Origin of the sequence: Endozoicomonas sp. ALD040, from assembly GCF_049275945.1 — a bacterium.
GTDB lineage: Bacteria > Pseudomonadota > Gammaproteobacteria > Pseudomonadales > Endozoicomonadaceae > Endozoicomonas_A.
Window position 1 is genome coordinate 4,355,245 of sequence record NZ_CP184829.1, and the last position, 57,671, is coordinate 4,412,915.

Sequence of the window (57,671 nt, forward strand, 5' to 3'; positions counted from 1 at the left end):
TGATGGCAGCTGTTCCGTTGATATGTAATAACGAGATCGCCATGTACTTTTCTGCAGCGCCTGCGAGTGCATCATTTTCTTCACATGGCATACACCTCCATTTCCCGGTCATATGCTGAAAGTCGGTCATCTGAACAAATCGACTGTAAAAACCAGTAAACTGTTTCAGGTTTTCCATTTTTTCTTCATCGGTTGCTCCTTGCAAATTGCTGCTGCAATAATCCCCATCCATTAGTCTCGTATTGTAATGGGCAATCATTTGATTCATCCTGACTATCGCGATATCCTTCAGCTTCTCAAAATCATTGAATGTTTTATGCCATTGCGCCTCGCTATCTGAGACAATCCGTTTTTCATTACCGAAAAATCTGAGTAAATAGGGGTTGTTTTGTAATTCACATTCGATTGCCATGATAATTGCGGGATCACCGCCCGTTGCACTCAACACATCAACATGTTTGTGCCCGGAGCTATAACTGATAACCCTATTGTTGCGCATGAAGTTAATCGCACTAATCACCTTTTTAAAGCAGTCATGGGCTTGTTTATCATCTAAGTGGTATGGCTTGCAGTTTATCTCAAGACACTCAACTGTATCCACAAACGAGGTAATCTCAAAATCACTGTTCAGGGTATACCGCCTCTTGTATGGTTCAATCCAACCAAGGAACTTAAAGCCCTGCTCTTCAAGGTGCTCTCCAAGAGGATACAGGGCTTTACGCCTCGCTTCACTTTTTGAGCCCGATAAAGTGTTAATATAGTATTCGAACTCTTCTCCAAATTTAAGGCATGGACTCATCAATGGGTACTCGCTGCTCCCCACGAATTCAGACTTTTTGGCAAACAGGTTGTCAATAACATGTATATAGCGTCGTTCAAATATTTCTTTCATTATCGATTTGTTGAATGTTTCGCGCAGGTCATCATCGATGCGTAAAACACACGACAACAAATTATTATTGAGACTGTCAGCAGAAGCTTTGGCAATCTCAATAAAATGGGATTCATGTTTGTAAATAAAACCAAATATAGCGATTAGCTCGGAAAACTTGCCGTAATGCGACAGGATAGTTTCAAAAAATTCAAACAGTTCCCTGCGAAGAGCCCAGGGTATACTATCGCAATTCTTCCAGACTGGGATATAACCGGTTTCCGCAAGATAATCAATCAGCATTTCAGAGAGATCATAATTAAGACCTTCATGTTTAAAATAGTTCTCGTTAGATTTTACTCCTTCTGAATGCTCTTGAAATATTTTCTTCAGGACATCACAGATCTCAGTAACCCGTCTGGCTTCGATTGTCTGGTCTGGCAAATATCGATTTTGTTCTCTTGCAAAAAAACCACGGTCTTCCTGGAGGCCCTCCTTGTATAATATAAAACCGATAAAAATATTGAGTGCCTCATCGGTTTTATCATCCTCCTTCGTTTCTTCAATCTGGTTTTCCGGTTCTTTAACGTCAGACTTTTCGATGGTTATTTTTTGATAATGCAATGTTTTGATAAGGTTCTGCAGCGTTTCCCGAAGATGTACAGCTGTGGACAGTGGCGTCAGGTAAATATCATGACCTGAAGCGGATACTGGGCCAGGCCCGTCAAAGAGGGCAAGGTTAGAAACCTTGCGCTGTACAACAGGTTGCTCTGAACCCGTGTAGTGATGTTCGCGATTAGCTGGTAAATAAACCTCTGCCGCGTTGTTGCTGCCAGGCAGTCTGGCAACGCTGTCCTGTAGCGAGTAGGGCTCATTTCCGATGGAGGGGCCATTGAAGGCTCCAGACTGCGATATATTCATATACTTAATCCCTGAAGTATTGTGTTCCTTGAGTATATTTTGACCTTTAAATCCAAAAAAAGTTCAAAGAAAGACAATAAAGACTGATGAGCTAGCTGCTTGAGAAAATCAGGAAAAGTGAGTCGGCGGCATATGCCGATTATTAATGACTGATTGCTAAATTCTGGTCGCAGTGATAAAAATAGCCTCACAATACTGCATATAAAAATCATCACAATAATAATAAGGAAAGAAGATGAAGCGGAAAATTCTATCTGCGGCTGTGGCTGCAGTCGTATCTTTTGGTGCTCAGGCCGAGCAGCCCTTCAGTGACTTTTACGTGTTTGGTGACAGCTTGCTGGATACAGGCAACCTGTCTTATGCGACAAATGATGGCGGAGTCATAGCGACTGAATTGCTGGCTAAGGCCCTGGGATTGGATATTGATACTCTTGCCAATGGCGGTAATAACTATGCAGTCGGGGGCTATCAAACCGCCGATGTTCTGGATTCTATTGTTGGTGGGGTTGCCCTTCAGGATGATGCAAATACTGTTACGGTCAGTGGAGGAAGCAATTTTAATTCTTACTTGATTGATAACCCTTCGGCCTCTGGAAATGCACTTTACTTGCTCGATGGTGGGGGGAATGATTTACGGGGAACATGGTCGAGCGCGCCCGATCAAGCGGCTGCGATTCAGGCATCAGCCCAGAATATGGCTACAGCGGTGGGTGCTCTGAGTGCTGCTGGTGCCAACTATATTATGTTGGCAAATTTGCCTGATATGGGGCGGATTCCCCTTACTCAACTGGCTGCTCTGGCTGATCCGAATCAGGCCACTGGGGCAAGTACTGCTGCTGCTGGTTACAACCAGGCGCTTGAAATTTTTGTCAACCAAACCAGTGCCAATGTCATACCGGTAGATTTTCAGGGTTTTATTGATCTTATTATCAGGGACGCTGATCAATTTGGTTTTGCCTCAGGCGTCGATGCAGCTGTCACCGTCGCTCCAATCGATCAGGTGTATACCTGTTATGACAATGGTGAGGCGGGTACTGGTGCTTCAAGCACATGCTTCGAGCATCCGGTCTATGGGGTTGATGGCACTGCTCCGGACCCTGACAGCCTGATTTTTAATGATTTTTTGCACCCCACCGGCAAAACCCATGCTCTGGCTGCAGATTACATGGCGGATATCATTATAGCCCCCAGAAAAGTGGGGTTGTTACCGCAGATGGGCTTGAGTGCAGCTCGCAGTCAATTCAGTGCAGTTACCAATGAAATGCGTCAGTCCCGCTGGAAGGATGTAAAAAGTGGCTGGTTTATCAGTGGCGCTTCGGGGGCCAATGAGCTGGATGGCGGCTTAAGTCCCGACGATGATCGTTATTCATCCACTGTGGGATTGATCAAAGGCCTGGATGACAACCATTTTTTGGGTATTGCTGTTACTCTGGGACAGAATGAGCTGGACGTCGATGGTTCATCGTTTGAGGCAAACAATTATGGTCTGAATATTCTTTATGGTTATCGTGAAGGTGCCTGGTTTTTAGAAGGTGCACTGGGTTATACCAATATGGACTATGCAGATCTTGCGCGTGATTTCAATATAGGTTCGCAGTCTTATACTGCCAAAGGGGATACCGAAGGCCATGCTGTTGGTCTGGATCTTCTGGCTGGCTATAACCTGCTCGATGAATCGTCTCAGTTTGTTTTTGGTCCCGTTCTCGGATTACAAGCCATTCATGCTTCTGTTAACGGTTATACCGAGAGTGGCGGAGAAATTTCCAATTACAAATGGGGGAATCAATCCACAGAAAGCATGCAGCTGCGTGCCGGTTTTATGGGTAGTATGCAGCTCACGGAGACTATTGCCTTCAACGCCGAGATGTATCATACCGATGAGCAGGAAGGTGGCTTTGAGAGCATTAACGTCACCAATACCAATCTGAATTTTGGGCAGTACAACCTGCCTGGAGCCTATGTGGATGAAGGTGGCTTTGCTACGGCTAATCTGGGCGCCGTTATGGAATTGGGCAATGGCAAGTTGGGGCTGAATTATAACTATAGCGGTCAGGGTGATGGCTCTGAGCTGGTCAGTTTGACGTATTCGGCTGCTTTCTAAGCCGGGACGTGACCTTTTCATAAAAAGAGTCAAACTGGAGCTGGGTTACATCGTCTTTCGATATCCATCAGGAAGCCGGAGGCGGTATCAGCAATCACGAACTGAATTCACAAACCTCGGGCAGAATGTCATGACGACAGATCTTTGGCATTCCCCGGGGAAGCCCTTAATCTCCCGATTCGTGTCAATTCTTTGAAGCCTTTTTATCAGGTGCTATCCGGCTCACACCTGGATAAGCCGCCTGTCATTCCCTGAATCTCTGGTCTTGCTTTTTTTCCTAAAGTTGGAGTGTCATTCAGCAAAGGAAGCAGGTTGTGTTCAGGCATCGCTTCGCAATTACCCGGCCCGGGCTTGTGAAAGGGCTGACCCTTATCGAGATGATGATCACCATTCTTTTGGTCGGCATCATTAGTTCCATAACGGTGTCCCTGGATTCGCTTGTGCAATCGTTTCGATTGGATTTTTACAATCAACGTATTTTCAGTAGTGTGGTGGTGGCTCGCAGTGAGGCGATAAAAAGAGGCGTGAATATCAGTCTCTGTCGAAGCAAAAACGGCACAAGTTGCGATACTTCAGGCAGCAACTGGAAAGCAGGCTGGATGGTTTTCACTAATCCCAACAATAACAGTTCGGTTGATACGGGTGAGGACGTTATCAGGGTATACGGAGAAATTGACAGTGATGTCACGATTAATCTGAATGCCGGTAACACATTGACATTTACCCCCAGGGGCAGCCCTTCAGTGGTGCGAACTATCAGAGTTTGTCCCACGGGAGGATTGGGCACTCCAATTAAAACCGTATCGGTCACAACGACTGGACAAATTCGAAAATCTTCTTCCACAGGTAATTGTTGATGGAAGCACACTTAAAAGCACATACAAAGACGTACAGAAAGGTTCCACAGAGCAAAGAGAAAGGCTTTGGTCTCATAGAAGTGTTGATAAGTGTGGTGATTTTTATGGTAGGCATTCTTGGGATGGCGGGAATGCAGGCTCAGGCCACCAGAGCAACTCAAGACAGCCTGCAACGTTCTCAGGCGCTCTGGCTGGCGAATGAGATGTCTGAACGTATGAAGGTGAATGTTCAGGGGGTGCAGTCAGGCCGTTACCAGAGTAGAGCCCAGACCGCCAGCAGTAATCTCTCATCCTATTGTGCCGGGCCTGCTCCCAGACAATGCCTTGCCAACACCTGCACGGCTGATGAAATGGCTGATTTTGATGTTCATGATCTCATGTGCCGAAATGCCAGACTATCCGACCAGCAGATGACTGTCAGCTGTTCAGCCAGCCCCTGTAATTCTGGTGCAACGGTGTCGATAACCCTTGAATGGGAAGCCAGAGGCGGCATTGGTAGTTTGTTTCTGGCTCAGAAATCACTGACTCTGAAATATCTACGGTAATGATCAGAAAATCCTTATTCCGACAGCAAGGGTTGTCGCTGATTGAACTGATGCTGGCGCTTGTGATCGGTTTGTTAGTCAGCAGCACCTTTTTAAAACTGATGTTGAACAGCAGTCGTTCTACCTATTTCCAGGAAGATCTTGCCCTGGCCCAGGAAAATGGGCGGCATACACTGTATCTGCTGGGTCGTGCTCTAAGACAGGCAGGCTACAGCGATGAAGTGAATAGTCTGGTGCTGCCATTCTTTACTGGCAGATGTGGCAGCGCGGCACAATGTACATTTGATGGTGGCGGTAACAACAGTGATCAGGTGGCTGTCCAGTTTCTACCTCAGAACAGTGAAGATTGTGCGGGTAACACCGTTCCGGCGAATGAGCTGACGGCCAATGTTTACTATGTGGCTCCTGATCCGGCTAATAACAATATTGATACTCTGTTCTGCCGGGGCTACAACCCGGCAAACTCTATAGCCAGAGGTGCAGCCAGGGCTGTGATCAGTGGTGTTGAACGTCTCCAGGCTCTTTATGGCGTTACCCATAACAATACGAATAATGTACATCAGTATCTGTCGGCCAGTACGGTCAGTGACTGGCGGGATGTCAGAAGTATCAGATTGGGCATACTTGTGAATTCTGGTCAGCAGGCTCGCTCATTTGAACAGCGAACGCGGACGTACAACATTCTGGACAGTAATACTTTGACCTTTAACGATGGACGCCCCCGATATGTCTTTACCACAGCCTATAAACTTAACAACGCCGGATTCTAGTATGAGATCTATTCACAGAGCCAGGCAACAGGGTGCGATCATGCTTATGACCATGATCATTATGCTGGTGCTGCTATTTTCGAGTTTGTTTGTCATGGAAATGGCTATTTTTGAAGAAATGGCGGTCAGCAATGAACAGAAAGGATTACAGGTCTATCAGGTAGCGTACAGTGAGTTGGATGGACAATATAAATACCTTATCGACAACCCCAGTGTTTTACTGGATGCCAAGGCCAGTAATGTCAGCCTGACCATTGTACAGGACCAGACAGGTTGCCCTAACTCGACTCAAATCTGCCAGACTGCCACTCTCCGATATATCGGTGAGGTACCACCGCCTCCGGGCTACAGCCTGGGCAAATACATGGGGCTGATGTTCGAAATTGATAGTGTCGCTACTTTGCTCAAGGCAGGCGCACAATCCAGTCAGACCCTGGGCTTTATCTATGTGACCACACTTTGAATCAATCTGAAGGCTTTGCTGCCGATGGAGAAGTAAGAGCGCGTGACGGAGGATTTCCCCTTTAATGCATCATCTACTTCTTACATTGCTTCTCAGTCTGTTTTGGCTGTCAAAGGTAAAGTCCGACGACACAGATCTTCTGATCAATGCATACAATAACAGTCAGACCGATACCCTGGGGTTTGCGGCACCCGGATCGGTCAGTGATGCTGCAAACGCTCTCCAAAGCTCTGATGAACTCTATTATATCGTGCTGCGGACTGAGAATGGCCCCAGCTGGCGCGGCAACCTCAAGCGTTACCGGTTGGGTTCGGATAATCAGGTTTATGATGCCAATGGTAATTTGGCTATCAATTCATCCACCGGATTTTTTGGCGGCGTTTCCAAAAGCTTTTGGGGAAATACTTATGATGGTGGCTCTGTTAGTGAAGGGGGGATGGCTGCCCATCTGAGTCAAAATCGGCTGGTGGTTTCCAATATTATCACTGGTAACAATCTCATCCTGAGTGCTTCGGGTAATCGTGTCAGTGAGAATAATTCAAGGATTACCACCGGGCTTCTGGCTTTGTCCGGGAGTGGGTCGGCAACGAACCGCACCAATGTTCTCAAGTGGGCCAGAGGGGTTGATGTTGACGACGAAGACAGGGACGGTTCCATTACGGACAATCGAACCAGTATTGGTGATCCACTTCATACCCAGCCAAAAGTGATCACCTATTATAAGAACAGTGTTGGCTCAGTGGTGGATCGAACTGTCTATTTCACCACCAACGACGGCTTTTTACACGGTGTAAATACCGCTAATGGCAGCACCGAGTTCTCATTTATTCCTAAAGAGTTGCTCGTTAACCTTAAACTCTACAAAGATAATCTGGTAGGGGGGGGGGACCACTATAGCGGCCCATCTTCCGATGCGGGTTGTGTCTGGGACTACCGAATACCCGGTAAATGCATTCCCGAGTATTGGTGCAGTTATCAGTATCGATTTTTAGATCTTCATCATACACAGAGTTGCCGTCTTAAAAATAGCATACCAAAGTCGGACGGTGACTGTTACTATAATTATTCTCTTTCTGTGCCCCCGGGAACCTGTTTAGAGCCTGAGTTTTGTGAGTATCGCTATAAGTTTGGTGATGTCCCCCTTGATAAGAGCTGCAGGCTCAGGAGCACCCCTCAGATACCGCCTCCCCCTGTGACTAAGCCGGCCAAGCCCTACGGCATGGATGGCCCTATGACGGTATGGATAAATGATGCCAACGGTGATGGCGATGTGCTTCAGACTAATAATGGCAGTCCCGATTCTGGAGAGCATGTCTATCTTTATCTCACCATGAGGCGCGGCGGCAGTAATATCTACGCTCTTGATGTTACTGAAAGGAACAGTCCGGTATTGAAATGGGTGATTCGAGGGGACCAGGACAGGGACAATCAGGCAGATAGCATTGCAAATAACCCTGATTTTCCTGAATTGGGCCAGACCTGGTCAGCCCCAACGCTGGCAAAGGTTCGTTTTAATGGTTCTGACAGACAAGTGCTGTTATTTGGTGCTGGCTACGATCAGGATACTGATGAACAGACGACGATCGGCAATAATGACATCGGCCGGGCCATCTATATGGTGGATGCCGAAACAGGCCAGAAGCTCTGGTCTGCCGGTAACAGCGGTACCAACCTGAACCTGTCGGATATGGATTACAGTATTCCTGCTGATCTTGCGGTCATTGACATCGACAACGATGGGCTGACGGATTACTTTTTTGCGGTGGACATTGGCGGTCAGGTCTGGCGATTCGATGTTAACCAGAATAACAGCGGAGCCTCGAACTTCGCCACGGGAGGGCGAATTGCCAACTTCTCTGGCAGCTCCAGTGCCGATGCCCGACGGTTTTATGAAAGGCCGGATGTTTCGCTGTCAAGATCGGTTGATCATTTGAACATTGTCGTAGGCAGTGGTTTCAGGGCGAAACCTCTGGGGACTCAGGTCAATGATCGGCTTTATGTATTCAGGGATCCCAACATTTACGACGCTCCTGCCAGTTATAACTACAACAATGGTTCAGTCATTGATGAATCAGCGCTCTACGATGCCACGGCCAACCTTGTACAGCAGGGGAATGGGGTTCAGCGGGCAACGGCCCGCAGTTCTTTGGGTAGCTTGAAAGGCTGGTATATCCGCTTTGAGGTGTCTGGAGAAAAGCTGCTGGGCAGGCCCACTGTGTTCAATAATGTCCTGACCCTGACTACCTACGCGCCTGGTAGTGGGGGTAGCAGCTTTCTCTATGTGTTGAACATTGATAATGCCAGTGCAGTAGTTGATCTTGATGGCAATAGTCAGGTTGTTAAAGGCGACCGCAAGAGAGAGCTACGATATGATATCCTGACGCCAGCGCCCGTCATTCTTAACCGTAGCAGTCAAGGCGCAGATATCTGTGTGGGTGGGGAGTGTTTTCAGGATATTCTCAGGGAAGCGGGTTCGATACCTTTCCACAAAACGTTCTGGAGGGAAAAACAGTGAGAAAGGTAAAGGGATTTACACTACTGGAAATTATTATCGTGGTGGCCATCATCGGTATTCTCGCCGCAATCATTGTCCCGTCGTATAACGAACATGTGATGCATTCCCGACGCAGCGAAGGCATATCGTCCCTTTTGACGATTATGCAGCAGCAGGAACGCTATTTTACCGAACAACTGGCTTATACTACTGATCTCTCAAAATTGGGCTACGCCATCAATGGTGCCAATGAAGTGGTGTCCGAGAATGGTCATTACTTAATCAGTGCAGCTGCGTGTTCTTCTATGACTATTTCACAGTGTGTATTACTGACTGCGACCCCTCAGGGTGTTCAGGCCCCGGACGGTAACCTGACTATCAATAGTCGTGGTACACGAACGCCACTCGGTTCCTGGCAATAGCTCTTTCCGGTTCACCAACATTCTGAAAACGCTGTCCCGGCACTGTCAAAACCGGCTTTGACCCCAAGTTGATTTAAGGTGATGGTTCGACAGTCTGCATCTTCAAATTGGTTGCTGCTGCTGTTTGCTGTGGCTGTCAGGGTATAGGTGGTATTGGTGGCCGTTACGGCGATGGTGTAGTGCCCGTCCGGAGAAGTAGCTCCACCAAGATTGTTGATATCAGTGGTATAAGCATTGTCGTAGGTGTAGAATTTCTCCTGTTCTGCGGCCGCCGTCGTCAGGGCGATATGGGCGTCTGTCCTGCGACTTTCAAAGACATATTGCTGATAGGATGGAATGGCAACCGCGACAATAATGCCGATGATAGCAACGACGATCATCAGCTCGATCAGACTGAATCCATTGCCTATAGTAGGCACTGGCTCGTTATCCATAACTCAGCTCCTTAGAATTATTTCTTCTGGCACATGGCCGTTTACGCTATAGCCTTCCTACTTGGGGATATTAAATATCTGTCGCCAGGATTGTCGGCCATCATCTGTCAGTGTGTATTCCAGATTGGTGCTGGAAATATTACCGGCACCGCCCTGAATAATAATGCTGGTTTTGCCGTCACTGCCCTGGTGGACTACCGGAGCCGGTGCCAGGCCTGCTCCCAGGCTGATTTTCTTTTCCGATACCGTATCGTCAGTAAAACCACCCGCAGTCAGCACTTGCTGGATACTGGCGGGTATTGCCGTGCCTGTCTGATAGTGCAGAGCATTCAGAAAGCTGGTGCCATCCACCAGACACTGATCAGCAGGTGGTTGGTATTCGGTGAACAGCAGCAGGGCAAAAGCATTAGCCGGTGAGCTAACACTTTTACCGCTGGGATTTTTGCCGTCATGGATCAGTCGGTTTTTCCAACCGGCTTCGGTGGTCAGGCTGTTGCGCAGGGACTCAAAGTTACTCACTGTCGTGCCCGGCGATACGGTAAAGCCGGATTTCAGGTCACCATCGGCTTCCACTTGAATATCCGTCGTATCAATCAGGCTGCTGAAGGGCAGCGTGCCATAAGAGAACACACCACTGAGCTTGGGTTCTTTAACACCAAAAAAGAACTCCTGCTGAGTATTCTGACTGTCTGCCCGGGTCAACTCACGACCAGTACCGACAAAGACCCAGCGCTCATTATCGCTGTTGGTCACTGCCGTGGGACGGGCGCTAACAGGGCGCTGTGGGCGGGTTAAGGTGCCCAGTGTCCAGTTTGCAGCCAGAGGGTCTGCCAGGTTGATCCTTAGCAGTTCGCCACTGAGATTGCCTGCGGTTTCTACACTGCCAAAGTAGATGGCATCGTCATAGTAGTCCTGATCCCAGTCCACGGTGGCCATGTTGCCGGCATAAGCCTGTGCGATACCACTGTCCATTGGGTTAAAAGCGCTGAGAAAGTTTTTGCTCTTTAGATCATAGACAAACACTTTCATATTCTGGTCACTGGTAGCATCGCCCAGAGCTTGTCGTATACCGCTGGGCCCTGTGCCTGTCGGACCTGAGCCAAAGGCCAGGTACCAGTTGTTTTCGGTGGGGAAATTATAGTCTCCGGAAGCATTGGGTTTTCGCCGTTGTACCACCACGGGTCGGCCCGTGGTAAAGCCCAACTCCGGATGAGTAATTTCTGCCAGCAGTTTCGGAGGCTTTTCCGGGTTAGTAATATCCAGCATGACGTAGGCAGAACGCATTGTCCGGGTTGTACTGTTGACTGAAACGCCAATGGGTCCTCCACCCAGCCGCATGCCCATGAGCAGCACTGTTCCCCAGCCCTTTGGGTGGTCCGCATCCGGGGTGAAAATATTGGCATCAAAAATCAAAGGTTCGCCATCCATGTAATAAACATGGGGATAATCCGGTTCTGACAGCCAGCGAAGATGGGGCAATAAATTCATCGGTGTGTACGCCCAGAGTTCTCCACCCAGGGGGTGCTGAGTTTCTGAGGGATCATGATTCAGGTCAAAGCGCTGATTGTCTTTGTCCCAGAAACCGGCATTGAAGGCATGGATCATGCCATCGTTGGCACCCAGATACACGACCTGGCGGCGGTTTTCGTAGTGTTTCTGAAAATCGATAAAGGTTGCGTCGTTGCCGTTGAAGGGTTTGCTGTCAGAGTAATACCCTTCCGGTTTGGACACGGCGACGGGATTGGAGTGAATGATGTCGCCCAGTCGCCATACTTCCAGGTCGCCATCATTGTCGATGTCCACAGAACGGGAGCGATAATCCGTCTGGTCTTCGCCACGAATGAATTTAACCAGCTTATCCGATTCTGCTGCGTTCACACCTAAATAGTCACCGTTGCTGCCTGTGAAGGTGGCAGAGACAAAAGGCTGTTCCTCACCGGCATCGACACGGCCATTATTATTGGCATCCAGCCAGGTCAGGATATGACGGCCAGTGTTGGTCAGCGCCGTATAGTTTCTTTGACTGGTAATATTGTTGATTTCCGTCAAGCGTTCACGAGCGTCCCAGACAGGTGCCAGTGAGGTCAAATCGGCGGTACTGCCATCAGGCGTCAGTGTTACACCATTATCGGAAGAGGTATAACGTTGAATAACAGTAGAACTACTGGCGGGGTCAAAAGACAAGGTCACAATCTGGTCAGTCGAATAGTCATCCAGTGTCCGGTTACCATTGGAGTCTTCCCGGAAGTGACCTTTGGTATCAACAAATAAACTGTGAAGCAGTCCGACCCAACTGATTTCAATGTTCCTGACCGTTATTTTGGGGCGGAATAGCCCCTGAATGACCGAGCCTGCACCGCTGGCACTGTTAGAAACCAACGCGGCACTGGCACCGGAAGATATACGGCTGGCGATGTCCTTAAAAACCAGCTCCAGCTGGGTTCGTAACAAAGATGGATTGCTCGCCAGAAAAAAATTGTCGGGAATATTGTCGGCGCCCAGTTCACCTGTTGCGTTATTTCTGATATCCCACTCTCTGGAATCATTGTCAGGCACTCCATCACCATTGGCATCATGATTGGGTGTACCATCATTATCCAGATCGTTGAAGCCCCCATACTTTGCTGCCAGCCTCAGTGGTTTGGGCAAAATACCGGACGCAGTGCCAGTTGCCACATAGGTTTGAGTCTCTGGCGTTCCGGGACCCTGGGCTGCTCCACCACCGGGGCCCGCCGCGTAGGGTGACGCTATACCATCATTATTGGTACCAAAAATACTGTGGGAAAAAGAGTAGTTTCCGTTAGAAAACTTCCCTTCGAAGCGGGAACTGACCTGAATCTGATTGCCGGTGATGGCGGGTGAGCAGGCATTGCCAAGGCAATATTCAATACTGGAGCTGGCGTCATAATCATTGTCACAGCCTTCCTGACAATCTTCCCAGATAAACGTGTATTTTCCTTTTTTGCCGTCTGCCGTCTGCTCATCGACCACAAGGTCACGGAAAGAGCCGCTGGAAGTGATCGGTTGGAAGCTGACCGTCTTGTTGTTGACATTGGCGCTCAGGGAGGGAAGGCTGTCAGCCAGTTGAATGGTATAGGTTTTAATATTCTGGATACCATCAAGATCGGTTCTCAGGTCTGTTGTTTGAGCGTGATAAGCCAGACCCGCAACTGCGTAACCCCCTTCTTTGTCCGGAGCTTCAGGACAGATACCGACGGCATCTGAAAGATTGGACAGGGACTTTGCTGTGCAACGGTTGTTACTGCCACCGTAATAATAATTACCCGAGAGGTTGCCATTGTATTCAATGTCACCGAGATCGTCGGTTAGGTTAATCAGGTCATTGATATTACTCAGACCTGTGACATCAGAGATGCTATTGTCTAAATCATCCAGGTCATACACGTTGGTGCCACTGGATATAAGAATGATGGCACAGCTGGCGCAGTCATTGGCCTGGCTCATAGGTGTCACCCAGGCTTCATTGGTCATGCCTCGTCCGGCATCTGAGGTGCTGAAGTCAGAAGAACCTGCGTTGCTTCCCGAGAAATACCTGATGGCCTCAAGATAAATTTCTGAAATCGGGTTACGCCATGCAGTCAAACCAATGGCATCGATATTGTGAATAATACCCTGAACGCTGGTATTAAAGGTGCCATTGGATAGATTGATCTCATCATCATTTGGGTCGGTATTACCTGCAAACTGTCTGATATTGCGCCGCAACAGACCGCCTGAGCTGTTGCGGCCATAACTTCCGGTAATAAGACCAAATTGAATCTGATTTTCTTCGCCATAGCCTTGGAGCAGGCCAACGGGCTTGGGAACACCGCTGGAGTACTGTTTGCAACGCCCGGTATTATTGCCATCTTTGCCCGAGACACAAGCTTCTACCTGGACAGTGTGGGTCGCCAGTTCAGCACTTCTGGCAGGACTGAATGCATTTCCCCACTGACATTGGTTGATTTCTGTAGTGGCCCAGCGAGGAAACTGACCCGCTGCGATTCTCAGTGACGGTGCTCCAGCCCAGAGACTGCAAAAAGAAACCGGTGATGAATACGGAGTGTATTTATCAATGTCTGCACCGGAATAAACTTTGGCAAAAGCACCACTGAGGTTTGTAGAGAGGGAAGACCTTCTAAGCACTGTCTGTGTGGCAGAGTCCGTTGACCGATGTCCACCGTAGAGAATGACTCTCAGTATTTCCATTCTGGACATGGACACCCAGTTCATAAAGTTACCACTCCATGGGGCTGAGGCGTCCTGGCAAAAATGTTGATTGCTACCCGTTGCTGGCAATACGGGTTGGTACATCTTGTCCGAGCTGCTGTATGCGTAGCACCAGTTACTGTCAAAGTAACCGATGTAATCAAAGTCGTCCTTATAAGTTGAATCGATCAGGCCGTCGTCATCGAGATCGGTGTAGTCTGAATAAGCTCTTTGAAAGAGCTGTTGATCCACCGGCATCGCCAGCATAACAAGAGGCGGTGAAAAGGTGCTGCCCTGGTTGGGCTTTGCAGCGTAGTCCGAGGCGGCTGCGATGGCCTGTTGCAGGAAAAGGGGCTGGAGCAGGAATGTCAATAAACAGATTTTTAGCGAAAACAGAGATAAAGGCTGTTTTCTGGCTGCAAAAAGCGCAGACGGACTGATCCCTTTTAACACGAACACTGTGAAATCCTTTTTCTTCTGGTTCACCGTTTGTAGGTGGACTGCAACATGACCTGACTATTGAGGTTATCGACCGAAGAAAGCACGGTTACACGGTAAAGCTTTGACCAGTCGGAAGGGTTGGCGGGGTTGGGAGTGACCCCAAACAAGACTCTTGGAATGTAGCAGAGGAATTCCACTGTATAGCGGGCTGAGGTTCCTGAAGGCACACTGGTGGCAACAATGGTTTTGCTGGCATCGGCCCAGAGGGCGGCACTTTCCCAGGGGCTGGCATTCCCGGCCCTACAGCTGATAATGCTGTTACGGTCAGAGCCATTGAAGCAGAGGCCATTACTGCAATCGCTGGCGAACGTGTTGATATCGTTGCAACTGCTCTGGCTTTTGATACAGCGTTCGGCCTCCAGCAGTGCGGTTTCGGCAGCGATAAAAGCGGTCTGATGAGTCCGGTAGCTGGCTGACATTCTTTGCTCAAGGCTTGAGAATTGAACCGCCGTCAGAGTCGCCATCACCATGAGTGTAAAAAAAATCATGGTGTAGAGCAGAGCGGTTCCGTCTTCATCGCGACGTCGTCTGATATGACTCATGATTATCCACTGTTTCTCAGGGCCATGGTCATGACATATTCCTTGCGTAAGAAGCGATCCGACTGAGTGACTTGTTGACCATCGAAAAGATAGGTTCTCGGGGGCGCAGGCGGAGGTGCTGGAACAGGGAGGATTTCGGTTTCACTGCGCGTCAGCAGATGAATTCGGATGGCGGTGGTTTGCAGCCAGTCAGCATGGCGAAAACTGCGATCACCGGCGCTGATATAGCGATTAGTGACCCCGTCGTTATCTGTGTCGAGGCCGTAATGAATTCGAATATCCTCAATGCCGTCCACTATGGCCAGTGCTGAGGCATTGCCTGCTTCTTTTCGGAACAGGGTAGGCAGGCCGTTATCCGGTTTCACAAAATAACCCACAGATTCCAGAGGCTTCAAATAACCGGGATTGAATGACAGAGCGCCGGAAGGCGTCGAGCCGTCATAGCAACGAAAACTGCCCTTGAGTTGAGCGACACAATTCTTGAAATCGCCGACACCGCTGGTGGTATGGGTTAAGGTACTGCCGCCGATGGAACTCAGGGCTATCAGGGCTACCTGAGAGCAGTCCTGACGGGTTATCACTGCAGCACCGCCGACCGGCAGGGTCGAACCGATGTTGCGGTCCAGTGTCAGGGTGGATGTGGATGTGTCATGGTTGGTTATAGCAAAAACAGTGTCGGGATTGGCTTTGAAGATCAACAGGCTTTCCGAAGTGGCCTGAGCGTCCATCTTTGACCGCGTGTCAGAAAGATTCATTCCCTGTGTCGGTTGTTCAGCAGTGAGCCATTCATGGGGAGCACTGTTTTGAAGCAGAGCATTACCGATTGCAGCATCGGTATTACAGCCTGTGTAGCCAGCGACACGGACGTCATTGGATATGGAGCTGACAGCAATTCTGGCCGCTTCCTGCATTAGCCCCAACTGAAAGTTCAAGCGATTGGAGTTATTGCTGCTAAGAAAGGCCTGAGTGACCGAAGTAATGATGAAAATACCCAATAACATCGAAATCATCAGTTCAATCAGGCTGAGTCCCTTCTGCTTGGAACTATTCATGTTTTATAGCGTGCTCCTCAGAATCACCTGACGGCGGGGCTGCTGACCTTTGCTGTCATCAAAGAAAATCGTGATGGTGTAGTTCCGACCCTCTGGTGTATCGGTTTTGACAATTGAGCCATCTGAATCGGGGAGCTGAGTGTCGAGAATGAACTTCCACTGTGCTACGTCGTAGCGGGCCAGCTCTGCAGGTGTGCAATCTGCTGTGTCGCAATCATCGGGATAGGCTGCGGGCACATTGCCGACACTGGCAGAATAACCGGGCCCATTCAGGCCATAGACCGGGTTGGCTTTGATCCTGTCGAGCATGTCGTAAGCAAGAATGTTGGACAGAGAGTTGAAGTAGGCAATATTGTTGTAACTGATGCTTCGGGTTTGTAAAGCAGCCATTCCCAAAAGGCCAGAAGCCAGAATGACCACTGTGATCAGAACTTCCACCAGGGTCATTCCTGCCTGAGAGCGCTTTGAACTCATGGACAGACCACCGAGTCCGTTGAGCGCACCCGGCCAGACAGGTTAATGGTGATGCCCCTGGCAACCTTGGATGTTGTCAGATTGTCGCAAATGAGAAAATTGCCTGAACTGGTGTTATTGACAGTGCCATCTCCCTCAAACACGATTGGAGTGTTGTTACTCCAGGTGATTGAGGCGATGGAATCTGTTGTCTGGGAACGTCTCAAGGTATCGACTCCTGAATCAAATAGGCCGTTACTGTTTTCATCGGTGAAAATGATCCAGCCTTGACTCCAGAGGGTTGGGTCTGCTGCGCAGGTGACTCCGTCAGTGGATGCACAGGCGATGGTATCGTTGCCGGTTTTAACGGCTTCACTGCGGGTGTAAAGCAGGTTTGACAGCAGGTTTTGCTGAATGTTTGAGAAACGGATGGAGTTAGACATTTCTCTCAGTTGTGGCAGTCCCATGGCAACAATAATCGCAGCGATCAACAGAGTGATCATCAGTTCAATTAATGAAAATCCTTGTTCTCCAGGCTCAGGGCTGTTTATTGCTCTGGCTTTATCATTGTTTGACTGCTCCATCACATCTGACCGGTTTTTAGCGCTTCTCTGATTAGTTTAGAAGTGCGTTTTCGTGATCTGTGTATAGGGTCAGAGAACCTGTAGAATTATTTACAAAGAAGCCAGACGGATAAAAACAGGGTGTTTTTTTGGCAGGGGCTAATGATTTCAGGCGTATGGCAGTTATAAGAATGAGATAAGCCTTAAACTCTCGTTGAATCAGGTCAATGCCATGGAGCAGGAAAAAAGGGATACTGTCCGGCTGTTGATAGTGGATGCTTCTTCTGAAGAAGCCGAGGCACTGCTGAATGTCTATCGGGATGCCGGATACCCGACCCGTGCTCATCATGTCATCGCTATGGAAAGTCTGGAAGAAGCCCTGTCCGGTCATCAGAAATGGGATTTGCTGATTATCTCATCAGCAGGCTTGCCAGAAGGATTAACAATCAGTTCAGTGCTTGATCGGGTTGACCAGCAGGGCAGGGATATTCCTGCCATCGTGTTGTCAGAAGAACAGGAAGAAGAGCAAGAAGAAGAACAGCTGGAATGGCTTAAGCTGGGAGTAAGAAGTGTCATTACCCAGGACAATGATGAACTGCTTCTGCTGACTTCCGATCGGGAAATTGCCGACCTTAATACCCGCCGTCACTACCGACGCATGAGTGTTGCCCTGAATGAATCAGAGAAGCAGAGGCGTCACCTGTTGGATGATCAGGTCGATGCCATCATCTACATCAGTGAAGGTCAGATTAAATACTCAAACCCGGCATTTAATGAGCTGGTAGGGGTTGATGGCAACGCCAGTCTTGTCGGTAAACCCTTTACTGATCTGGTTGCAGGCAGAGATCGCAGGGAAGTGGGTGACTTCCTGAACAGTATCGAAGAAAGTGGTCGGGCACTGGCAGCCATTCAATGTCCACTGCTGGCTGATCGGGATAAGGAAGTGCCTGTGAGGGCTATAGTCAGTCCTACTTCCTATGAGGGGCGTTATACACTGAGCGTTTTGGTGAGAACCCAGGAATCCGAAGGAACTTCGGAAATTGGGCAGAAAGACGTTGAAGTCGCACGTCCCGACAGTGAAACCCACCTCTATGATAAAGAAGCTTTCAAGGAGCAGTTGGATGTTGCCATGCAGAGAGTGGTTGCAGGTAAAGACCAATTTGCCTTGCTCTGTATTACTCTCGATTCACTGCGGGCACTTCATGCCAAAGGAGGCAAAAGAGTCAGCCAGCCTTACTACAAGGAAGTTAGTTCTCGACTCGGATTGGTGTTGATAGAACATCAGGCTGCCAGTTGGAGCGGCGACTGTATTATGGCTCTGGTTAAGGCCAGTGATGAAAAGGCAGTGCGGGAGCTGGCCGATCAAGTTATCAGGGGTGTTACACACGAGAGAGTTACACTGGGAAGAAATGAGCTTCCCGTCAAGCTGAGTCTGGGGAGTGTCATACTGACCGATTCCAGCAGCGATCTAAATACTCAGCTGGTCAGAGCCCGTCATGCTGCCACACAGGCTCAAAAAGAAGGTGGCGGAAAGATTTGTTTCTTCCAGAAACGTAAGATTAATAAGGTCAGTTCTGTGGAGAAGCATCTGGCAGGCATGGTCAGTCAGGCGTTGAAAAATGACAATTTCAAATTGAAGTACCAGCCTGTGGTCAGTCTGAAAGGTTCTTCTGAAAAGCACTTTGAAGTTCAGCTGCATATGGTGGATGCCAGAGGTCGTGAACATGACTCAGTGGCATTCCGAAACAAGCTCGATAAAAATGCGCTCTGGAGCAAAGTCGATCGTTGGCAGGTCATAGAAGCAGGAAAAGCGCTTCTGAACCAAACCCGCACAAAGGATAAAATCCGACTCTTTATGCACCTCGGCGGTAACGCCATACTTGAGAAGGAGTTCCTGCCCTGGATGGGCGTTGCACTTAAGGCAGCAGGTATTCCTGCTTCATCCGTGGTTGTGGAAGTCAGTGAGCAGAATATTGTCCGCTTCAATAGACAGGCACCGGACTTTTTCAAGGCGGTCAAGGAGTTGGGTTGCAGTACTGGAGTGAGTGAGTTTGGCTGTAGTTTGAACCCTATGGAAACCATTGCCTCAATGACTCTGGACTATATAAAGGTCGATCCGTCTTTCACCAAAGATCTGACCAGCGAAAATCAGGGCGAAGAGCTCAAGAAAATGGTTCAGGCGCTGTCGGAAAAAGGTCAGAAAGTGATTGTTCCCCAGGTTCAGAGTGCTGTTGAAATGGCACCACTGTGGCATACCGGTGTTGATTTCATCCAGGGCGACTTTCTTCAGGAGCCTGCAGAACATATGGACTTTGATTTTGAGGGTGATTTCTAGCCTCCCCATAATCATGGATCATTTTGAGTTTTACACCGACTGCAACATCGTCGAAAATAGCCTGCTCTCAGATTCAAGATTAAGACATCAGGCTTTTCAATGTCAGCAAAGCTCAATATCGTCATGGCTCAGCTTAACCTCAAGGTGGGCGACATCGACGGCAACACCCAACAGGTGATCGAATCGGCTGAAGAAGCCCGTGATCAGCATCAGGCCGATCTGGTGGTTTTTCCTGAATTGACACTTTGTGGGTATCCTCCTGAAGATCTGTTACTCAGGCCCAGTATGGTGTTAAGAATTGAGCAGGCCATCAGCAAGCTCAGTGTGATTAAAGGCGTTGACCTGGTGATTGGACTGCCCGCCATGGGGGCACATGGTTTGGAAAATCAGGCCGTGGTGTTGAGAGACGGTCAGGTGGTGGCCCGATACGCCAAACAACATCTGCCGAATTACCAGGTTTTCGATGAAAAACGCTATTTCATGCCGGGACAGAAACCCTGCGTCTTTGAGTGTAAAGGGGTAACGCTGGCACTGACTGTCTGTGAAGATCTATGGTATCCCTCTTCAGCCCAGCAGGCTGCGGATGCCGGGGCCGAGCTGATTTTGAGTCTCAATGCGTCTCCCTTTCACAAAGATAAGCAATCTATCCGTTACCAAACCATCCGCAGCCGTTGTCTGGAAACGGGTCTTCCTGTGCTTTATGTCAACCTGCTGGGTGGTCAGGATGAACTGGTGTTTGACGGTGGCTCTTTTGCTATGAACGGCAATGGGCAGGTTGCTGTCAGGGCCGATTACTTTGCTGAAGGTCTCTACACAACCCGTTTCGACATAGTAGACAAGGCTTTTGACCAGGAAGACGTCGCAGAGCTGCCAGGCCTTCATGAAAGGGTTTACAAAGCTCTGGTTACAGGTGTTCGTGATTATGTGAATAAAAATGGCTTCAAAGGCGTTGTTTTAGGTTTATCTGGTGGTATTGATTCCGCTCTGACTCTGGCCATTGCCTCTGACGCCCTGGGCGCTGAGCGGGTGCAGGCGGTTATGATGCCATTCCGTTATACCTCAAACATGAGTCTGGAAGATGCCCGTGAAGAAGCCGATATTCTGGGTGTCGATTACTCCGTCATGCCCATTGCACCGATGTTTGATGCGTTTATGGAAACGCTGAGTGCCCAGTTTGAGAATACCCAAAAGGACACTACAGAAGAAAACCTTCAGTCCCGTTGCCGGGGCGTTATGCTGATGGCTATTTCCAACAAAAAAGGTTACATGGTCCTCACTACCGGTAACAAGAGTGAAATGGCGGTAGGCTATGCCACGCTCTATGGTGATATGTGCGGTGGTTACAATGCCCTGAAAGATGTGCCAAAAACGCTTGTTTTTGAATTGTCCGAGTACCGAAATTCTTTGGGCTATGTGATTCCGCAACGAGTGATCGATCGCCCGCCTTCCGCCGAACTGGCACCGGACCAGGTGGATGAAGACAGCCTGCCTCCCTACGATGAACTGGATCGAATCATCGAAATGTATGTGGAAGAAGATAAAAGCGCGGAAGCCATTATCGAATCCGGTTTTGACCGGGATACTGTCTATCGGGTACTGCGCCTGATTGATGTTAATGAGTTCAAACGTCGGCAGGCGGTGGTCGGGGTTCGCATTACTCCCCGTGGTTTTGGGCGAGACCGCCGATACCCGATTACCAACGGATGGCGTCCGGGCATTTGAGGGTCCGGGCAAAACCAGGCTTCCCCAACAGGGCTCATGCGTTTGCCAAAGCCATGTAAGTCTTGTGAACCTCATCCAGCTGTTGAAACAGCTGCTCCAGAGAGCCGCTGTTATCAACTACGTCGCTGGCTTTCTCCAGCCTCTGTTGCCGGGAGGCTTGCCTGGCCATAATGGCCCGGGTTTGTTCTTTGCCCATGCCGTCCCGACTCATGGTTCTTGAAAGCTGAATGTCTTCAGGGACATCGACAACCAGAATGCGATCGGTGAGCACATGTTGATCGGTTTCCACCAGAAGCGGTGAAACGATGATGGTGTAAGGAGACTCAGACGCTGCCAGTTCCTGAATAATTTGATGACGGATCAAAGGGTGCAGCAGCTGTTCCAGCCATACACGTTCGCTGTCGTCATTGAAAATAATATCCCTGAGTTTTCTTCGATCCAGTGTACCTTCATCAGTAAGAATATCCTGACCATGTCGTTCTGCAATTTTTTGCAGAGCTGGCCGACCGGGTTCCACCACTTCTCTTGAAGCCTGGTCTGCGTCCACCACGGTAATACCGAGACTGGAAAAGTAGTCGGTAACGGCTGTTTTACCACTGCCGATGCCGCCCGTTACGCCAATAACCAACTTACTCATGCTCAGCTCACAGCCCCATAATCTGCAGATAAGATTGAACCAGTGTTTCCCCCCAAAGCAGGGCAATAAAACCGGCAGCGGCCAGATAAGGTCCAAAAGGAACAGGTTTGCTCCGTTCCTGTTTTTTGAGAATGATCAGTACCACTGAGACAATGGTTCCTACCAGTGAAGACAGCAGAATAATCAGTGGCAGCATTTGCCAACCTATCCAGGCACCGAGCGCAGCGAGTAGTTTAAAGTCACCATAGCCCATACCTTCTTTGCCCGTCAGCAGTTTGAATAACCAGTAAACAGACCAGAGCGAAAGATAACCGGCAGCAGCACCCAGCACTGCGTCCTGCAACGGAATAAATAATTCAAAGCTGTTGGTCAGTAAGCCCAGCCAGAGTAAGGGCAGGGTAATGCTGTCTGGCAGCAGTTGGGTGTCCAGGTCAATCATGGTCAATGCCAGCAGGGACCAGACTAAAAAGCAAAGTAAAACTGTCTGGAGAGTGGCGCCAAAGTAGATACCAACAGCAACGGTCAGCAGGGCAGAGATCATCTCAATGATCGGATAGCGGGCAGAAATAGAGGCTTTGCAGGAAGAACAACGACCTTTCAAAAACAGGTAGCTGATAACCGGAATATTTTCCCAGGCCCGAATCTTGTGACCACAGCCTGGACAGGTGGAGTCGGGCTTGATCAGGTTATAAGGCTCCATCTCAGTGGGCACCTTGTCCGGATGAAGTGTTTCCAGACAATCCAGCTTCCACTGACGTTCCATCATCACCGGCAGGCGCAAAATAACAACATTGAGAAAACTACCGACCAGAAGGCCGACCAGAGTCAGGGTCAGGTAGAAGTAAGTGGGCGAAGATTGCAGTAATTCTATGAGTGCCATTAGTCAATAAATCCGGTTTTCTTAGTATTAAAGTGCCACTCGTTCAGGTTCAGAGACGCATTATAATTCGATAGCAGCGACACTATGGCTCATGGCTGTTTCTGGGGTTACTCTACTTGATTTTTGGCGTCAGTGCATTCTTGGGTGCAGTCTCAATTGAGTTGTCGGGTTATCCTTTGAAAGTCTTTATGGCCTGCCAGCGACTCAGACCATAATGACAATGTATTAAAAATACTGACAGGTGCCGGAAACTGTTACCAGCCAAGGCACCCAATATAGTCAGTGTGGATTTGTCTAGAGTTCTGCAGCAATCGCTTCAAATGCTGCCAGTCGCTCACTAATGCCTTCTTTTTAGTCAACCTAGCAGCCTGTCGGACTTAAGCGTCCGTAGCGAGGATTGCAAGAAATTGAGGATAAAAATCTCTGTTTCTGAGGAGAATAGCGAGCTATTTGACGAAGAAACAGAGATTTTTAGACCAATTTATTGCAACCGCAGTAGGACAGTCTTAAGTCCGACAGGCTGCTAGGGAACAGAGCGATTAACGGATGGTAAAAGCTTTTTCAATAATAAGTACCTAACCAGTTGGTTTCGCATATTCTGGACGGCGGCTTTTTCCACCCTTCTGCGTTCCAACTCTGGTTGCGTAGCTATGGCTACGCGCCCGTCGTTGCGCCTTGAAGGATGAAAAAATCCACTCGCCAGAATATGCGAAACCAACTGGCCAGGTACTTATAGCGGCTTTCCGTTCTTCAGAATAACGAGGAACGATAAACTGTCTACCGCCGACGGTTTTATTAGTAGATTAATTAATAACCGGGACAATAATCATGACACAGCGGGTCCGCCTTCAACCGCACGCCTGAGGTGCGTCGGTTGGAAGGTTTTGTTAGTTGCATCCCATCCTGTTTAAAATATCATGATGATGCCGAAAATATATGAATATTAAATGGAATTCTAAGCGTTATGAAAAAATATAGATACATTTCTCTATCATTAATCCCTTTATGGCTTTCAGCTGACAGCACAATTCCAAGCGATGGTGATAATAGATTCTGGAAAAGCCCATATGAGCAAAGTATCACTGAAATAGAAAATGAGGATAAAAAGCATAATTTAAATAAATATATTTATACAGAGCTTTCTAAAGAGAGTTATTTATATGTGAATGTTAAAAATAACCTTGAATTAGAAATCAGTAATAAAGCTGATTTTGAAGGACAATCTAAATCATATCGAGATAATTATTCTAGATATTCCAAGACAAATTTCAACAAGCCAAATATTCTTAAAGCAGCTCTTTCTTCTGTTCCAAATGCCTCTGAAATTGATGGCAATGCAATACATGGATTGAAAAATATAGACTTTATTCTATCGGGAGGAACCTGGAAACCCTATTCACTGGCCGTTGCAAAAAATCATTTGGCATTTTCAAAAGCAAGACGCACTAACTATAAGTTTGTATTGTTTAGCCAGAATAGTCAGGATGATGACTCAGTAGATTTGATGAATTGGATGCAAGGTATGCAGCCTTATTGGGGGAAAATATTTTTAATTAAGAAATTCCTGAAAGAGGGTCGGGTAAAACCTGGGAAATGGATTGCCTGGATTGATGATGATATTGTGATCAATGATTTCAAGAATGATCAAAGCCATCTTGATAAAATAATAGATTCAGTTGATGAGAAAGTTTGCATTATAACTTCTCGGGACTACTGGTACTATGAAGAGTCAGATTTCTTAGATGGTGGTCATTTACCGAATACAGGCATTATTATGGTTAAGAATACAAGTTATTGCTCTGATATTGTAGGGCAATGGCTTAATTATGGAGATGACCCGGATTTGGGAAAAAACACTCAAGAATATACGCTCCACGAACAAGAAGCCTTAGCTAAGCTTAAAAGAAATTTCGGTCGAGGATCTTCAGTTATCAAATTTATTAGAAACAGGACTAGAGATTGGGATTTTAATACATTTAAAAGATTTAACCATTTTTACAATGGTAGCCAGGCAAATTACAATTCAGATACAGAAAATGAAAGAGCCATAGCTGCACTTATTAATGATGCATATATTCATCACACTGGCATGGCTTCTCTTTATAGGCTTGCACTTATAGCTCACTCACTCTTTGAAATTTCAGGTAACTACCCCCGTATCCAAAATGCTGACGATGACAGCTAACTCCTCGCACAGCGGCTACGCATAGGCGAATGTCGCGACCTGCTTTACATGCGCTTTTTATCTGGCTTTTGCAAACTGGAACGCAGTGCGTTCCAAATTGGGCAGGACCGGAAGTGCGTCTTGCACAGCCAGAGATAACGCTGGTTGTGAAGCGAAGACAGAAGGTACTACAGCCGCAGGATTGAGTCTCGATATCATGTGTTCGCTTGGGACTTCATTTTGTTGGGAATGGTGTCAGCACAGAACTGCCGAATTGGTGAGGCAGTTTCAGCCTGGCCGGGATCTGTGACCGGTGCAGAGGTACAGGATGGATTTCTCAGGAACCTGCGAGGTCCAGTATTGACCTGTGTGAATTAACCGTTGGTTCTCTTGTTGAACAGAACCAGGCTGGCAGAAATTGGCTTCAGACCTGCCAGAGCAAAGATGAAGCAACCACAGGAGCTCGGGAACGAATCCATAAGCCACCGGGTGAAAGCAATTTTGCAGGCCGAATACCATGTGGTGAGGCAATTAATTTATTGGTTAATGATCTTCCTGTATGCCATAATGACACACATCTATTCGATAATTAACTAATAGGTGATTTATGGCCTCAATTCCAGATCGTAAAGAAACACGGCTTGTAGCACGAACATCCAAGGATATTCAGGACATTATCCAACGAGCTGCTGATTATTCCGGTGCATCTCTTTCTCAGTTTCTAATTGATTCTGCAATGGAGAAGGCTCGCACTGTGATAACACAAACTGAATCATTACAACTTTCCATGAAGGGGGCTGATGCACTATTTGAAGCCCTGGAAAATCCTCCTAAAGCAAATGGGAAATTATTGGAAGCAGCCAGGAATTATAAGGACACTGTGAATGTCACTAATCATTGAGGAAATCACACGCAATCATGATCGCAAGATCTTTGATTGCGGTATTGAAGAATTAAATAGATTTTTACAACAGCAGGCTCGACAAAAGAGTGTAAAACACATTTCAAAAACCTATGTGGCTTGCCAGGAATCGTCATCAAAGACTATCACCGGTTATTACACTCTGACTGGATATTCAGTAACAGTTCCTCCGGCACATCAATATTACCAGAAGTACCCGCATCCTCTGAGTGCCGTAAAGCTTGCAAGACTCGCCGTAGCTACCTCATATCAAGGGCAGAGATTAGGGGAAATGTTACTAATTGATGCTATTTATCGAACGGTACTTGTTGCAGACCAGATTTCAACTATCGGATTATTTGTTGATCCAATGATGGCAACCGTTGTTTCATTTTATGAACAATATGGTTTTTGTCTAGCCTATCCAGAAGATGAAACAAAACTTGATATGTGGCTGCCCATCGAAACATGTATAGAATTAGCCAGCACGCTAGGAGCCTGACCGAGAATAGTCTGCCCTACTGCGGCGGCAGCAAATTGGTCTGAAAATCCGCTTTTGTTCGTCAAATAGCTCGCTATTCTCCTCACTAAACCGAATTTTCATCCTCAATTTTCTGCCGTCCTCGCTACGGGCGCTATTCTCGGTCAGGCTCCTAGCAAAAACGCCGTAACACCTCGCCCAATCATGTCACCCGAGTCATTTGAAGCCCAATTGGACAGAATTCCGGCCTCGTGTGCTGCTGACCGTTTCTCATTTCTGCACGGCGGTGGACGGGCTAACATTCAAAAATGCTGCAAAGACAGACTGGCTGACTTTGCATTTAGGGTGCAAATGCTTAATCTGCGTTGGAGCCAACGCCTTTACTGGTGGTAAACATAGTGCATCGAACTTGTGCATGGTCGTGGTATTCATAATGCCAGCGTCATACAAGCCCTTGGAGGTTTCATGCATTGCGTCCAGTAAATCACTCATAGCTAATCTCCACTAAATCACCAGCCTCCAGTGCTTTTTTCAGGTCATCATCAAAATGTTTCTACACAACAGACCCCAACTGGAAGATAGGCAAATACATCGCAATAATAAGACCACCAACCAGCACACCAAGAACCGACATGATCAAAGGTTCCATCAAACTGGTCAGTCCATCTACCATGTTGTCGACTTCGTCTTCGTAAAAGGTAGCGACCTTATCGAGCATTTCATCCAGAGCGCCAGATTCTTCACCAATCGACACCATCTGAACGGCCATGGCAGGGAATATGCCGGAGTTTCTCATGGCAAATTGGAGTTGCTGACCGCTGGATACGTCTTCCTTGATCCGTTGGGTAGCATCGAAATAGACGACGTTACCTGCAGCACCGGCAACCGAATCGAGGGCATCCACCAGGGGGACACCGGCGGCAAACGTCGTCGATAAAGTCCTGGCAAATCGGGCTACCGCTGATTTATCAAGAATAACACCAATCACCGGGATCTTGAGGGTGATTCGATCCATTTTGTCTCTGGTTGCTTTGGACTTCTGCAACAGTTTTTTGAACAGGAATCCGAAGGCGACAAGAACGGCTATCGCCAGATGCCATGAACTCTGAACCACTTCAGAGATACCGATAACCAGCTGGGTAAAGGCAGGCAACTCGGCTCCAAACCCCTGGAATACTTCCTCAAACTGAGGCACTACATAGACCAGCAGAATACCGGTTACGATCATCGCAACGCCCACGACTGCGATGGGGTATTTCATTGCTTTTTTGATTTTTGCCTTGAGGGCCTCGGTCTTCTCTTTGTAGGTGGCGATTCTGTCCAGCAGTGACTCCAGAGAGCCTGACTGCTCACCGGAAGCGACCAGGTTGCAATAGAGGTCATCAAAATGAATGGGATGGTTTCTCAGAGCGTCGGCCAAGGTGGAACCACCGGCAACATCATTCTTGATTTTGCCAATGAGATCTTTCATGGCAGGCTTTTCGATGCCGTCAGAGGTAATATCAAAAGCCTGAAGCAGGGGTACACCTGCTTTCATCATGGTAGCGAGCTGGCGGGTAAACAGGGCAATGTCCATGGGCTTGATCTTGCCGCCCTTTGTGCCCAGTGACATACCTTTTTTTCTGACTTTTGTGGTGCTGATTCCCTGCTTACGGAGTTCGGCCTTGACCAGGGCAATACTACCACTCTGGATTTCTCCCTTGACCTTCCGTCCACTCTTGTCCTTACCTTCCCAGACGAATGTGGCTGTTTTTGTTGGTTTTCGTGCCATATCTAGCCAGTTCCGTAGCTTCTTTTATCATTCTTGTTGAGCCACCGCGATGCAATGGCGCTGAACCGCTGTTAACGGAGTTCGCTATAGGGGGTTCATTATAGCGCTAATGGCTTTGTCGGCGAGTATTGTACGAGACCTTAGGGAAACTTTATAGGAAGTAGAAAACAAAATCACAAAAAGATGACAGAAGTCTTCAGAACGGTTGTAAAAAGCCGGTGACTATTCTGCTGTAGCGGGTTTGCCGCAGCGGTTTTTTTTACCAGTGAAACCTTTGGTTTTTGACAGAAAAATACGCTTGCTTTCTTGAACTATCACTTTCTTTGTCTACTTTTCCAATCTAATAAATCAAAAACACAAGACAGAAGACATAAAACACAAAACAGATGTAAGGAAAAAATTTTGAAAAAACCACTCTCTTTGGCACTGCTGTTGCTGATGCTCTCTCTGTCTGTGATTTGTCAGGCCAGATCATTGAAAGGAAGTTTTGTTGTCGAGTTTGAACAGAGTGGCGTTTACCCGGGCGAGAGCTTTTCCATAATGTCTGGCGAGCATGGATTGTCTGACAAGCCGTCATACGGTGTCGACGCCGATTCAGGATCGAATTTGCCACCTGATAACGAAGCATTCAGTCTTGGCGGTTACGGAGTGAAAACGTCTTTTATTGAGTCGATTTCTTGGCAACTGATTTACGCTGCTAATCTGCTGGTTGCTTACGAACTGGTTCTGACCACCAATGGCACCCCTGACTCTAAACTATACTCACGTCTGACTGCAGAAGCACTTGCTGCTGTAGGCGCGCTTTTGAAAAGCTATTGGAACGCCGATTCACCGTTCTATAAACCGTTGGGTCAACTGGAGGCAACTCAGGGTGACCCGTTTGCGGTCACCACTATGATGCTTCCTGGTCACAGTCAACAACAAAAAGCGCCATCAGCAGAAGCATCATCATCCGGTCAGCAAGCCTCAGGAACCGCAACCCCCCAAGCTTTTTCCAGCTTTTGGTCTTCAGGCTCTGGCGGCGGTAACGAAGGCTCTGGACAACCCCAGCATACTTTGGGTTTAAATTGTTTTGTCGATTCCTGCGCAGGTGTCTGTAAACTCCCTCAAATAATCGATATTAGCGAGTCAGCTGATTGGTCGCTGGGTCCGCTGGAGAATTCGACGACCCACACTTGTTATGATAATGAGATGGCAGAAACACAGCCCTTTGAGCAACCCCATACATTTAAATTTACGTTTACGATGGATGACCCAACAAACAGCTGCACGCTGCATCCAGAGGCAATCTTTACAGGTGATGCCTGGGGGGCAGACGACTACGATCCAGTAACCTGTGGATGCGGGGTAGTCTGTATGAATCATGAGGCTCTTTTGAAGCACCAAAAAAGAGAACACAATACCGGGAGTTCCGAGCAAAGTCAGAATTTCAAAAGAAGGCGCTAAGTACTCAGTCACACGGAATCGAATATTTTTGGCTTATTGGGCAGGTGCTCTGCAAGGCGCAACGACGGGAACATAGCAAGCTATGTGACCAGAGTTGCAACGCATCACGACTGCATGGATGCAGGAGCTAGAGCAACGCAGGAGCAGTTGCCGCGAGTGCCTGAACAAAAAGTCAGAAAATATGACTTCGTATGGTTGAGTACTTAAGGGCCCAAAGTGTTCAACAAACTTCTCTTAGCCATTTCATTCATCCTCATAGCAGCAGTCTACTGAGGTGGTAGTGTAGTCGTCCAGGTTCAGGGCAGTGAGGCAGCGTCCCCAGACGCAACCGGTATCGAGAGCATGGATTTTTTTTCGCTGACTGTTGCCTTCCAGGGCGGCCCAGTGACCAAAAATAATACGTTCCTTGTAGACCGGGCTGTCAGGAAAGCTGTACCAGGGGGCGAATGTCTCTGAGGCAGATGCTGTCTTGTTATCGAGGTCAAGCCGACCGTATTGGTCACAAAAACGCATCCGTGTCAGGTAGGCTGCGGTCAGTTTGAGACGAGCTCGACGGGTATAGGCCTCTTCCATAGAGCTGATGGAGTCTGATTTGAATAAAAACTGAAGAAACTCCTGATAGTTTTCTCCCTGAAGCGCTTTTTCCAGCTTGCCTGCATAAAGGCAGGCCTGCTTCAGAGTCCAGATCGGGGGAATTCCGGCATGCACCATGGTGACTTTGCGTTTTTTATCATGATGAATCAGTGGGCGGTACCTTAACCAATCAAGCAGTGAGTCCCGGTCAGGGGCGCTGAGTAGAGGGGCTAATGTGTCTTTCCTTTTAGATCGGCGAACGCGTGCAGCAACAGCTAGCAGGTGCAGGTCATGGTTCCCCAGAACAGCAGTACAATGGCTACCGAGACTTTTCAGGTAGCGAAGCGTGGCCAGTGAGTCGGGGCCACGGTTTACCATATCTCCCGCCACCCACAATTGATCGCGGCCAGGCTTGAAACGGACTTTGTCAAGCAGGCGTCTGAGAGGTTCGTAACATCCCTGGATATCACCTACGGCGTAAACGGTCATTAACTATAATCTCCTGAACCTTTCAATGTGGAGCAGCAATAAATGACTTATAAAGGTTGCTGATTTTTAACATCAAATTGAGGAATGCCTGGTGGAAATGCCCAAAGGCTTTTCCTGATCAGGTGTCTGTTTCAGGATAAGCTTCTGACCGACTCGAAAAAATATCCTTTTCTTCGTTGGCCGGATGGAGGTTCTTCTCCACACTACTGAAAACTGTATTTCCCTGCTAATATACATTTCCCTGCTAATAGTAGTAACTCAGTGAGCAGCGGGCATGCAAGCTGTCTTGCTGTTTAGCATTTAATAGCAGCTTTTCACGGTGAAAAATTGTTCATCCCCGAGGGTGATGAACAATTGTTTCAGTCGTTCATGGCAGATGTATGCAGATAGTTGGCGATGGCAACAAACTCGGGCAGCGTCACCGTTTCAGGGCGACTCGCTGGGTCAACACCCAGTTCAGTGAGTGCGTCGGCAGAGATCAGCTTTTTCAGAGTGTTTCGCATGGTTTTACGGCGTTGCTGGAAAGCTTCCCGAACAACCCTTTCCAAAAGGTTTACGTCATCCGCCGGGCAAGGTAACTCATTATAAGGCTCAAGTCGTACAATGGCTGAGTCAACTTTGGGGGCTGGTTTGAAACAGCCCGGGCCCACAACGAACAGATTGTCTACCTTGCAGTAGTACTGGGCCATGATGCCCAAACGCCCATAGTGCTTTTCACCGGGCTGCGCTGCCAGTCTTTCCACAACCTCTTTTTGCAACATAAAGTACATATCGCTGATCAGCCCCTGGAACTCAAGCAGGTGGAAAATCAGGGGGGTGGATATGTTGTAGGGCAGGTTGCCCACCAGTCTAAGTGTTTGACCCTCTTTAATAAGAGAGGAGAAATCAAACTTTAGGGCGTCTCCTTCGTGAATTCTGAACTCAGGATTCAGGCCAAACCTGAGCTTCAGAGTCGGGATCAGATCTCTGTCCAGTTCAACCACGTCCAGTTGCCCGGCAGCGTCCAGCAGAAATTCGGTCAGTGCACCCTGACCTGGGCCAATTTCCACAATTCGGTCGCCCGCCTTTGGGTGTATGGAACGGATAATCCGTTGAATGACACCGTGATCGTGCAGAAAGTTCTGACCAAATCGTTTACGGGCCTTGTGGTAGGGAATTTCAGCCATGCTTTTGACAAACTAAACCAGCAACAGAGGGGGCGCTATAATAGCGGCAGATAAGCCATTTGGCTACTGAACCATATCGAGAGCATAGCGGATAGCGGTAAACAGGCTGCCCGAATCGGCTTTTCCAGTCCCGGCCAGATCCAGAGCCGTGCCGTGATCGACAGAGGTACGAATAACGGGAAGCCCCAGGGTAATATTGACGGCATTACCAAAGCCTTTGTATTTCAGAACCGGCAAACCCTGATCATGGTACATCGCCAGAACAGCGTCAGCATTTTCAAGATATTTCGGGTTAAAGAGCGTGTCGGCTGGCAGAGGACCTACCAGATTCATACCTTCATGGTTTAACTGATTCAGTACCGGAATAATGGTTTCTATTTCTTCCATGCCAAGGTGACCCCCTTCTCCAGCGTGAGGGTTAAGACCGCAGACCAGAATTCTGGGGTTCTCGATGGTAAATTTTGTCACCATATCCCTGTGAAGAATTCTGATGACTTCTTCCAGAGAAGATTGTGTGATAGCAGACGAGACATCCTTAAGTGGCAGGTGGGTGGTGGCCAGAGCGACCCTGAGGCCTTCGGTTGCCAGCATCATAACGACTTTTTGAGTGTTGGTTTTTTCGGCTAGAAATTCGGTATGGCCACTGAAAGGAACACCTGCGTTATTGATCACTTCCTTGCTGACAGGAGCGGTGACCATGGCATCGAACAAACCGTTTTGACAGCCTTCAATGGCATAGCTCAGCATTTCCAGAACGTAGGGGCTGTTGGCTTCATTAAGCTGTCCGGCTGAGCAGGGTTTGGTCAGGGAGACAGGGGCAACCAGAAGAGTTCCTTCTCTGGCAGGTTCCTTTTCATCAGGGTTGAATAATTCAAAGGTTATATCCATTCCCAGAGTGTCTGCACGCTGCGCCAGAAGCTCAGGATCGGCAGCGACCACTGTTTGCACTGGCAAATTCTGGTAAGCCAGTTGCAGGCAGAGGTCGGGTCCGATGCCTGCAGGCTCGCCGGAGGTAATGATCAGTCTGGGCAGTGTGTTGCGTGTCATAAGTCAGCCATGAGCCATGAAAAATAGAGTGTGTGCCACAAAAGAGAGTCTACAAAAAAAACAACGCCCCGGAAAACCGGGGCGTTATTCTTCTCGGGATGTCTCAGAGTCGTATGTCTATGTAACTCTGATCTCTGATTTCACGTAGCCACACCTGAAGCTCTTCTTCAAACTTGCGGTTGCCCAGAATTTCACGCACTTTGTTTCTGCGGACCTTGTCGCTGATGTCTGAATTACGTTTACCCAATACCTGCAGAACGTGCCAGCCGTATGAACTCTTGAAGGGGTCGCTGACTACTTTTTCAGGCGTTTCTTTCATGGCTTTCTGGAATTCCGGAACCAGAGTCTTGGGAGAAACCCAGTTCAGGTCTCCGCCATTGAGAGCTGAGCCAGTGTCGTCAGAATAAGCCTTGGCCAGCTCAGAAAAATCTTCACCTTTCTCAATTCGGTCATAGAGGCTCTTGGCGAGCATCTGCGCTTCAAGATCGCTGCGAATTTCGTTGGGCTTGATCAGAATATGACGAACGTGTATCTGATGTTCCATATGCTTCTCGTTACCACGAGTGTCGATCAGTTTGAAGATATGAAAGCCACCAGGGCTGCGAATCGGTGCAGATACTTCTCCGTCTGTCATCTTCAACGCCTGCTCAGCAAAAAGAGTTGGCAGCTGATCAGCAGAGCGCCAGCCCAGATCGCCACCATTTAAAGCGTTCTGGCCGCCGGAGTAGCTGAGCGCCATTTCGGAAAAGTTGGCACCCCTGTCAAGCTGAATAGCAATATTGTTGGCTTTCTTTTCAGCTTCCCGAACCTGATCAGGTGTCGGATTGTCTGGTGTGGCAATGAGAATATGGCCCAGACGATATTCAACTTGCATGCTGGCCTGTCCTTCCGGCGACTTGAGGAAGTTGTCCACTTCCTGCTCGCTGATCTGGATGCGCTCGGCAATCTGGCGTTGACGCACCCGGTTGATGATCATCTCGCGACGAATTTCTTCCCGGGCAGCGGCGTAAGACAGGCCGCCTGATTCAAGATTTTTCTTGAAGGCTTCAACAGACATACCGTTTCGCTTGGCGATTTTACTGATGGCGTCATTCAAAGCCCAGTCATCAATTCGGATTCCGCCGCGCTGACCCATCTGCAGTTGCAGGTTTTCAAGAATCAGCTGGTCGAGCACCTGCTTCTTGAGGATGTTGTCAGGAGGCATGGGAATATCCCGACTGTTCAACTGACGCTGAACAGCTTCGATACGGTTGTTTAGCTCGCTTTCCATCACCACGTCTTTGTCGACGACGGCAACAATGCGATCCAATGGTAGCGACTTGGCGTTAGCCGTACCGCCGACTACTGCAAGGGTGCAGCAGGCGACAAAGAATAGACTCTTCAATCCCGTCATCATTACTTCTCGTGAATCTCGTAACCTTGGATACCTTGCAAGTATTCCGTTCCGGAGCTGCCAGTGATATTACCCAGTCCACGCAAGATGAACTGGAAGAAAACACCGCTCTTCGGATCAGGGTGGTCGATATTATCGTCTGTTTCGATCCATGAACGCCAGAAAAATCGAACCTGATAACAGCAACTGTTGTATTCGACGCCCGCAAGGCTCTCCAGGTTCCTTTTGTTGGTTAAATCATATTGCCAGCGACCCAGACCAACCCAACTAGTGGTTGCGGGGATCGGCCAGGCAAAGGACAGGTCGGTCTGCTTCACGTTGTTATCAGCAGTTTCAAAGATTGGATTGCCATTCTGGTCGGTGCCGATCTGAATATTTTGTCCATCTTTGTCTTGAACATAGCGATCAACCTGATCCCTGAAACGGAAACCCAGGTTCAGAGTCTTGCGCTGTTCAGGCTGCCAACGATAGTAGAGACCATAGTTGTCCAGACGATTTTCGTTGGTATTCCAGGAGAAATCCTGTCTCAGACTCATTGTGCGATTGAAATTGTAGATGAATTCCGATGCCAGGGGAGAGGTTGGATCGGTCAGTTCACTTTTGAGTCTTTCATCCATGGCGACAAAGTTTTCATCAATGTCCTCAGCCGGAACTTTCTCGTAGCCTAAATTGTTGGCTATGTAGACTTTGCGATCCTGGAAATAGACAATCTGGCCAATACCAAAACGCATCCGTTCAAAACCATCGTCTTCAATCAGGCGGGTGGTAACGCCCAGAGAGAGCTGGTTGGCATCGCCAATACGATCATAGCCACTGAAGCGGTTATCGAGCCAAAGAGAACCGTAGGTGAAGCCCATGGCGGCGGTGTCGAAAATCGGGTTGTATTCCTGATTCTCGACATAAGGCACATAAAGGTACTTGGCCCTGGGCTCCAGAGTGTTTGTGAAGTCAGTACCGAACAGGTTGGTAAAACGCTCAAAGTAGAGGCCACTATCCAGGCTGAAGGAAGCCGCTGTGGTATTCGGAGATTTGGTAAAATCATTCGGGTCGATGACAGATTGACCATAGGCTCCCTGAAGGTCGTTGATCACTTCACTTGCCACCAGATTGCTGAGGCTGTAGTTAACACTTCGAACCTTTACTTCAGGTGTCAGGAAGCCCCAAATGGTCTTCATTGGGTAGCTGACACCTGCCTGACCGAAGGCCCGACCCCCTTCGGCTTTTTTGATACCGTAGCCTTCGTCGTAAACACTTTCTCTGATATCCGGATCACCAAAGTCCGGATGCTGAATCTCTCTGACGAAGCGCCAGTCTTTATCCCGACTGAACTGGGTGTAATCCGCCAGGTAATTGACCTGCAATGTTTCTCCTGCTTGCCAGTTACCACTGAAGACCAGCTGTGGAAGTTTGTTATAGGGGTCATCAGCCGTCTGACTCATGTTCTTGAACTGGTGAGCATTGAGACTGAAGGTCCAGTTATTGTAAGTACTGCCGCCCAGGTATTGGGTGCCTATCTTCTGATTCAACGGACCAGAACTGGACAGGTTTAGATTGGTACCAAAGTCTTCAATATAATTTTTGTCACTGGCGTCGGCATAGTCGAGCTCTGCCGTCCAACGCTCAGAAAAACGCTGTTTATAACGCACATTGGCCAGCCAGCGTTCCTGATCGTAATAGGGGTTTTCTTTTTCCAGCTTGTCCTTACTGGTTAGCCCGGCAATACCTGCTTCACCTTCTCCGCTTGCATTCATATAGCGGAATTGGTTTTCCAGCAGCAGACCGCGCCTGGACAAAATGCGAGGCGTGATGGTGGCATCGTAATTCGGGGCAATATTCCAGTAATAGGGCAGGGTAAAGTCGATGCCGTTTTCACTGTCTGAGCCTATTGTCGGGTACAGAAAGCCGGATTGACGACGATCATCAATGGGGAAGTACATGTAGGGGGCATAGAAAATGGGTAGCCCTTCGACCCGAATAACAGCATTTCGCGCTGAACCAAAACCGGTATTGGGGTCAAGAGTGACATTACTGCCAGTTAGCAGCCAGCTTTCATCACCGGGGCGGCAGGTGGTGTAAGAGGCATCTTCGAGCACCAGTGTAGAGTCTTCGTTGCGAATGATTTGTTCGGAGTTCCCTCTGGCATGGGCTCCATGCATGGCGTAACTGGCATTCTTGATGGTAGCCCGGCCACTATCGAGCAGCATATCAGCGTAATCACCTACCAGCAGGGTGCCAGGTTCACGGTAGACCACGTTGCCTTCGAACTCGGCATAGTTGGTAGCGCGATTCATTCTGGCCGTATCACTCTGGATCTGACGATTGCCCTGTCTGATAGAGACGTTGCCGGTAAGAGTTCCTATGTCATTTTGACCAAAAGAGGATTCATCTGATTCGGCAATGATGGGTGCTGTATCAGAGTTGCCCGCGAAGTTTTTACCAGGACGGGCAGGCTCTGAATAGTCACCTGTGCACCAGGGCGTTGCCTGATCCAATGCTTTTCGTTCATTCTCGCTGAGCCGGGATTTAGGCACCCAGTCTAGCGTTTCCCTGAGGTTGGCGTGGCTGTTGCCGGTTACGACAGTAGCTGTTTCACTGCTGGCTTTCTTTCGAGCGGATTGGGTCACAGCCGGCGCAATGGGGCGAGACGCCCGATTCATAACACCAGGCTCCATCGGCTCGGCAGAACAGTGCCAGCCGGACCCATCCGGGCTGGCTTTACAGCTCCAATGATCATCTGCTGATAGTGTGGATTCGGCATAAACCCTGACAGTCGGTTGGCTGGCAAGCAGCACGGAAGCAATCGCCAGAGTTAATGTTGCCGGTTTGAAAGGTAGAGGGTATTTCTCCATGAGCTCAACTTTCCCGTGCCGTTCTTGTTACCATGGTTTGAAGGTTTTTTGCACAACTCCGGTTTATGTCGGAGCGAGACAAAACGGCGTGCCATGGTTGATGGCGGTTTAAATCTGCTCTGTCATGCGTACAGAGAACCTTGTTACTCAACCTGCTGCCGGAAGCAGCATTTCCTATCAATAAGGGCATCTGTAAAGCAGTGTTTCGGGTCTTGTGTGTGGTTATCATGATCGCCAGCTGTTCTGAAAACATGAAAGTTCAGGTCAGTCTCTGTCAATTGCTGGCAGACCTCTGGAAATCGTAGAGCGAACATCTGCTTTTTACCATGAGCTATTGTCCGGCTGAGTGTTTCAGGCGGACAGTGATTTTGCCCGAAGACTTTGCATTCCATGGCTTGTTGACAATTTATGACTGAGCCCGATTGCTCATGCAGTAAACAATCAGTAGGGTCAGTTATATCACTATTACTAGTCTGTGTTACTCTGTCTTTCAGTGCAATACATTTCAACACCTTGATGTTAAACCTTCAGTTGTTCAGTCCGAATATTGCATAGACATTCAAGAGTAAAAGAGGCATAAGCAATGGAGCCTCTGAATCTGTAGGTGGCCTCTCAATCAACACAGGACATGTAAAGCAAGTGACACCCTCTCCAAACGATCGTCTGCAGCAATTAAAGCATTGGGCGTACAAGGCTTTAACGCCGGTCCAGGCTACACTCGACCGGGCTGCCCAAATGATTCCTGTGGGTGGTGATGCCGGCTTCAGAAATTATTATCGATTGCAACTCCCTGAAGGCTCATTGCTGGCAGTAGACGCTCCACCAGAGACTGAAGACTCCCGTGCTTTTGTTGCCGTTGCGGGTTTGCTCAAGGCTCAGGGAGTCTCTGTGCCAGATGTACACTCGGTTGATCATCAGTCAGGCTTTATGCTGGTGGATGACTTTGGCGACACCCTGTTGCTTCAGGCCCTCAATGATAGCAGTGCTGACGAGTTTTATGGAAAAGCGCTGGATATTATTTTGCAAATCCAGACGTGTAAGCCTGACACACTCCCCCCTTATAGCCGTGAACTGTTGATGACAGAGCTGGAAATCTATCCCCAATGGTTTCTGAAAGAATTGCTGGGGTTGGATATTGAAGGCACTACCGGCAGGCAACTCAACCAGCTGTTTGAACTGCTTACCGAGACAGCTTTGCAACAACCCAAAGGGGTCGTTCACCGTGACTTTCATTCCAGAAACCTGATGGTGCTCTCGCAAGGGAACCTGGGGGTCATTGATTTTCAGGGTGCCCTTCATGGTCCCGTGTTGTATGACGCTGTTTCTTTGCTGAAAGATTGTTATATCAGCTGGCCCAGAGACAAGGTGGAGAGTTGGTTAAAGATGTTTATCAAGTCTCACCCTCAGTTGAAAGATGTGAATTTTGAAACCAGCCTTAAATGGTTTGACTGGATTGGATTGCAGCGACACCTCAAGTGTCTCGGAATATTCTCCCGACTCTGGTTCCGGGATAACAAGCCTCAGTACCTGCCAGAGATACCAGCAACCTTCGCTTATGTCATGGATGTTTGTGAACGTTATCAGGAGCTGGATTTTCATGCCAAATGGCTCAGGCAATCTGTGGCACCCATTCTTAACGATTGTATTACAGCTACACGGAAAGAGACTGAACAGTGAAAGCAATGATTCTGGCTGCCGGCCTGGGAAAAAGACTCAGGCCACTGACTTTGGAAAAACCCAAGCCACTGGTAGAAGTGGGTGGTAAACCGCTGATAGTACATCATCTGGAAAAGCTCTCGGAGACTGGCTTCACAGACATAGTAATCAATCATGCCTGGCTCGGTGAAAAACTGGTTGCGGCTTTGGGCAAAGGCAGCCACTGGGGCTTGAATATTGAATATTCAGCGGAGTCTGAGCCTCTGGAAACAGGTGGTGGCGTGTTCAAGGCTTTACCGTTGCTGGGGGATGATCCTTTCCTGCTGGTCAACGGCGATGTTTATACAGACTTTGATTTCCAGTCTTTACCAGATACACCCAAGGGGTTAGCTCACCTGGTGTTGGTGGATAATCCTGACTTCAAGAAAGTCGGTGATTTTGCCCTGGACAGTCTTGGACGGGTTCATAAGGATGGTAAGAACAAGCTGACTTTCAGTGGGCTGAGTGTATTGTCACCCGAACTCTTTGCACATTGTAAATCCGGCGTCTTTAAACTCGCACCCCTGTTGATTGATGCAATGGCCTCGGGCAAAGTGGCGGGAGAACATTATCACGGACTCTGGACTGATGTCGGCACAGTGGAACGCTTGCAGAGTCTGGAAGGACATTTAAATCAGAGCAGGGCAACATGACGGCAATTCTGATCGGTGTATTCATCGGTTTTGTGTTTGGAGGACCTTTCGGGGCGTTTTTGGGTGGCTTGGTGGGCGCCTGGTTGAACCGTAATTATATTAATCCCAATCAACGCCAGGGTGGCGGTCCCGGGGGGCATTTTAATCGTCAGCGTGCCCAGAGTGCGTTTTTTCAGGCCACTTTTCTGGTGATGGGCAAGTTGGCCAAGGCTGACGGGCGAGTCAGTGAGCATGAGATTGAAATGGCATCGGCCATTATGAATCAGATGCGTCTCTCACCGGATCAGCGTGAGGCTGCAATCAATCTTTTTAACCAGGGTAAGCAGCCTTCGGCAGATATCAGTGCCGCCCTGGCTGAGTTTCGCAGAGTCGCAGGTTCAAGTACCCTGCTCCCCCTGTTTCTTGAAATTCAGCTGCAAGCTGCATACGCTGATGGCAGCCTGACTCAGGCTGAGCGGGTTGTTTTCAAACAGGTATGTGATCAACTGGGTGTCAGCAAGATCAGTTTTGAGTTGCTTCACAAAAGGTTTCAGGCTCAGAGAGCTTATTATCATGCCGGGGGGCATCAGGGTGGCGGCTGGGCACGTCCAGACAGTGGAAAAAGTCTCTCCAAAGCCTATGAAGTGCTGGGGGTTGAGTCTTCTGCAACAGACAGTGAAGTGAAAAGAGCCTACCGTAAGCTGATGAGTCAGCATCATCCTGATAAACTGGTGGCCAAAGGTCTGCCCGAAGAGATGATGGAAGTCGCCAAGCAGAAAACCCAGGAAATCCAGGCGGCTTACGACCAGATTCGAGAGCACCGGAAAAGTAAATAATTCGGGAGCATTTTGTCAGGAACTTTCCCAATAGGGAGAAGAAGACTAATGTTTCTTTCAAACGCAGAACACGGAATGCCTGTTGCATTGGAAGGGACGCCTTCTCTCTCTCAGGAGATTCTTCCATGAATATTGTCAGACAACGATTCATGTACTGGCACATTCCATCCACGACCCGGGTTGTTTTGAAAAGAGAGCGTAATGAAGGCTACTGCTTTTATCCGCTCAAACGGGTAAAGCAAGTACGGAGTTCTGTGAGGTATATTCGCTGTCTGATTTATGAACCTTTTGCAAAAACCATATGGGATCGAAGAGTCACTCTGAGCTAAGCTTCAGCAAACTGGCAGGTGCAGCCATTGCAACCTGCCAGAAACTTTTCACCATGAAATCAGGCTTTGCTCCCTTTGAGACCAAACCATGTGAGGTAAGTAAATCCGATCAGCGGAATAATAAAGGCCCAGTCAATCCCCGCCATATCTGAAATCCGCCCCATTATCGCGGTGAGCACCGCGCCACCAAGAATGGCCATAATCAGGCAGCTGCCACCTAGCTGAGTGTCCTTACCCAGCCCAGCTACAGAGAGGCCGTAAATGGTAGGAAACATCAGTGACATGCATCCGGAGATAACCACCAGAGCGTAAATGCCAGCATAGCCAGCGCTCATCATTACAACGATAGTCATAACTGCCGCAACAGTGGCAAGCCCCCCCAGTAAATTGGCAGGTTCGATATAGCGCATCAGAGAGGTACAAAGGAAGCGACTTCCACTGAATAACAGGATTGAATAGAGGTAATAGGTTGATGCTTCTGCCTCGGTGCCTCCGACATTATTCATGACATAACGAATTGTCCATGACCAGCAGCCAATTTGCGCCCCCATGTAAAGAAACTGCCCCAGTACTCCACGGATAAATATTTTCTTTTTAAAGAGACGGCTAAAGGATTTTGAATAGCTGTATGCTTCGGAAGCATCTGCCGCTTTTGGCATTTTGCAGAGCGCTATAGACAGACAGCCTCCCAGAATGATGGCAGCCGTCACTATGTATGGCTCCATAACAGCCATTAATTCCCGGGACTGGATGGCCTCAAGCTGGGCAACCGGCATTGCTACCCGCTCTGCGACTGAAGCCGGGTTGAGCTGGCTCAGGATATAGAATTTCCCGATCAGGACCCCGACAATTGAACCTAAAGGGTTGAAGGACTGGGCGAAGTTCAATCTCTGGGTAGCGGTCTCTTGTGGCCCCATGGCAATAATGTAAGGGTTAGCACTGGTCTCCAGAATGGAAAGCCCGCCAGCCAGTACAAACAGGGCTGCCAGAAAGTGGGAATATTGCATAGTCTGGCTGGCTGGGTAAAACAGCAAGGCGCCAAATGCAAACAGACTCATTCCGAGCAGCACACCGGATTTGTAAGAAAACTTTTTTATGTATATGGCGGCAGGAAGGGCCAGGCAAAAGTAAGCACCGTAGAAGGCGGTCTGCACCAGGCTGGATTGAGCATCGCTTAAGGTGAAGACCTTACGGAACTGGGCGATGAGGACATCGGTCATGTTATGTGCCAGCCCCCATAAGGCAAAACAACTGACCAGCAATACAAAAGGAATCATTAACTCTTTTGGGACAAAAGGCGACCTCGCCCCGGTTGCCGATTTGCCATCGATAGACCGGGTTGTAGATAATTCACTCACAACATCTCTTCCCCTGACAAAATAAATCAAACCTCAACCCGGTAATCAGCAATCAATGCCCTCGCAAATCTCACGTTGCTTTTCCGGGAACAGGTCGTGGCGCTAATAAAAAGCTTGCATGGTGTATGTGTAAGAAAGACATCTGATGCATTGTTGTAAGTACTCATCCATACGAAATTATATTTTCTGACTTATTGTTCAGGCACTCGCGGCAACTGCTCCTGCGTTGCTCTAGCTCCTGCATCCATGCAGTCGTGATGCGTTGCAACTCTGGTCACATAGCTTGCTATGTTCCCGTCGTTGCGCCTTGCAGAGCACCTGCCCAATAAGCCAGAAATATTCGATTCCGTATGGCTGAGTACTTAGCGTATTAAATTAATACATTCCTTCACGTTATGGCTGTCCTGATCGCATTCAAAACCAGACAGAAGACAACATAGATGGCAGCTTGCTATCTGTTGCCTCATTGGCTTTTCGATGTCTTTCCGGGAGGGGAGTATAGACAGGATATTCAGTTATGCATGACAGCTATGCCCGGACTGGTTTCAGGCTCAAAATGCATGGCTCGAGGGCATGCTCATTTGAGCCCAATACTCTGTTTTATGACAAAATCGGGTCGTGCGGTTGCGACAGGTATTCTCTGGATTGCATCTCTTGCAGACGACTGATGGTGCGCTGGAATTCAAAGTTCAGCCTGCCGGAGGTATAGAGTTCAGGCAAGGGCGTTGCAGCGGTCAGAATGAGCTTGACGTTGCGGTCATAGAATTCGTCCACCATGTTGATGAAACGTCTGGCCTGATCGTCTTTCTTCTCGCCCATCTGGGGTACATTTTCGAGAATGACGGTTTGGTAAAGGCAGGCCAGCTCTATGTAGTCGTTCTGGCTTCTTGGACCGTCACAGAGTGCCCCGAAACTAAACCAGCCTATGTCTTCGCAGGTGCGTTCGCTGTTGATGGCTCGGCCCGCTATCTCAATGACGTCGGCTTCCCTGCAGTGACTTATGTCTGGTGCAAGGTCATCGAATGTTTTCTGCAAGTGCAGATCAGCTTCCGCTCCCAGAGGGCTGAAGTAAGTGTCTGCCTTTTCCAGCAGGCGCAGGCGATAGTCGGTGCCACCATCAACATTGATCACCAGGGTATGCTCTTTTATCTGGTCAATGGCTGGCAGGAATCGGGCTCTTTGCAAGCCGTCTTTATAGAGTTGATCGGGTACCACGTTGGAAGTGGCTACCAGTGTAATGCCTCTTTGAAAAAGTTGCTCAAAGAGTCCACCCAGAAGCATAGCGTCGGTGATGTCTGAGACAAAGAACTCGTCAAAGCAGATGACCCGGGTTTCGGCAGCCAGTATTTCTGCCACTTTATCCAGGGGGTTTTTTTCTCCGGACAGCTTTTTCAGTTCACCGTGAACCCAGCGCATGAAGTGGTGAAAGTGCATGCGTTTTTTCTCGGAGAACGGGAGGCAGTCATAAAAGGTGTCCATCAGATAGGTTTTGCCCCGGCCAACGCCTCCCCAGAAGTAGAGTCCACGAACAGTATGGGATTCTTTGCCGACAAAAGGGTTGATGCGCCTGAGCAGGGAGTTGCGGGGAGCTTCAGCGGTCAGCTGATCAAAAAGACGCTGAAGATGCTGAACCGCTGCTTCCTGAGCCGGGTCATAGCTGAAGCTGTCTTTCTTTAAGTCCTGCTGGTAACGAGATTCCGGGGTCATGCTAGTCATACAGTTGTTATTTCACCAGGTCCGTTGTTTACGGGTGTCATTTCCAGGGTTGTTGAAACAGTTCCGGCCCATTCCTGTATCGGCAGGCATAAGTCGAGCTGCCATCATTGCCGCAGTCTGGAATAACGGAGCACAATGTATCCTTCCGGCTTCAGCAGGACAAGGTATGTTTTGGCATCCCGATGTTACACAACCGCTCTATACTTTGCGCATAAAAGATTATAACTTTGACAGCAATAAAGGACGTGAAATGTTCCACCCAATGAGGCGATGCTGTGGAAAATGTGAATGTACTTTGGTTTTTAGGCAGTTTGGCATTTCTGGCGGGTATGACCGGTGGCGCACTTTTGTATCATCTGTTGGCAGGCCCCCGTTCGGATCGAGGCAAAATGGAAGCTCAGCTGATCGAACTGGAAGCTGATTTCAAGCAGTATCAGGATAACGTAGCCGATCATTTCAACACAACGGCTCACCTGATCAACAAGCTGACGGACAGCTATAAAGATGTCTATGAGCATATGGCTAACGGAGCCGATTCACTGTGTAGCGATGACAGAGTCAAGAACAAGCTCAGTGATTCTCTGATCAGCAGCACAGCTCTGTTGTCGGGTCAGATTCCCAAGCGTCATAACGAACGTGCGAAGCCTCTGGAGCAGCCGCTGGACTATGCACCCAAGACGACAGCTCCGGATGAGAAAGGCACCCTGTCTGAAGACTTCATGGTAACAACTGAAGCTCAAGAGGCGGTGAGTAGCCAGAAAACCTCCTGATCTCTCTTAAGCCTGCAAGCCGACAACAGAAGCCGACGCAAGACTCCACCCTCCGCTCCCGGGCCGCGACCCAAACGGCCTGAGAGTATGCAGAGCTTTACGACAGCCTCAATGGCGGGGCACTGTGATCAGGACAGAGAGTCAAGGTATTTTTCAGCATCCAGGGCAGCCATACAGCCAGTGCCGGCAGAGGTAATAGCCTGACGGTAAACGTGATCCATAACGTCACCCGCAGCGAATACGCCTTCTTTGGAAGTCAGTGTTGCGTTGCCTTCTGAACCACTGTTGACTTTAATGTAGCCGTCTTTCATTTCCAGCTGGCCTTCAAAAATACCGGTATTCGGTGTATGGCCGATGGCAATGAAGCAGCCTTCAGCGTTGATTTCGCGGGTCTCGCCAGTATTCACATCCTTGATGCGAACGCCTGTCACGCCCATGCTATCTCCCAGTACCTCATCCAATGTGGCGTCAAGGGCCAGCTCCATGTTGCCGTTTTCTACCCGGTCGATCATCTTGTCCTGCAGAATTTTTTCTGCACGGAAACCCTTGCGACGGTGAATGAGTGTCACTTTCTTTGCAATGTTGGAAAGATAGAGGGCCTCCTCGACAGCAGTATTACCGCCACCCACTACCACGACGTCCTTGTTTTTGTAGAAGAATCCATCACAGGTGGCACAGGCAGAAACCCCTCTGCCCTTGAAGGCTTCTTCACTGTCCAGGCCCAGGTAGCGGGCGCTGGCACCCGTGCTGATAATCAGGGAATCACAGGTGTAGGTATCGCTACCTTTCAGGGTGTATGGCTTCTTGCTCAGATCGACTTCTTCGATATGATCAAAGATGATTTCGGTACCAAAGCGTTCTGCATGGATGCGCATATCTTCCATCAGGCCGGGTCCCTGAAGACCTTCGGGGCCTCCTGGCCAGTTGTCCACGTCGGTAGTGGTTGTCAACTGCCCGCCCTGTTGCATACCAGTGATCATAACCGGCTTCAGGTTTGCCCTGGCAGCGTAAACCGCAGCTGTATATCCTGCAGGACCGGAACCCAGAATCAGCAGCTGGACGTGCTTGGCTTCACTCACATTTTACTCCTCGTTCAGGAATGACTGTCAGAGACAAAGAAAATCTCTGACGGTAAAGGCTTCATAATTCGTTAAACTGTGTGAATAATAACGGCTTGTGCTGACGAGAACCAGAATCTCTTCAGCGATTGGCCTTTGTTCGTCATTAACTTCACTGCCAATTGTCAGCAGTTGTGTAAGTACCTGGCCAGTTGGTTTCGCATATTCTGGCGAGTGGATTTTTTCATCCTTCAAGGCGCAACGACGGGCGCGTAGCCATAGCTACGCAACTAGAGTTGGAACGCAGAAGGATGGAAAAAGCCGCCGTCCAGAATATGCGAAACCAACTGGTTAGGTACTTAACATCAATAAAAGGAACTCTGCCATGCCATCGCCTGCACCGGGAAGTGGACCCGGTTATTTCCTCAAGGGTCTATCCTATCTTCCCGATCCGGCCATCCGCCTGTTTGTCTTGATTCCCCTGACCGTTAATATTCTGGTGTTTGGATTCCTGATCTATTTCGGTCTTCAGCAAATGAGCGTGCTGATGGAGCAGCTGCTTAACTGGTTGCCTGACTGGCTGTCTTTCCTTGAATTCCTGCTCTGGCCTCTGTTATTCCTGGCCATGCTGGGAGTGGTCTTTTTTACTTTTACCATCGTTGGGAACTTTATCGCGGCACCCTTCAATGGGCTTCTTGCCGAAAAAGTTCAGAACCTTCATGGCAAGTCAGACCTGCCGGAATACGAGTTGAAAGACTGGCTGACCCTGTTACCCAGAGCCGTAGGCCGGGAGGTCAGAAAACTCATCTACTACCTGCCCAAGGCTGTGGTTCTGTTAATTTTATCCTTTATTCCCGTGGTGAACCTCGTCACCCCTGTGCTCTGGTTTCTGTTCAACAGCTGGATGATGTCGATCCAATACTGTGACTATGCTGCGGACAACAGGGGGGTGTCGTTTAATGATATGCTGGAACGTCTGAAGCAGGATCGAAATTACGTCTGGGGTTTTGGTACAGCCGTCACTCTGGTTATGCTGATTCCTTTTGTCAACTTGCTGGTCATGCCAGCTGCTGTCGTAGGATCGACGCTGCTTTGGGAAGACAGGATTGAGTAGTGCAACAGGAGCCTTTCGGGCTAAGGAATCTGATGATAGGCTTAATTCAGTTTTTCGACTCAAAGGCCCGGAGGTCAATTAATGAGCTGTCTTTTCTGCAAGATAGTCGAAGGGGAGATCCCCGTCGACAAGGTCTACGAAGACGACGATGTTCTTGCGTTCAGGGATATCAATCCCCAGGGCCCCGTTCATGTTCAGGTCATTCCCAGGAAGCATATCGCAACACTTAACGATGCCACTCCGGAAGATCAGGCAGTTTTGGGGAAAATGGCGCTGGTGGCCAGTCAGATCGCTAAAGATGAAGGTTTTGCCGAAGACGGCTACAGAACGGTGATGAACTGTAATAGTCATGGCTGTCAGTCGGTTTACCACATTCATCTCCACCTGATTGGTGGTCGTCAGATGAGCTGGCCTCCGGGCTGACGAGCCATGCCTGTGACTCAGGCTTCAATAATCTCAAAGCTGTGGGTGATTTCTACATCACCCTTACCCAGCATCTTGGCAACCGAGCAATACTTATCTGCAGACAGCTCTATGGCACGCTCAACATGGGATTCTTTTACTGCGGTGCCTTTAACGACAAAGTTGAGGTGAATTTTGGTGAAGACAGCAGGTACAGAGTCGGCACGTTCAGCCTGAATATCGACGTGGCAGTCAACGACCTTCTGGCGAGCTTTTTTCAGAATACCGATCACATCAACAGATGAGCAGCCACCCAGGCCCATCAGGATCAGTTCCATTGGGCTGGGTGCGGATTTAACCGCTCTATCTGCGTCCATGACAACGGAGTTATTACTGTCAGTCAGTCCCAGAAAACGTTCCTGATCCACCCATTTGACTTGTGCTTTCATTACAGCGTCTTTCCTTTCTTGAAGAGGGCTCTCAGTCTCAAACCCACAAGCTTTGAAGGTCGGGAGCTTGGGGTGGAGGCTTCATAAGAGCAGCCAGAAAAATATCCCCATCGTCTTTTATCCAAATCCAATGGGTATCAAGCCGCTATCTTACCTCAGCAGCAGGATGTCAGGCTAACCATCCTGTTAATGTACGCTCTGTGAGCAGGAGCCATAACGGCTCTGGCTGATAAGAAACGTGATGCTGGTGAGTCGGAAGCAACATAATAACGGTCGGGAATGTCAATGAGTTTTTTTGGAATAAAACCATAAAAAGCCTGTTTTTTAAGGCACTGTATTAAGTAAACCCGAATAAGCATGGCTATATTGCTGTTTTACAATCCCATTTCTCCTGGAGTTGGCAATCATGTTCAATAAAGTCAGTGCGCTATCGGGTGTAGTAGTCGTGGCAGCTATGCTTTCTGCCTGTACCTCCAATGAAAGCTATACGGTCATGGTGAATCAGGTTTCTCCTTCCGGTGTAGGAGCAGAACTGGGAACAGTGACTGTTTCTGAAGCCTCCGGAGGAGGGGTGCAGTTGACACCCAATCTTTATGACCTGCCGCCCGGAGAGCATGGTTTCCGTGTTCATGAAAACCCCAGCTGCGAACCGGGCTCCAAAAATGACGTGATGCAGGCGGCCCTGGCAGCCGGAGGTGCTCTTGATGATCTGCCCATGCTTGATGTAGACGACAAGGGCTTCGCCACAGTTCCGGTGGTTGCCAAGAATTTGAAACTGACTGATCTGAAAGAGCGCTCGCTGGTTATCCACTCCGGCACTGCTGTCATTGGCAATAACACGCCAGAAGGCGCCGATTCAAGGATTGCCTGCGGGGTCATCAAGTAGTTATCCGTTGGGCTTTGAGAGCTTCTGCTTGAGCAGACGAAACCCGGGCCAGGAGCCTGTCGGACTTAAGCGTCCGTAGCGAGGATTGCAAGAAATTGAGGATAAAAATTTCTGTTTCTGAGGGGAGTAGCGAGCTATTTGACGAAGAAACAAGGATTTTTAGACCAATTTATCGCAACCGCACGACTGCATGGATGCAGGAGCTAGAGCAACGCAGGAGCAGTTGCCGTGTAGGACAGTCTTAAGTCCGACAGGCTCCTGGGGGCTGGAGGCAGTATTGCGACAGCCTCTGATGCCTGGGTAGAAAACAGTTTGATCTTGGCTGCTGGTCCTCAATCTAAGGCGTTAAAGGTATTGACTAAACAGTTTTTTCAACCCGTCACCCGGATCTTCCTGACGCATAAATGCTTCACCGACCAGGAAGCTGTTTACACCCTTCGAAAACATACTATCCACGTCTTCTGTTGTATGGATGCCGCTTTCTGTAATCACTTTTCTGCCTTCCGGAATCTCAGTAAGCAGAGAGAACGTATTGTCCAATGTGACTTCAAAAGTATGCAGGTTTCGGTTATTGATGCCCAGCAATGTACCTTCCAGAGGTAAAGCACGTTCCAGCTCATCGGCACCATGGACCTCTACCAGAACATCCATCCCCAGGTCCAGGGCAGTACTGCTGAACTCCTGAAGTTCACCGTCTGTGAGACAGGCAGCGATCAGCAGGATGCAGTCTGCACCAATCATGCGGGATTCATAAATCTGCCATGGATCGATCATAAAGTCTTTGCGCAAAACAGGCAGGGCACAGGCTGAGCGGGCTTCCTGAAGGTAGCTTTCAGCACCCTGGAAAAAGTCCCTGTCAGTCAATACGGACAGGCAGCTGGCGCCCGCTTTTTCATAGCTCCGGGCAATGCTGGCCGGATCAAAATTTTCGCGAATCACCCCCTTGCTGGGAGACGCTTTTTTGATTTCGGCAATGATCGCTGCCTGCCGGGCTTCTGTCCGGGCTTCCAGGCTTTTGGCAAAGCCACGGGACTCTTCAGTGTGACGGGCTCTGGTAATAACCTCCTGCATGGACAGTGTTGCCTGACGCTCTGCGACTTCTTCACGTTTTCTCTCAACAATTGTGTTGAGGATGGTTGGCATAGACATTGTTACCCCTCCGCAATCACTTGTGTGAAGCTGGCCAGCTCACGCATTTTTTCCAGGCCCAGCCCGCTGGCAATAGCATCCTGTGCCATGGCTATCCCTTCCTGCAGACTGGTGGCGACACCGGAAACATAAATGGCCGCACCAGCGTTCAGCGCGATCATGTCTGCCGCTTTGCTGGCGTATTCGCCTTCCCGTTTACCCAGGGCATCCCTGATTAGCGCCAGTGAGTCCCCGGAACCTTCTACACTCAACCCGATCAGGCTCCGGGATTCAATGCCAAAGTTCTCTGGCTTGATCACGTATTCATGAATTTCGCCATCTTTCAGCTCAGCTATAAAAGTTTCGCTGGCGATACTGATTTCGTCCAGACCATCCATAGAGTGTACGACCATGATGTGCTTGTTGCCCAGCTCGCGCAGAACCTCGGCCATAGGGCGGCAGAGTTCACGGGTAAACACACCGATGACAAGGTTTTTTACACTGGCGGGGTTGGACATAGGTCCCAGGATGTTGAAGAAGGTTCTTATGCCAAGCTCTCTGCGGACACCGACAACGTTTTTCATGGCACAGTGGTGAGCCGGAGCAAACATGAAGCCTACGCCCACATGTTCAATACAGCGTGCTACCTGTTCAGGACTGATGTCCAACTGAATGCCTGCTCTTTCCAGCAGGTCAGCACTGCCGCTGGAACTGGATACTCCCCGGTTGCCGTGCTTGGCAACAGAGGCACCGGCGGCGGCGGCGACAAACGAGGAAGCTGTTGATACATTGAACAGGTGTGCACCATCTCCACCGGTGCCGACAATATCCACCAGGTGGTCAGCGTTAACTTCAACCGCAGTAACCATTTCTCTGAGTACCTGGGTAGCCCCGGTAATTTCTTCAATGCTTTCGCTTTTCATGCGCATGGCGGTCAGGAATGAGCCGATCTGGGTATTGGTGCACTGGCCTGTCATGATGTCGCGCATGATGCTCATCATCTCGTCACGGCTCAGGTCAAGATGGCTGACAGCGCGGGAAATGCCCTCTTTAATATTCATGTAATCTGGCTCCAGTCGGTGTTCTCAATCGTTCGTCTGAATGTCTGTTGTCTATGGCCTGGCTTCTGTCACCAAAGGCTTTATTGCTTCAGGATTGCTTCAGAAAATTTTCCAGCATGTCGTGGCCTCGTTCGGTCATGATGGATTCCGGATGGAACTGGACACCTTCCAGGGGTAGAGTCTTGTGGCGAATCCCCATGATCTCATCCATGCTGCCATCTTCGTGCTGGGTCCAGGCGGTAATTTCAAAACAGTCTGGCAAGCTCTCTTTTTCAACAACCAGTGAGTGGTAGCGGGTCGTTGTGACCGGGTTGGGAAGGCCTGTGAACACCCCCAGCCCCTTATGATAAACAGGTGAGACCTTTCCATGCATGACTTGCCGGGCCCGGACTACTTTGCCACCAAAGACCTGGCCTATGCTCTGGTGTCCCAGACAGACACCAAGAATAGGCTTTTTGCCACTGAAGTGAGCAATAGCTTTCATGGAGATACCGGCCTCATTGGGTGTGCAGGGGCCGGGTGAAATAATTATACGTTCCGGGTTTAGGGTTTGGATCTGTTCCAGAGTTATGTGGTCGTTACGATGCACTGCCACTTCCTGACCCAGTTCGCCAAAGTACTGAACCAGATTCCAGGTGAACGAATCGTAGTTGTCGATCATTAAAAGCATCTTAGTTTCGCTCCCCTGTCTGCTTCTGGCTGCTGGAAGCAGCAGACAAACCTGTCTGAGCCATGGCAACGGCTTTGAAAAGGGCTCGCCCCTTATTCATGGTTTCTTTCCATTCCATTTCGGGAACTGAGTCGGCGACAATGCCCGCACCAGCCTGAACGTGGAGTTTGCGGTCTTTGATCACGGCAGTGCGAATGGCAATGGCAGTATCCATGTTGCCGTTCCATGCCAGATAACCCACTGCTCCGCCGTAAACCCCGCGCTTGACAGGTTCCAGTTCATCAATAATTTCCATGGCACGTACTTTCGGTGCGCCACTGAGTGTACCTGCTGGTAGTGTCGCTTTGAGCACGTCCATGGCATCCATACCGTCTTTTAAACGACAGGTGACATTCGATACGATATGCATAACGTGAGAGTAACGTTCAATGATCATCTTGTCGGTCAGGCTGACACTGCCTGTTTTAGCTACACGCCCAACGTCGTTTCTTCCCAGGTCGATGAGCATCAGGTGTTCTGCCAGTTCTTTGGGGTCATTCAGCAGTTCTTGTTCCAGTGCCTTATCCCGCTCTTCGGTGGCACCGCGTTTGCGAGTACCTGCAATAGGTCTGACGGTGACTTCACCGTCTTCAAGACGGGCAAGAATCTCAGGTGATGAGCCTACGACATGAAAATCACCCAGATCCATGTAATACATATAGGGGGATGGGTTAGTAGTGCGCAGAGCCCGGTAAAGGTTAAGGGGTGAGCTGTCAAAAGGAATGGTCATGCGCTGGGATGGAACCACCTGCATAGCGTCTCCGGCCAGAATGTATTCTTTGATGGTTTCTACTGCAGCTTCAAAGGCATCCTGACCGAAACCGGATTTGAAATCATTTTCCCGGGCAGGGTTCAGTGAAGCCTGTGCCGGTGGCAGTAGATTGGTCGTTTGCAGTCTCCGCACCAGGTCATCCAGTCGAAACTCTGCTTTTTCCAGGGCAGCAGATTCTGCCGGGTCAGCATGGGTCACCATAATCAACTTGCCACTGAGGTTGTCAAATACCACCAGTTCGTCAGAAACCATCAACATGATGTCCGGGTTGTTTAGCTCATCTTTTGGCGCTGTTCGTTTCAGCCGTTCTTCAATATGACGGATCGTGTCGTAAGCAAAGTAGCCTACCAGTCCGCCGGTAAAGCGAGGCAGATCAGGCAGCTCGGCCACTTTGTAGCCCTGTTGAAACTGCTTAATAAAGGTCAGAGGATCTTCCGGGTTATGCTCTTCAACAATCTGGCCATCGGTTTCCAGTGTGACCTTGCAGTCGGGGTTGTAGCCTGACACCCGGAGTATGGTTCTGCACGGTAGTCCAATCATTGAGTAGCGTCCCCACTTTTCTCCGCCTTCCACGGACTCAAGCAGGTATGAGTAGCGACCATTGGCCAGCTTCAGGTAAGTGGTCAAGGGTGTGTCCAGATCCGCCAGGATTTCCCGCGTTACAGGAATACGGTTATATCCTTCGCGGGCCAGACGAGAAAAAGCTTCAGGCGTCATACTGGCCTCTTTATTATCAGGCTGTTTAAAAAGTACTAAAAAACGCAGGGTTTTGGCTGAGTTGGGGCTTTTTAATCAGGCGCAGGGCCAGCCATGCCATCGCCGGGAGGAAAGCTTTGAGGTAGGGGTGGAAGGTCTCACTGACCGTTCAGTGGCTCTTATATTGATGTATGTCTCTGAATGACTTGCTATCACTGCTGGCTCCGCAATTATTCTGGGCGCAGTTGTATGAGTAAGAGTTGAAGACTATATGACTGCAAGGGTTAATGCAAACACTGGGACTACTGAATTGTGTAGTTTATTGCCTCTCCCCTGAGTCTTTGCAGTTTGGCAGTCTGTCAGGCTCAGGGTCAGATTTCATAGCAAATCCGTCAGACTATCGATAACAAGGTCCGGGTGTGCAGACTCAATCGGCTCTCCATGGTTATAGCCGTAGCGAAGGCCCACCACTTTTACATCTGCAGCTCTGGCCGCTTTTACGTCACTGCTGGAGTCCCCGATCATGAGGCTGTTCTGCGTAGTACAGCCAAAGTGCTTCATGGTGTGCTGAAGGGGCAGCGGGTGGGGCTTTTGCTCGTTCAGGCTGTCACCACCTATGCTGAGTTCAAAGAAGTGGTCAATGCCCATATGCTTTAACAGTGAGTCGGTGAAGATTTCGGATTTGTTGGTTACTACAGCCTGTTTGACGCCCGCCTTGTGGATCTGGTTGAGGAAGGTGAATACGCCGGGGTAAAGAGCGCTGTGCTGGCCAACTTCAATGGCGTAGTGGTGTTTGAACCGTTCCATAGCTTTGGTAAAGATGCCTTCTTCAACAACACCGGGTTGGTCACCCATCATGTCATCAGCCAGAGCCCTTTTGACCAGTGATGGAATACCATTGCCTACCCAGAGCCTGGCTTTTTCATCACCAGCTTCAGGCAGGTTGAGTTCTGTCAGCATTTTATCCAGGGCTATAGCCAGATCGGGAACACTATCAACCAGTGTGCCATCAAGATCGTACATGATTAATCGAACGGGACTGCTCAATAATTCAAACAACTTCATTGTTTTCAAATATCCAGAGGGAAGAAGTAATAGAGGCCGAGGTTTTAGAAGGAACAGAGTCAGCAGGCGACTCTACTCCCTGAGGACAGCTTCAGAGGGATTCTGCCTTGGAAAGCTCTGTCCGCATTTGGCTGATAACATCATGATAATCCTCAGCATTGAAGATGGCTGAGCCGGCAACAAAAGCATCTGCACCGGCTTCAGCGATCTGGCGAATGTTCTGTACACCGACGCCGCCGTCTACCTCCAGACGAATGTCCAGCCCACTGTCGTCAATCATTTTGCGAGCATGGCGCAGTTTGCGCAGAGTCGAAGGAATGAATTTCTGGCCACCAAAGCCCGGGTTTACGGACATAAGCAGAATCATATCCAGTTTGTCGATCACATATTCAATCACGTCGGGAGAGGTTGCCGGATTCAATACCAGACCGGCTTTACAGCCACCTTCACGAATCATCTGCAGGCTGCGATCAATATGATCAGAGGCTTCAGGGTGGAAGGTGATCATGCTGGCCCCGGCTTCAATAAAATCTCCGATTATGCGGTCTACCGGGTTGACCATCAGGTGGACATCGATGGGAGCAGTAACGCCATGCTTTCTCAGGGCCTTGCAAACCATGGGGCCAATGGTCAGGTTGGGTACGTAGTGGTTATCCATGACATCAAAGTGTACCCAGTCAGCTCCGGCAGCAATGACGTTGTCCACCTCTTCTCCAAGACGGGCAAAGTCAGCCGAAAGTATGCTGGGGGCGATAATAAAGTCACGCATGTTTTGGTTTCCGGTGAGTTCCGATCAGAAATGTGGGGGATTTTAGACTTTTGCCCAGCCGATGTCAGTTCTTAACAAAAAAGTATTCACCTTCAAGTAGGTGGACTGACTAGATTGAGTCGTGCTTTCAGAAAGTGCCTGAAGCTTTGCGGTGTTTTGACCTTTTGCTCACTGGAAGAGGCTCGTTGTTTCAGGGGTGTTGGGTGTCATTGAGGCTGACACCCGATGAACAAGGGTGTAATAAATCAGGGGGCGGGGTTCGGCTGCAGGGTGTGAATGCTTTCAATCTCTTCCAGCAGGGGTTCTGACAGCTGCAATTCACTGGAAGCGAGGTTGCTCTCCAGTTGCTCCAGGTTGGTAGCGCCAATGATGTTGCTGGTCAGGAAAGGGCGGGATGTGACAAATGCCAGTGCCATCTGAGCAGGGTCCAGACCTGAATCTTTTGCCAGCTGTACATAGGCCTCGATGGCCCTGCGAGATTGGGGTGAGTCATAGCGCTGGTAGTGAGGGAATAACGTTAATCGAGCGTTTTCAGGTCGCGCACCGCCAATGTATTTGCCCGAAAGAGCGCCAAACCCCAATGGTGAGTATGCCAGAAGACCGACCTGCTCACGGTGGGCTATTTCAGCAAGACCTACCTCGAAAGAACGGTTCAGCAGATTATAGGGGTTTTGAATACTGACGGCTCTTGGCAGGTGCTTTTCGCTGCTGATACGGAGGTGCTCCATGACGCCCCAGGGGGTTTCGTTGGAGAGGCCGTAGTGTTTGATCTTGCCGACCTTAACCAGTTCATCCAGGGCTGAAAGTGTTTCTTCTACCGGCGTCCCGTCGAAGCCGTGCTGGTGAGCGTAACCGAGCTTTCCGAAGAAGTTGGTGTTACGATCAGGCCAGTGCAGCTGATAAAGGTCAATAGCCTCAACGCCCAGTCGTTTCAGGCTGCCGTCAATGGCTTTATGGATATGATTCGGTGTCATCATTCGGCCACCGTCTATATATGTCAGGCCGGGGCCGCAGACCTTGGTGGCAATGACCAGATCATTGCTTTTGCCACGCTGCTTTATCCAGTTGCCAATGATAGATTCTGTAAGGGAATAAGTTTCTTCCCTGGCCGGTACCGGATACATTTCTGCAGTGTCAATGAAATTGACACCATAGTCCACAGCTCGATCCAGCTGAGCGAATGCTTCCTGTTCGGTATTTTGCTCGCCCCAGGTCATAGTGCCGAGACAAAGGACGCTGACATTAATATCGGTGCGCCCCAGTTTTCTGTATTCCATTGAAATCAAGCTCCAAGGGTTTCAGCCTGATGGCAGAATAACTCCGGATTTACAATGTTCACAAGGGTATTTGCAGATTATTTGTATCAGCGGATACGTAGGAATCCTCTAATGTGTCGGAAGGGGGTTTCATTCCTGTGAACAGACGATATAATACCGCTCCCGTTTCCCAATTGAGCGCCCATGTTTGAACAGGTCGTTGCCGGAGCTGTTAGCCTTGCTTCGATCCCTGATCAGTTCCCTGAGAAGGGCGGCCAAGTAAGAACAGGTATTGCGAGAGCAATACTACTGAGGCGAATTTAATGAAAACTTTTAGTGCAAAGCCAGAAACCGTAAAACGTGACTGGTTCGTGGTCGACGCTGAAGGCAAGACCCTGGGGCGACTGGCTACCGAAATTGCAACCCGTCTGCGCGGCAAGCATAAGCCAGAATACACTCCTCACGTTGACACTGGCGATTACATCGTTGTTGTTAATGCCGAGAAGGTCCATGTTACTGGTCGTAAAGCGTCTGACAAAATGTATTACCGTCACACTGGCTTCCCTGGTGGCCTGCGTTCAGCCAGTTTTGAAAAGCTGATTGCGCACAAGCCAGAAATGGTCATTGAAAAAGCTGTTAAAGGTATGCTGCCAAAAGGCCCTCTGGGTCGCGACATGTACCGTAAGCTGAAAGTTTACGCCGGTACTGAGCATCCGCATGCTGCTCAACAGCCACAGAAACTGGACATTTAATCGGGGGTAGCCATGTCAGTGACTCAATACTACGGTACCGGACGTCGTAAGTCTTCTACCGCTCGCGTTTTCCTGAAATCTGGTTCTGGCAGTATTTCTGTCAATGGCCGTAGCCTGGACGAATACTTCGGTCGTGAGACTGCTCGTATGGTTGTTCGCCAGCCTCTGGAACTGACCGAATTGCTGGAAAAATTCGACATTAAAATCACCGTTAACGGTGGTGGTGGTTCCGGTCAGGCCGGCGCTATCCGTCACGGTATCACTCGTGCGCTGATCCAGTACGATGAGAGCCTGCGTTCTCCTCTGCGTAAAGCTGGCTATGTGACTCGTGATGCACGTGAAGTTGAACGTAAGAAAGTGGGTCTGCGCAAAGCGCGTAAGCGTCCACAGTTCTCCAAGCGTTGATGTCGCTGGCGCCTGTTTTCAGGCGCTGCAGAAAACGCCCGCTTTATGCGGGCGTTTTTTTTGGCTGAAAAAAAGAAAACGGTACGATCGCTGGTGTTTTGTATCCTTGGCGAAGGTTGTTTGTATAAAAAACAAACTTAATCAGTGTTGGATGTTTAACAAATATGGCCTGGGCTGGATGTAATAGAATATGCCCTTGGACAATGGGGGGGCTGGAGTTCCTGTGGCGTAAGGGTTTGATTCAGAGGTTAAGGAAAACTTCATGTAAGGCTTTTGTATAGAAACTAAAACCAGTATCATTACGCTCTGCTGCTTAGGTGGGACAAATAATCAGACAAGGCTTTGACAGGGGGTGAGAGAAAGGTCATTTAAAGATTTTTCTCTTAGTAAGAGACGTAACTCTTGTACTCCCTGCTAATATCCCACCCGTGAATTAAAAGAAGTTTTTGGGCATTTGCCTGGATGGGGAGAGTAGGTTAAATGAGTGACAACGGCGTAAATAACAGCCGGCGCCGCTTTCTCGTGGCTGCGACTTCGGTGGTGGGGGCTGCCGGGGCCGTTGGGGTCGCTACACCTTTTATCAAGTCATGGAATCCCAGTGCCAAAGCAAAGGCTGCTGGTGCTCCTGTGAAGGTGAACCTCAGCAAGTTGGAGCCGGGACAGCAGATTGTAGTTGAATGGCGCGGTAAGCCTGTGTTTGTGGTAAGACGAACCCAGGCCATGCTGGATAATATAAGGTCTCTGGATGACAAGTTGAGAGA

51 protein-coding genes (2 of these 51 only partly in view) are annotated in these 57,671 nt (G+C 49.0%); 24 read left to right on the forward strand and 27 right to left on the reverse strand.

Annotated elements, in window-relative coordinates; translation table 11 throughout:
* A protein-coding gene (locus ACOJUN_RS16095; protein ID WP_422132952.1) for a hypothetical protein crosses the window boundary here: on the reverse strand, window positions 1-1,792 show its 5' portion. 263 nt of this gene lie to the left of the window's left edge; the window shows 1,792 of its 2,055 coding nt (coding positions 1-1,792); its start codon is at window positions 1,790-1,792; its stop codon lies beyond the left edge, outside the window.
* Between the two features lie 235 nt (window positions 1,793-2,027).
* On the opposite strand from ACOJUN_RS16095, the gene ACOJUN_RS16100 reads away from it, so the two are divergent.
* The 7 genes from ACOJUN_RS16100 to ACOJUN_RS16130 all read left to right on the forward strand — a co-directional run bounded on the left by ACOJUN_RS16100 (window position 2,028) and on the right by ACOJUN_RS16130 (window position 9,444).
* Window positions 2,028-3,893, forward strand: a complete 1,866-nt coding sequence (locus ACOJUN_RS16100; RefSeq protein ID WP_422132953.1) for an autotransporter domain-containing protein — start codon at window positions 2,028-2,030, stop codon at window positions 3,891-3,893.
* A gap of 314 nt (window positions 3,894-4,207) precedes the next feature.
* Entirely contained in the window at window positions 4,208-4,750 is a 543-nt protein-coding gene (locus ACOJUN_RS16105; protein ID WP_422132954.1) for a GspH/FimT family pseudopilin, read from the forward strand.
* Window positions 4,750-5,295, forward strand: coding sequence for a type IV pilus modification protein PilV (gene pilV, locus ACOJUN_RS16110; RefSeq protein ID WP_422132955.1), 546 nt, complete (start codon window positions 4,750-4,752; stop codon window positions 5,293-5,295). Before ACOJUN_RS16105 ends, pilV (ACOJUN_RS16110) begins: the two co-directional genes overlap by 1 nt.
* Complete coding sequence (locus ACOJUN_RS16115; protein ID WP_422132956.1) at window positions 5,295-6,065, forward strand: PilW family protein; 771 nt, start codon at window positions 5,295-5,297, stop codon at window positions 6,063-6,065. Before pilV (ACOJUN_RS16110) ends, ACOJUN_RS16115 begins: the two co-directional genes overlap by 1 nt.
* Before the next feature lies 1 nt (window position 6,066).
* Window positions 6,067-6,528, forward strand: a complete 462-nt coding sequence (locus tag ACOJUN_RS16120) for a hypothetical protein (RefSeq protein WP_422132957.1) — start codon at window positions 6,067-6,069, stop codon at window positions 6,526-6,528.
* 64 nt (window positions 6,529-6,592) lie between these two features.
* Window positions 6,593-9,043 carry a pilus assembly protein gene (locus tag ACOJUN_RS16125; RefSeq protein WP_422132958.1) on the forward strand — a complete coding sequence of 817 codons (2,451 nt, stop codon included), beginning with the start codon at window positions 6,593-6,595 and terminating at the stop codon, window positions 9,041-9,043.
* Window positions 9,040-9,444: a type IV pilin protein gene (locus tag ACOJUN_RS16130; RefSeq protein ID WP_422132959.1), complete on the forward strand. Its 405-nt coding sequence runs from the start codon at window positions 9,040-9,042 to the stop codon at window positions 9,442-9,444. Before ACOJUN_RS16125 ends, ACOJUN_RS16130 begins: the two co-directional genes overlap by 4 nt.
* An 11-nt stretch (window positions 9,445-9,455) precedes the next feature.
* On the opposite strand, the gene ACOJUN_RS16135 is transcribed toward ACOJUN_RS16130, so the two are convergent.
* Genes ACOJUN_RS16135 through ACOJUN_RS16160 form a run of 6 tightly spaced genes read right to left on the reverse strand, consistent with a single transcriptional unit; the run spans window position 9,456 to window position 17,219 of the window.
* On the reverse strand, window positions 9,456-9,878 hold the full coding sequence (locus ACOJUN_RS16135) for a type IV pilin protein (RefSeq protein WP_422132960.1): 423 nt from the start codon (window positions 9,876-9,878) through the stop codon (window positions 9,456-9,458).
* 57 nt (window positions 9,879-9,935) lie between these two features.
* Window positions 9,936-14,546 (reverse strand): pilus assembly protein, encoded by a 4,611-nt coding sequence (locus tag ACOJUN_RS16140; protein WP_422132961.1) that lies wholly within the window; start codon window positions 14,544-14,546, stop codon window positions 9,936-9,938.
* A gap of 23 nt (window positions 14,547-14,569) precedes the next feature.
* Window positions 14,570-15,130 (reverse strand): pilus assembly PilX family protein, encoded by a 561-nt coding sequence (locus ACOJUN_RS16145; RefSeq protein ID WP_422132962.1) that lies wholly within the window; start codon window positions 15,128-15,130, stop codon window positions 14,570-14,572.
* A 2-nt stretch (window positions 15,131-15,132) separates the two neighbouring features.
* Complete coding sequence (locus ACOJUN_RS16150) at window positions 15,133-16,182, reverse strand: PilW family protein (protein WP_422132963.1); 1,050 nt, start codon at window positions 16,180-16,182, stop codon at window positions 15,133-15,135.
* Between the two features lie 3 nt (window positions 16,183-16,185).
* Window positions 16,186-16,656, reverse strand: a complete 471-nt coding sequence (pilV, locus tag ACOJUN_RS16155) for a type IV pilus modification protein PilV (RefSeq protein WP_422132964.1) — start codon at window positions 16,654-16,656, stop codon at window positions 16,186-16,188.
* A complete protein-coding gene (locus tag ACOJUN_RS16160; protein ID WP_422132965.1) occupies window positions 16,653-17,219 on the reverse strand; it encodes a GspH/FimT family pseudopilin in 567 nt (188 codons plus the stop codon). The genes pilV (ACOJUN_RS16155) and ACOJUN_RS16160 overlap by 4 nt, the downstream gene beginning before the upstream one ends.
* A 211-nt stretch (window positions 17,220-17,430) precedes the next feature.
* On the opposite strand from ACOJUN_RS16160, the gene ACOJUN_RS16165 reads away from it, so the two are divergent.
* Both ACOJUN_RS16165 and ACOJUN_RS16170 read left to right on the forward strand, forming a co-directional pair.
* Window positions 17,431-19,533 (forward strand): EAL domain-containing protein, encoded by a 2,103-nt coding sequence (locus ACOJUN_RS16165; protein WP_422132966.1) that lies wholly within the window; start codon window positions 17,431-17,433, stop codon window positions 19,531-19,533.
* 99 nt (window positions 19,534-19,632) lie between these two features.
* Window positions 19,633-21,255 (forward strand): NAD+ synthase, encoded by a 1,623-nt coding sequence (locus ACOJUN_RS16170; RefSeq protein ID WP_422132967.1) that lies wholly within the window; start codon window positions 19,633-19,635, stop codon window positions 21,253-21,255.
* Window positions 21,256-21,289: 34 nt separating this feature from the next.
* On the opposite strand, the gene coaE is transcribed toward ACOJUN_RS16170, so the two are convergent.
* Together coaE and ACOJUN_RS16180 are read right to left on the reverse strand one after the other, a co-directional pair.
* Window positions 21,290-21,892: a dephospho-CoA kinase gene (gene coaE / locus ACOJUN_RS16175; protein WP_422132968.1), complete on the reverse strand. Its 603-nt coding sequence runs from the start codon at window positions 21,890-21,892 to the stop codon at window positions 21,290-21,292.
* Between the two features lie 7 nt (window positions 21,893-21,899).
* A complete protein-coding gene (locus ACOJUN_RS16180; RefSeq protein WP_422132969.1) occupies window positions 21,900-22,772 on the reverse strand; it encodes a prepilin peptidase in 873 nt (290 codons plus the stop codon).
* A 964-nt stretch (window positions 22,773-23,736) separates the two neighbouring features.
* Here ACOJUN_RS16180 and ACOJUN_RS16185 point away from each other — a divergent pair.
* From ACOJUN_RS16185 to ACOJUN_RS16195, 3 genes are all read left to right on the forward strand, one after another.
* Window positions 23,737-24,957 (forward strand): hypothetical protein, encoded by a 1,221-nt coding sequence (locus ACOJUN_RS16185; RefSeq protein WP_422132970.1) that lies wholly within the window; start codon window positions 23,737-23,739, stop codon window positions 24,955-24,957.
* Window positions 24,958-25,543: 586 nt separating this feature from the next.
* The gene (locus tag ACOJUN_RS16190) at window positions 25,544-25,837 is read left to right on the forward strand and encodes a DUF1778 domain-containing protein (RefSeq protein WP_422132971.1); all 294 of its coding nucleotides are present in this window, start codon (window positions 25,544-25,546) and stop codon (window positions 25,835-25,837) included.
* The gene (locus ACOJUN_RS16195) at window positions 25,821-26,339 is read left to right on the forward strand and encodes a hypothetical protein (protein WP_422132972.1); all 519 of its coding nucleotides are present in this window, start codon (window positions 25,821-25,823) and stop codon (window positions 26,337-26,339) included. The genes ACOJUN_RS16190 and ACOJUN_RS16195 overlap by 17 nt, the downstream gene beginning before the upstream one ends.
* A 249-nt stretch (window positions 26,340-26,588) precedes the next feature.
* Here the strand turns inward: ACOJUN_RS16195 and ACOJUN_RS16200 are convergent, their stop codons facing one another.
* Together ACOJUN_RS16200 and ACOJUN_RS16205 are read right to left on the reverse strand one after the other, a co-directional pair.
* On the reverse strand, window positions 26,589-26,810 hold the full coding sequence (locus ACOJUN_RS16200) for a transcriptional regulator (RefSeq protein WP_422132973.1): 222 nt from the start codon (window positions 26,808-26,810) through the stop codon (window positions 26,589-26,591).
* A 61-nt stretch (window positions 26,811-26,871) separates the two neighbouring features.
* Complete coding sequence (locus tag ACOJUN_RS16205; RefSeq protein WP_422132974.1) at window positions 26,872-28,089, reverse strand: type II secretion system F family protein; 1,218 nt, start codon at window positions 28,087-28,089, stop codon at window positions 26,872-26,874.
* 402 nt (window positions 28,090-28,491) lie between these two features.
* On the opposite strand from ACOJUN_RS16205, the gene ACOJUN_RS16210 reads away from it, so the two are divergent.
* Complete coding sequence (locus ACOJUN_RS16210) at window positions 28,492-29,535, forward strand: hypothetical protein (protein ID WP_422132975.1); 1,044 nt, start codon at window positions 28,492-28,494, stop codon at window positions 29,533-29,535.
* Window positions 29,536-29,778: 243 nt separating this feature from the next.
* Here ACOJUN_RS16210 and ACOJUN_RS16215 read toward each other — a convergent pair whose 3' ends face one another.
* The 5 genes from ACOJUN_RS16215 to ACOJUN_RS16235 all read right to left on the reverse strand — a co-directional run bounded on the left by ACOJUN_RS16215 (window position 29,779) and on the right by ACOJUN_RS16235 (window position 37,052).
* Window positions 29,779-30,597, reverse strand: a complete 819-nt coding sequence (locus ACOJUN_RS16215; RefSeq protein WP_422132976.1) for a symmetrical bis(5'-nucleosyl)-tetraphosphatase — start codon at window positions 30,595-30,597, stop codon at window positions 29,779-29,781.
* 359 nt (window positions 30,598-30,956) lie between these two features.
* The gene (gene rsmA / locus ACOJUN_RS16220; protein ID WP_422132977.1) at window positions 30,957-31,763 is read right to left on the reverse strand and encodes a 16S rRNA (adenine(1518)-N(6)/adenine(1519)-N(6))-dimethyltransferase RsmA; all 807 of its coding nucleotides are present in this window, start codon (window positions 31,761-31,763) and stop codon (window positions 30,957-30,959) included.
* 63 nt (window positions 31,764-31,826) lie between these two features.
* Window positions 31,827-32,810, reverse strand: coding sequence for a 4-hydroxythreonine-4-phosphate dehydrogenase PdxA (pdxA, locus tag ACOJUN_RS16225; protein WP_422132978.1), 984 nt, complete (start codon window positions 32,808-32,810; stop codon window positions 31,827-31,829).
* A 103-nt stretch (window positions 32,811-32,913) separates the two neighbouring features.
* On the reverse strand, window positions 32,914-34,206 hold the full coding sequence (locus ACOJUN_RS16230) for a peptidylprolyl isomerase (RefSeq protein WP_422132979.1): 1,293 nt from the start codon (window positions 34,204-34,206) through the stop codon (window positions 32,914-32,916).
* Entirely contained in the window at window positions 34,206-37,052 is a 2,847-nt protein-coding gene (locus tag ACOJUN_RS16235; RefSeq protein WP_422132980.1) for an LPS-assembly protein LptD, read from the reverse strand. Before ACOJUN_RS16235 ends, ACOJUN_RS16230 begins: the two co-directional genes overlap by 1 nt.
* A 639-nt stretch (window positions 37,053-37,691) precedes the next feature.
* On the opposite strand from ACOJUN_RS16235, the gene ACOJUN_RS16240 reads away from it, so the two are divergent.
* The 4 genes from ACOJUN_RS16240 to ACOJUN_RS16255 all read left to right on the forward strand — a co-directional run bounded on the left by ACOJUN_RS16240 (window position 37,692) and on the right by ACOJUN_RS16255 (window position 40,544).
* Window positions 37,692-38,729 carry an aminoglycoside phosphotransferase family protein gene (locus ACOJUN_RS16240; protein ID WP_422132981.1) on the forward strand — a complete coding sequence of 346 codons (1,038 nt, stop codon included), beginning with the start codon at window positions 37,692-37,694 and terminating at the stop codon, window positions 38,727-38,729.
* Between the two features lie 5 nt (window positions 38,730-38,734).
* The gene (murU, locus tag ACOJUN_RS16245) at window positions 38,735-39,400 is read left to right on the forward strand and encodes an N-acetylmuramate alpha-1-phosphate uridylyltransferase MurU (protein WP_422137082.1); all 666 of its coding nucleotides are present in this window, start codon (window positions 38,735-38,737) and stop codon (window positions 39,398-39,400) included.
* Entirely contained in the window at window positions 39,397-40,215 is an 819-nt protein-coding gene (gene djlA, locus ACOJUN_RS16250; protein WP_422132982.1) for a co-chaperone DjlA, read from the forward strand. The genes murU and djlA overlap by 4 nt, the downstream gene beginning before the upstream one ends.
* Before the next feature lie 125 nt (window positions 40,216-40,340).
* Window positions 40,341-40,544: a hypothetical protein gene (locus ACOJUN_RS16255; RefSeq protein ID WP_422132983.1), complete on the forward strand. Its 204-nt coding sequence runs from the start codon at window positions 40,341-40,343 to the stop codon at window positions 40,542-40,544.
* 59 nt (window positions 40,545-40,603) lie between these two features.
* Here ACOJUN_RS16255 and fucP read toward each other — a convergent pair whose 3' ends face one another.
* Complete coding sequence (fucP, locus tag ACOJUN_RS16260) at window positions 40,604-41,902, reverse strand: L-fucose:H+ symporter permease (RefSeq protein WP_422132984.1); 1,299 nt, start codon at window positions 41,900-41,902, stop codon at window positions 40,604-40,606.
* Between the two features lie 600 nt (window positions 41,903-42,502).
* A complete protein-coding gene (gene zapE, locus ACOJUN_RS16265; RefSeq protein ID WP_422137083.1) occupies window positions 42,503-43,609 on the reverse strand; it encodes a cell division protein ZapE in 1,107 nt (368 codons plus the stop codon).
* A 284-nt stretch (window positions 43,610-43,893) separates the two neighbouring features.
* Between zapE and ACOJUN_RS16270 the strand changes: the two genes are divergently transcribed.
* Entirely contained in the window at window positions 43,894-44,388 is a 495-nt protein-coding gene (locus ACOJUN_RS16270; protein ID WP_422132985.1) for a YhcB family protein, read from the forward strand.
* Window positions 44,389-44,516: 128 nt separating this feature from the next.
* On the opposite strand, the gene trxB is transcribed toward ACOJUN_RS16270, so the two are convergent.
* On the reverse strand, window positions 44,517-45,467 hold the full coding sequence (trxB, locus tag ACOJUN_RS16275) for a thioredoxin-disulfide reductase (protein ID WP_422132986.1): 951 nt from the start codon (window positions 45,465-45,467) through the stop codon (window positions 44,517-44,519).
* Window positions 45,468-45,831: 364 nt separating this feature from the next.
* Between trxB and cysZ the strand changes: the two genes are divergently transcribed.
* Both cysZ and ACOJUN_RS16285 read left to right on the forward strand, forming a co-directional pair.
* On the forward strand, window positions 45,832-46,560 hold the full coding sequence (gene cysZ, locus ACOJUN_RS16280; protein ID WP_422132987.1) for a sulfate transporter CysZ: 729 nt from the start codon (window positions 45,832-45,834) through the stop codon (window positions 46,558-46,560).
* Between the two features lie 81 nt (window positions 46,561-46,641).
* Entirely contained in the window at window positions 46,642-46,983 is a 342-nt protein-coding gene (locus ACOJUN_RS16285) for a histidine triad nucleotide-binding protein (protein WP_422132988.1), read from the forward strand.
* Window positions 46,984-47,000: 17 nt separating this feature from the next.
* Here the strand turns inward: ACOJUN_RS16285 and ACOJUN_RS16290 are convergent, their stop codons facing one another.
* Window positions 47,001-47,411, reverse strand: a complete 411-nt coding sequence (locus tag ACOJUN_RS16290; RefSeq protein WP_422132989.1) for an OsmC family protein — start codon at window positions 47,409-47,411, stop codon at window positions 47,001-47,003.
* A gap of 406 nt (window positions 47,412-47,817) precedes the next feature.
* Between ACOJUN_RS16290 and ACOJUN_RS16295 the strand changes: the two genes are divergently transcribed.
* On the forward strand, window positions 47,818-48,297 hold the full coding sequence (locus ACOJUN_RS16295) for a superoxide dismutase family protein (RefSeq protein WP_422132990.1): 480 nt from the start codon (window positions 47,818-47,820) through the stop codon (window positions 48,295-48,297).
* Between the two features lie 345 nt (window positions 48,298-48,642).
* On the opposite strand, the gene trpC is transcribed toward ACOJUN_RS16295, so the two are convergent.
* From trpC to ACOJUN_RS16330, 7 genes are all read right to left on the reverse strand, one after another.
* On the reverse strand, window positions 48,643-49,446 hold the full coding sequence (gene trpC, locus ACOJUN_RS16300; protein WP_422132991.1) for an indole-3-glycerol phosphate synthase TrpC: 804 nt from the start codon (window positions 49,444-49,446) through the stop codon (window positions 48,643-48,645).
* Window positions 49,447-49,448: 2 nt separating this feature from the next.
* A complete protein-coding gene (gene trpD / locus ACOJUN_RS16305) occupies window positions 49,449-50,486 on the reverse strand; it encodes an anthranilate phosphoribosyltransferase (RefSeq protein WP_422132992.1) in 1,038 nt (345 codons plus the stop codon).
* A gap of 88 nt (window positions 50,487-50,574) precedes the next feature.
* On the reverse strand, window positions 50,575-51,156 hold the full coding sequence (locus ACOJUN_RS16310) for an aminodeoxychorismate/anthranilate synthase component II (protein WP_422132993.1): 582 nt from the start codon (window positions 51,154-51,156) through the stop codon (window positions 50,575-50,577).
* Between the two features lies 1 nt (window position 51,157).
* On the reverse strand, window positions 51,158-52,684 hold the full coding sequence (gene trpE / locus ACOJUN_RS16315; protein ID WP_422132994.1) for an anthranilate synthase component I: 1,527 nt from the start codon (window positions 52,682-52,684) through the stop codon (window positions 51,158-51,160).
* Between the two features lie 357 nt (window positions 52,685-53,041).
* Window positions 53,042-53,728 (reverse strand): phosphoglycolate phosphatase, encoded by a 687-nt coding sequence (locus ACOJUN_RS16320; protein WP_422132995.1) that lies wholly within the window; start codon window positions 53,726-53,728, stop codon window positions 53,042-53,044.
* Window positions 53,729-53,819: 91 nt separating this feature from the next.
* The gene (rpe, locus tag ACOJUN_RS16325) at window positions 53,820-54,497 is read right to left on the reverse strand and encodes a ribulose-phosphate 3-epimerase (RefSeq protein WP_422132996.1); all 678 of its coding nucleotides are present in this window, start codon (window positions 54,495-54,497) and stop codon (window positions 53,820-53,822) included.
* Window positions 54,498-54,742: 245 nt separating this feature from the next.
* The gene (locus ACOJUN_RS16330) at window positions 54,743-55,774 is read right to left on the reverse strand and encodes an NADP(H)-dependent aldo-keto reductase (protein WP_422132997.1); all 1,032 of its coding nucleotides are present in this window, start codon (window positions 55,772-55,774) and stop codon (window positions 54,743-54,745) included.
* Window positions 55,775-56,076: 302 nt separating this feature from the next.
* Here ACOJUN_RS16330 and rplM point away from each other — a divergent pair, with 302 nt between their 5' ends.
* The 3 genes from rplM to petA form a co-directional block, all read left to right on the forward strand.
* The gene (rplM, locus tag ACOJUN_RS16335; protein ID WP_252176280.1) at window positions 56,077-56,505 is read left to right on the forward strand and encodes a 50S ribosomal protein L13; all 429 of its coding nucleotides are present in this window, start codon (window positions 56,077-56,079) and stop codon (window positions 56,503-56,505) included.
* 12 nt (window positions 56,506-56,517) lie between these two features.
* Entirely contained in the window at window positions 56,518-56,910 is a 393-nt protein-coding gene (rpsI, locus tag ACOJUN_RS16340) for a 30S ribosomal protein S9 (RefSeq protein WP_252176279.1), read from the forward strand.
* A gap of 480 nt (window positions 56,911-57,390) precedes the next feature.
* Window positions 57,391-57,671, forward strand: partial view of a ubiquinol-cytochrome c reductase iron-sulfur subunit gene (petA, locus tag ACOJUN_RS16345; RefSeq protein ID WP_422132998.1) — the start only. 313 nt of this gene lie beyond the right edge of the window; 281 of the gene's 594 nt are visible here — the first part of the coding sequence; its start codon is at window positions 57,391-57,393; its stop codon lies off the right edge, out of view.

Excerpts from the sequence above, each read along its gene's own strand:
- ACOJUN_RS16205 (WP_422132974.1), bottom strand. The coding sequence starts at position 28,089 with ATGGCACGAAAACCAACAAAAACAGCCACATTCGTCTGGGAAGGTAAG.
- murU (WP_422137082.1), top strand. The coding sequence starts at position 38,735 with ATGATTCTGGCTGCCGGCCTGGGAAAAAGACTCAGGCCACTGACTTTG.
- pilV (WP_422132964.1), bottom strand. The coding sequence starts at position 16,656 with ATGAGTTCAAAGCGCTCTCAGGCAGGAATGACCCTGGTGGAAGTTCTG.
- ACOJUN_RS16185 (WP_422132970.1), top strand. The coding sequence starts at position 23,737 with ATGAAAAAATATAGATACATTTCTCTATCATTAATCCCTTTATGGCTT.
- ACOJUN_RS16285 (WP_422132988.1), top strand. The coding sequence starts at position 46,642 with ATGAGCTGTCTTTTCTGCAAGATAGTCGAAGGGGAGATCCCCGTCGAC.
- pdxA (WP_422132978.1), bottom strand. The coding sequence starts at position 32,810 with ATGACACGCAACACACTGCCCAGACTGATCATTACCTCCGGCGAGCCT.
- ACOJUN_RS16190 (WP_422132971.1), top strand. The coding sequence starts at position 25,544 with ATGGCCTCAATTCCAGATCGTAAAGAAACACGGCTTGTAGCACGAACA.
- ACOJUN_RS16135 (WP_422132960.1), bottom strand. The coding sequence starts at position 9,878 with ATGGATAACGAGCCAGTGCCTACTATAGGCAATGGATTCAGTCTGATC.
- ACOJUN_RS16150 (WP_422132963.1), bottom strand. The coding sequence starts at position 16,182 with ATGAATAGTTCCAAGCAGAAGGGACTCAGCCTGATTGAACTGATGATT.
- trpE (WP_422132994.1), bottom strand. The coding sequence starts at position 52,684 with ATGACGCCTGAAGCTTTTTCTCGTCTGGCCCGCGAAGGATATAACCGT.
- ACOJUN_RS16195 (WP_422132972.1), top strand. The coding sequence starts at position 25,821 with ATGTCACTAATCATTGAGGAAATCACACGCAATCATGATCGCAAGATC.
- ACOJUN_RS16290 (WP_422132989.1), bottom strand. The coding sequence starts at position 47,411 with ATGAAAGCACAAGTCAAATGGGTGGATCAGGAACGTTTTCTGGGACTG.
- trpC (WP_422132991.1), bottom strand. The coding sequence starts at position 49,446 with ATGTCTATGCCAACCATCCTCAACACAATTGTTGAGAGAAAACGTGAA.
- ACOJUN_RS16230 (WP_422132979.1), bottom strand. The coding sequence starts at position 34,206 with ATGATGACGGGATTGAAGAGTCTATTCTTTGTCGCCTGCTGCACCCTT.
- coaE (WP_422132968.1), bottom strand. The coding sequence starts at position 21,892 with ATGAGTAAGTTGGTTATTGGCGTAACGGGCGGCATCGGCAGTGGTAAA.
- zapE (WP_422137083.1), bottom strand. The coding sequence starts at position 43,609 with ATGACCCCGGAATCTCGTTACCAGCAGGACTTAAAGAAAGACAGCTTC.
- ACOJUN_RS16215 (WP_422132976.1), bottom strand. The coding sequence starts at position 30,597 with ATGACCGTTTACGCCGTAGGTGATATCCAGGGATGTTACGAACCTCTC.
- ACOJUN_RS16330 (WP_422132997.1), bottom strand. The coding sequence starts at position 55,774 with ATGGAATACAGAAAACTGGGGCGCACCGATATTAATGTCAGCGTCCTT.
- rpe (WP_422132996.1), bottom strand. The coding sequence starts at position 54,497 with ATGCGTGACTTTATTATCGCCCCCAGCATACTTTCGGCTGACTTTGCC.
- ACOJUN_RS16295 (WP_422132990.1), top strand. The coding sequence starts at position 47,818 with ATGTTCAATAAAGTCAGTGCGCTATCGGGTGTAGTAGTCGTGGCAGCT.
- ACOJUN_RS16125 (WP_422132958.1), top strand. The coding sequence starts at position 6,593 with ATGCATCATCTACTTCTTACATTGCTTCTCAGTCTGTTTTGGCTGTCA.
- ACOJUN_RS16235 (WP_422132980.1), bottom strand. The coding sequence starts at position 37,052 with ATGGAGAAATACCCTCTACCTTTCAAACCGGCAACATTAACTCTGGCG.
- ACOJUN_RS16320 (WP_422132995.1), bottom strand. The coding sequence starts at position 53,728 with ATGAAGTTGTTTGAATTATTGAGCAGTCCCGTTCGATTAATCATGTAC.
- ACOJUN_RS16200 (WP_422132973.1), bottom strand. The coding sequence starts at position 26,810 with ATGAGTGATTTACTGGACGCAATGCATGAAACCTCCAAGGGCTTGTAT.
- ACOJUN_RS16145 (WP_422132962.1), bottom strand. The coding sequence starts at position 15,130 with ATGAGTCATATCAGACGACGTCGCGATGAAGACGGAACCGCTCTGCTC.
- cysZ (WP_422132987.1), top strand. The coding sequence starts at position 45,832 with ATGCCATCGCCTGCACCGGGAAGTGGACCCGGTTATTTCCTCAAGGGT.
- ACOJUN_RS16255 (WP_422132983.1), top strand. The coding sequence starts at position 40,341 with ATGAATATTGTCAGACAACGATTCATGTACTGGCACATTCCATCCACG.
- djlA (WP_422132982.1), top strand. The coding sequence starts at position 39,397 with ATGACGGCAATTCTGATCGGTGTATTCATCGGTTTTGTGTTTGGAGGA.
- rplM (WP_252176280.1), top strand. The coding sequence starts at position 56,077 with ATGAAAACTTTTAGTGCAAAGCCAGAAACCGTAAAACGTGACTGGTTC.
- ACOJUN_RS16160 (WP_422132965.1), bottom strand. The coding sequence starts at position 17,219 with ATGGAGCAGTCAAACAATGATAAAGCCAGAGCAATAAACAGCCCTGAG.
- trpD (WP_422132992.1), bottom strand. The coding sequence starts at position 50,486 with ATGAATATTAAAGAGGGCATTTCCCGCGCTGTCAGCCATCTTGACCTG.
- pilV (WP_422132955.1), top strand. The coding sequence starts at position 4,750 with ATGGAAGCACACTTAAAAGCACATACAAAGACGTACAGAAAGGTTCCA.
- rsmA (WP_422132977.1), bottom strand. The coding sequence starts at position 31,763 with ATGGCTGAAATTCCCTACCACAAGGCCCGTAAACGATTTGGTCAGAAC.
- ACOJUN_RS16170 (WP_422132967.1), top strand. The coding sequence starts at position 19,633 with ATGTCAGCAAAGCTCAATATCGTCATGGCTCAGCTTAACCTCAAGGTG.
- ACOJUN_RS16115 (WP_422132956.1), top strand. The coding sequence starts at position 5,295 with ATGATCAGAAAATCCTTATTCCGACAGCAAGGGTTGTCGCTGATTGAA.
- ACOJUN_RS16165 (WP_422132966.1), top strand. The coding sequence starts at position 17,431 with ATGGAGCAGGAAAAAAGGGATACTGTCCGGCTGTTGATAGTGGATGCT.
- rpsI (WP_252176279.1), top strand. The coding sequence starts at position 56,518 with ATGTCAGTGACTCAATACTACGGTACCGGACGTCGTAAGTCTTCTACC.
- ACOJUN_RS16100 (WP_422132953.1), top strand. The coding sequence starts at position 2,028 with ATGAAGCGGAAAATTCTATCTGCGGCTGTGGCTGCAGTCGTATCTTTT.
- ACOJUN_RS16310 (WP_422132993.1), bottom strand. The coding sequence starts at position 51,156 with ATGCTTTTAATGATCGACAACTACGATTCGTTCACCTGGAATCTGGTT.
- ACOJUN_RS16120 (WP_422132957.1), top strand. The coding sequence starts at position 6,067 with ATGAGATCTATTCACAGAGCCAGGCAACAGGGTGCGATCATGCTTATG.
- ACOJUN_RS16180 (WP_422132969.1), bottom strand. The coding sequence starts at position 22,772 with ATGGCACTCATAGAATTACTGCAATCTTCGCCCACTTACTTCTACCTG.